This is a genomic window from Wohlfahrtiimonas chitiniclastica, assembly GCF_002252325.1.
Lineage (GTDB): Bacteria > Pseudomonadota > Gammaproteobacteria > Cardiobacteriales > Wohlfahrtiimonadaceae > Wohlfahrtiimonas > Wohlfahrtiimonas chitiniclastica.
This window is the reverse complement of record NZ_NEFL01000002.1, coordinates 57672-115342: the sequence shown is the minus strand read 5'-3', so window position 1 is coordinate 115342 and position 57671 is coordinate 57672. Positions and strand designations below refer to the sequence as shown.

63 protein-coding genes, 1 other RNA gene and 1 pseudogene (2 of these 65 cut by a window edge) are annotated in these 57671 nt (G+C 43.4%); 26 read left to right on the top strand and 39 right to left on the bottom strand.

Annotated elements, in window-relative coordinates:
• The 9 genes in view from B9T10_RS05750 to B9T10_RS05710 are tightly spaced (at most 28 nt apart) and all read right to left on the bottom strand, a layout consistent with a single transcriptional unit that may run on beyond the window.
• On the bottom strand, positions 1–550 hold the start of the coding sequence (locus B9T10_RS05750; RefSeq protein WP_094538067.1) for a UDP binding domain-containing protein. Its footprint begins 620 nt before the window's first position; the window shows 550 of its 1170 coding nt (coding positions 1–550); the start codon lies at positions 548–550; its stop codon lies beyond the left edge, outside the window.
• Positions 550–1422, bottom strand: a complete 873-nt coding sequence (galU, locus tag B9T10_RS05745; RefSeq protein WP_094538066.1) for a UTP--glucose-1-phosphate uridylyltransferase GalU — start codon at positions 1420–1422, stop codon at positions 550–552. The genes B9T10_RS05750 and galU overlap by 1 nt, the downstream gene beginning before the upstream one ends.
• Positions 1423–1450: 28 nt before the next feature.
• Positions 1451–2179 (bottom strand): glycosyltransferase family 2 protein, encoded by a 729-nt coding sequence (locus tag B9T10_RS05740; protein ID WP_094538065.1) that lies wholly within the window; start codon positions 2177–2179, stop codon positions 1451–1453.
• A 3-nt stretch (positions 2180–2182) separates the two neighbouring features.
• A complete protein-coding gene (locus tag B9T10_RS05735; protein ID WP_179220632.1) occupies positions 2183–3280 on the bottom strand; it encodes a glycosyltransferase in 1098 nt (365 codons plus the stop codon).
• Entirely contained in the window at positions 3273–4052 is a 780-nt protein-coding gene (locus tag B9T10_RS05730; RefSeq protein ID WP_094538063.1) for a glycosyltransferase, read from the bottom strand. Before B9T10_RS05730 ends, B9T10_RS05735 begins: the two co-directional genes overlap by 8 nt.
• Positions 4052–5035 carry a glycosyltransferase family 2 protein gene (locus B9T10_RS05725; RefSeq protein ID WP_094538062.1) on the bottom strand — a complete coding sequence of 328 codons (984 nt, stop codon included), beginning with the start codon at positions 5033–5035 and terminating at the stop codon, positions 4052–4054. Before B9T10_RS05725 ends, B9T10_RS05730 begins: the two co-directional genes overlap by 1 nt.
• 2 nt (positions 5036–5037) lie before the next feature.
• Positions 5038–6147, bottom strand: a complete 1110-nt coding sequence (locus tag B9T10_RS05720; RefSeq protein WP_094538061.1) for an EpsG family protein — start codon at positions 6145–6147, stop codon at positions 5038–5040.
• A 25-nt stretch (positions 6148–6172) separates the two neighbouring features.
• On the bottom strand, positions 6173–7417 hold the full coding sequence (locus tag B9T10_RS05715; RefSeq protein ID WP_094538060.1) for a flippase: 1245 nt from the start codon (positions 7415–7417) through the stop codon (positions 6173–6175).
• The gene (locus tag B9T10_RS05710; protein WP_246782166.1) at positions 7417–8691 is read right to left on the bottom strand and encodes an exopolysaccharide biosynthesis polyprenyl glycosylphosphotransferase; all 1275 of its coding nucleotides are present in this window, start codon (positions 8689–8691) and stop codon (positions 7417–7419) included. Before B9T10_RS05710 ends, B9T10_RS05715 begins: the two co-directional genes overlap by 1 nt.
• Positions 8692–8793: 102 nt before the next feature.
• On the opposite strand from B9T10_RS05710, the gene ung reads away from it, so the two are divergent.
• Positions 8794–9477 (top strand): uracil-DNA glycosylase, encoded by a 684-nt coding sequence (gene ung, locus B9T10_RS05705; RefSeq protein ID WP_094538059.1) that lies wholly within the window; start codon positions 8794–8796, stop codon positions 9475–9477.
• On the opposite strand, the gene B9T10_RS05700 is transcribed toward ung, so the two are convergent.
• The 11 genes from B9T10_RS05700 to B9T10_RS05650 all read right to left on the bottom strand — a co-directional run bounded on the left by B9T10_RS05700 (position 9469) and on the right by B9T10_RS05650 (position 17180).
• The gene (locus tag B9T10_RS05700) at positions 9469–9900 is read right to left on the bottom strand and encodes a GNAT family N-acetyltransferase (protein WP_094538058.1); all 432 of its coding nucleotides are present in this window, start codon (positions 9898–9900) and stop codon (positions 9469–9471) included. The genes ung and B9T10_RS05700 overlap by 9 nt on opposite strands.
• Positions 9881–10771 carry an NUDIX hydrolase gene (locus tag B9T10_RS05695; protein ID WP_094538057.1) on the bottom strand — a complete coding sequence of 297 codons (891 nt, stop codon included), beginning with the start codon at positions 10769–10771 and terminating at the stop codon, positions 9881–9883. Before B9T10_RS05695 ends, B9T10_RS05700 begins: the two co-directional genes overlap by 20 nt.
• 8 nt (positions 10772–10779) lie before the next feature.
• Positions 10780–11370 (bottom strand): ABC-type transport auxiliary lipoprotein family protein, encoded by a 591-nt coding sequence (locus tag B9T10_RS05690; RefSeq protein WP_246782091.1) that lies wholly within the window; start codon positions 11368–11370, stop codon positions 10780–10782.
• Positions 11371–11376: 6 nt separating this feature from the next.
• The gene (locus B9T10_RS05685) at positions 11377–12318 is read right to left on the bottom strand and encodes an MlaD family protein (protein WP_008316243.1); all 942 of its coding nucleotides are present in this window, start codon (positions 12316–12318) and stop codon (positions 11377–11379) included.
• Positions 12308–13093, bottom strand: coding sequence for an ABC transporter ATP-binding protein (locus B9T10_RS05680; protein ID WP_008316242.1), 786 nt, complete (start codon positions 13091–13093; stop codon positions 12308–12310). Before B9T10_RS05680 ends, B9T10_RS05685 begins: the two co-directional genes overlap by 11 nt.
• A complete protein-coding gene (locus B9T10_RS05675) occupies positions 13093–14211 on the bottom strand; it encodes an MlaE family ABC transporter permease (protein WP_246534849.1) in 1119 nt (372 codons plus the stop codon). Before B9T10_RS05675 ends, B9T10_RS05680 begins: the two co-directional genes overlap by 1 nt.
• The gene (locus tag B9T10_RS05670) at positions 14208–14822 is read right to left on the bottom strand and encodes a PH domain-containing protein (protein WP_063455500.1); all 615 of its coding nucleotides are present in this window, start codon (positions 14820–14822) and stop codon (positions 14208–14210) included. Before B9T10_RS05670 ends, B9T10_RS05675 begins: the two co-directional genes overlap by 4 nt.
• Before the next feature lie 16 nt (positions 14823–14838).
• Positions 14839–15459, bottom strand: coding sequence for a thermonuclease family protein (locus B9T10_RS05665; protein WP_246782165.1), 621 nt, complete (start codon positions 15457–15459; stop codon positions 14839–14841).
• Positions 15443–15940, bottom strand: coding sequence for a phosphatidylglycerophosphatase A family protein (locus B9T10_RS05660; protein WP_008316238.1), 498 nt, complete (start codon positions 15938–15940; stop codon positions 15443–15445). The genes B9T10_RS05665 and B9T10_RS05660 overlap by 17 nt, the downstream gene beginning before the upstream one ends.
• A 14-nt stretch (positions 15941–15954) precedes the next feature.
• A complete protein-coding gene (gene orn, locus B9T10_RS05655) occupies positions 15955–16497 on the bottom strand; it encodes an oligoribonuclease (RefSeq protein ID WP_094538056.1) in 543 nt (180 codons plus the stop codon).
• A gap of 80 nt (positions 16498–16577) precedes the next feature.
• Positions 16578–17180, bottom strand: a complete 603-nt coding sequence (locus tag B9T10_RS05650) for an LOG family protein (protein ID WP_018122442.1) — start codon at positions 17178–17180, stop codon at positions 16578–16580.
• A gap of 102 nt (positions 17181–17282) precedes the next feature.
• Here B9T10_RS05650 and ubiD point away from each other — a divergent pair, with 102 nt between their 5' ends.
• The 10 genes from ubiD to B9T10_RS05600 all read left to right on the top strand — a co-directional run bounded on the left by ubiD (position 17283) and on the right by B9T10_RS05600 (position 27329).
• A complete protein-coding gene (gene ubiD / locus B9T10_RS05645; RefSeq protein ID WP_063504224.1) occupies positions 17283–18755 on the top strand; it encodes a 4-hydroxy-3-polyprenylbenzoate decarboxylase in 1473 nt (490 codons plus the stop codon).
• Positions 18745–19326 carry a D-sedoheptulose-7-phosphate isomerase gene (locus B9T10_RS05640; protein WP_008316230.1) on the top strand — a complete coding sequence of 194 codons (582 nt, stop codon included), beginning with the start codon at positions 18745–18747 and terminating at the stop codon, positions 19324–19326. The genes ubiD and B9T10_RS05640 overlap by 11 nt, the downstream gene beginning before the upstream one ends.
• A 16-nt stretch (positions 19327–19342) precedes the next feature.
• Positions 19343–19819, top strand: coding sequence for a Slp family lipoprotein (locus tag B9T10_RS05635; RefSeq protein WP_008316228.1), 477 nt, complete (start codon positions 19343–19345; stop codon positions 19817–19819).
• Between the two features lie 9 nt (positions 19820–19828).
• Positions 19829–20920: a glycosyltransferase gene (locus B9T10_RS05630; protein WP_094538055.1), complete on the top strand. Its 1092-nt coding sequence runs from the start codon at positions 19829–19831 to the stop codon at positions 20918–20920.
• Between the two features lie 90 nt (positions 20921–21010).
• Positions 21011–22288: a glutamyl-tRNA reductase gene (gene hemA / locus B9T10_RS05625; RefSeq protein WP_082818402.1), complete on the top strand. Its 1278-nt coding sequence runs from the start codon at positions 21011–21013 to the stop codon at positions 22286–22288.
• 26 nt (positions 22289–22314) lie between these two features.
• Entirely contained in the window at positions 22315–22869 is a 555-nt protein-coding gene (locus B9T10_RS05620) for a hypoxanthine-guanine phosphoribosyltransferase (RefSeq protein ID WP_094538054.1), read from the top strand.
• A 22-nt stretch (positions 22870–22891) separates the two neighbouring features.
• Positions 22892–24148 (top strand): Tol-Pal system beta propeller repeat protein TolB, encoded by a 1257-nt coding sequence (tolB, locus tag B9T10_RS05615; protein WP_008316223.1) that lies wholly within the window; start codon positions 22892–22894, stop codon positions 24146–24148.
• A 41-nt stretch (positions 24149–24189) separates the two neighbouring features.
• Positions 24190–24711, top strand: coding sequence for a peptidoglycan-associated lipoprotein Pal (gene pal, locus B9T10_RS05610; protein WP_008316222.1), 522 nt, complete (start codon positions 24190–24192; stop codon positions 24709–24711).
• Between the two features lie 104 nt (positions 24712–24815).
• The gene (gene msbA, locus B9T10_RS05605; RefSeq protein ID WP_008316221.1) at positions 24816–26567 is read left to right on the top strand and encodes a lipid A export permease/ATP-binding protein MsbA; all 1752 of its coding nucleotides are present in this window, start codon (positions 24816–24818) and stop codon (positions 26565–26567) included.
• Between the two features lie 243 nt (positions 26568–26810).
• Positions 26811–27329 carry an OmpA family protein gene (locus tag B9T10_RS05600; protein WP_008316219.1) on the top strand — a complete coding sequence of 173 codons (519 nt, stop codon included), beginning with the start codon at positions 26811–26813 and terminating at the stop codon, positions 27327–27329.
• A gap of 55 nt (positions 27330–27384) precedes the next feature.
• On the opposite strand, the gene B9T10_RS05595 is transcribed toward B9T10_RS05600, so the two are convergent.
• From B9T10_RS05595 to rpiA, 10 genes are all read right to left on the bottom strand, one after another.
• Positions 27385–27933: a 5-formyltetrahydrofolate cyclo-ligase gene (locus B9T10_RS05595; RefSeq protein ID WP_094538053.1), complete on the bottom strand. Its 549-nt coding sequence runs from the start codon at positions 27931–27933 to the stop codon at positions 27385–27387.
• An 8-nt stretch (positions 27934–27941) separates the two neighbouring features.
• A non-coding RNA gene (gene ssrS, locus B9T10_RS05590) (6S RNA) lies at positions 27942–28128 on the bottom strand.
• Between the two features lie 26 nt (positions 28129–28154).
• Entirely contained in the window at positions 28155–28844 is a 690-nt protein-coding gene (locus tag B9T10_RS05585; protein WP_094538052.1) for a ComF family protein, read from the bottom strand.
• Complete coding sequence (locus tag B9T10_RS05580) at positions 28845–29831, bottom strand: tetratricopeptide repeat protein (protein WP_094538051.1); 987 nt, start codon at positions 29829–29831, stop codon at positions 28845–28847.
• Positions 29819–30661 carry an endonuclease/exonuclease/phosphatase family protein gene (locus B9T10_RS05575; RefSeq protein ID WP_094538050.1) on the bottom strand — a complete coding sequence of 281 codons (843 nt, stop codon included), beginning with the start codon at positions 30659–30661 and terminating at the stop codon, positions 29819–29821. The genes B9T10_RS05580 and B9T10_RS05575 overlap by 13 nt, the downstream gene beginning before the upstream one ends.
• A 3-nt stretch (positions 30662–30664) precedes the next feature.
• Positions 30665–32077 carry an exodeoxyribonuclease I gene (gene sbcB, locus B9T10_RS05570; protein WP_008316212.1) on the bottom strand — a complete coding sequence of 471 codons (1413 nt, stop codon included), beginning with the start codon at positions 32075–32077 and terminating at the stop codon, positions 30665–30667.
• Positions 32078–32079: 2 nt separating this feature from the next.
• The gene (lptB, locus tag B9T10_RS05565) at positions 32080–32802 is read right to left on the bottom strand and encodes an LPS export ABC transporter ATP-binding protein (protein WP_008316211.1); all 723 of its coding nucleotides are present in this window, start codon (positions 32800–32802) and stop codon (positions 32080–32082) included.
• Between the two features lies 1 nt (position 32803).
• Entirely contained in the window at positions 32804–33289 is a 486-nt protein-coding gene (lptA, locus tag B9T10_RS05560) for a lipopolysaccharide transport periplasmic protein LptA (RefSeq protein WP_143695669.1), read from the bottom strand.
• A complete protein-coding gene (lptC, locus tag B9T10_RS05555; RefSeq protein ID WP_008316209.1) occupies positions 33273–33860 on the bottom strand; it encodes an LPS export ABC transporter periplasmic protein LptC in 588 nt (195 codons plus the stop codon). Before lptC ends, lptA begins: the two co-directional genes overlap by 17 nt.
• The gene (rpiA, locus tag B9T10_RS05550; protein ID WP_008316208.1) at positions 33861–34520 is read right to left on the bottom strand and encodes a ribose-5-phosphate isomerase RpiA; all 660 of its coding nucleotides are present in this window, start codon (positions 34518–34520) and stop codon (positions 33861–33863) included.
• Positions 34521–34677: 157 nt separating this feature from the next.
• Between rpiA and B9T10_RS05545 the strand changes: the two genes are divergently transcribed.
• From B9T10_RS05545 to B9T10_RS05520, 6 genes and pseudogenes are all read left to right on the top strand, one after another.
• Positions 34678–35163, top strand: a complete 486-nt coding sequence (locus tag B9T10_RS05545) for an FKBP-type peptidyl-prolyl cis-trans isomerase (protein ID WP_008316206.1) — start codon at positions 34678–34680, stop codon at positions 35161–35163.
• 16 nt (positions 35164–35179) lie between these two features.
• A complete protein-coding gene (gene minC / locus B9T10_RS05540; protein WP_094538049.1) occupies positions 35180–35920 on the top strand; it encodes a septum site-determining protein MinC in 741 nt (246 codons plus the stop codon).
• Positions 35921–35943: 23 nt separating this feature from the next.
• Entirely contained in the window at positions 35944–36753 is an 810-nt protein-coding gene (gene minD / locus B9T10_RS05535; RefSeq protein ID WP_008316202.1) for a septum site-determining protein MinD, read from the top strand.
• 2 nt (positions 36754–36755) lie between these two features.
• Positions 36756–37013 (top strand): annotated as a pseudogene (minE, locus tag B9T10_RS05530) (cell division topological specificity factor MinE); the annotation flags it as partial.
• A 67-nt stretch (positions 37014–37080) separates the two neighbouring features.
• Positions 37081–37449 carry an RNA-binding S4 domain-containing protein gene (locus B9T10_RS05525; RefSeq protein ID WP_063504031.1) on the top strand — a complete coding sequence of 123 codons (369 nt, stop codon included), beginning with the start codon at positions 37081–37083 and terminating at the stop codon, positions 37447–37449.
• Positions 37442–38368: a tyrosine recombinase XerC gene (locus B9T10_RS05520; protein ID WP_094493576.1), complete on the top strand. Its 927-nt coding sequence runs from the start codon at positions 37442–37444 to the stop codon at positions 38366–38368. The genes B9T10_RS05525 and B9T10_RS05520 overlap by 8 nt, the downstream gene beginning before the upstream one ends.
• A 30-nt stretch (positions 38369–38398) precedes the next feature.
• Here the strand turns inward: B9T10_RS05520 and B9T10_RS05515 are convergent, their stop codons facing one another.
• Complete coding sequence (locus B9T10_RS05515; RefSeq protein ID WP_008316196.1) at positions 38399–38974, bottom strand: peroxiredoxin; 576 nt, start codon at positions 38972–38974, stop codon at positions 38399–38401.
• 197 nt (positions 38975–39171) lie between these two features.
• A complete protein-coding gene (locus B9T10_RS05510) occupies positions 39172–40785 on the bottom strand; it encodes a DUF2813 domain-containing protein (protein ID WP_094491500.1) in 1614 nt (537 codons plus the stop codon).
• Positions 40786–40933: 148 nt separating this feature from the next.
• Here B9T10_RS05510 and cysS point away from each other — a divergent pair, with 148 nt between their 5' ends.
• The 3 genes from cysS to B9T10_RS05495 all read left to right on the top strand — a co-directional run bounded on the left by cysS (position 40934) and on the right by B9T10_RS05495 (position 43105).
• Entirely contained in the window at positions 40934–42310 is a 1377-nt protein-coding gene (gene cysS, locus B9T10_RS05505; RefSeq protein ID WP_094538048.1) for a cysteine--tRNA ligase, read from the top strand.
• A 20-nt stretch (positions 42311–42330) separates the two neighbouring features.
• Positions 42331–42606, top strand: a complete 276-nt coding sequence (locus tag B9T10_RS05500) for a DUF493 domain-containing protein (RefSeq protein WP_008316193.1) — start codon at positions 42331–42333, stop codon at positions 42604–42606.
• 103 nt (positions 42607–42709) lie between these two features.
• A complete protein-coding gene (locus B9T10_RS05495) occupies positions 42710–43105 on the top strand; it encodes a hypothetical protein (protein WP_026165711.1) in 396 nt (131 codons plus the stop codon).
• Here the strand turns inward: B9T10_RS05495 and B9T10_RS05490 are convergent.
• The 5 genes from B9T10_RS05490 to B9T10_RS05470 form a co-directional block, all read right to left on the bottom strand.
• Positions 43102–43953, bottom strand: a complete 852-nt coding sequence (locus tag B9T10_RS05490; RefSeq protein WP_094538047.1) for a DUF805 domain-containing protein — start codon at positions 43951–43953, stop codon at positions 43102–43104. The two genes, B9T10_RS05495 and B9T10_RS05490, sit on opposite strands and share 4 nt — an antisense overlap.
• Positions 43954–44099: 146 nt before the next feature.
• Entirely contained in the window at positions 44100–47288 is a 3189-nt protein-coding gene (locus B9T10_RS05485) for an efflux RND transporter permease subunit (protein ID WP_008316187.1), read from the bottom strand.
• Between the two features lie 17 nt (positions 47289–47305).
• Positions 47306–48499, bottom strand: a complete 1194-nt coding sequence (locus tag B9T10_RS05480) for an efflux RND transporter periplasmic adaptor subunit (protein WP_094538046.1) — start codon at positions 48497–48499, stop codon at positions 47306–47308.
• 140 nt (positions 48500–48639) lie between these two features.
• Positions 48640–48966, bottom strand: a complete 327-nt coding sequence (locus B9T10_RS05475) for a MarR family winged helix-turn-helix transcriptional regulator (RefSeq protein ID WP_246782164.1) — start codon at positions 48964–48966, stop codon at positions 48640–48642.
• Positions 48967–49069: 103 nt separating this feature from the next.
• Positions 49070–49507: a universal stress protein gene (locus B9T10_RS05470; RefSeq protein WP_008316184.1), complete on the bottom strand. Its 438-nt coding sequence runs from the start codon at positions 49505–49507 to the stop codon at positions 49070–49072.
• A 97-nt stretch (positions 49508–49604) separates the two neighbouring features.
• On the opposite strand from B9T10_RS05470, the gene ispD reads away from it, so the two are divergent.
• From ispD to B9T10_RS05450, 4 genes are all read left to right on the top strand, one after another.
• Positions 49605–50303 carry a 2-C-methyl-D-erythritol 4-phosphate cytidylyltransferase gene (gene ispD / locus B9T10_RS05465; RefSeq protein ID WP_094492964.1) on the top strand — a complete coding sequence of 233 codons (699 nt, stop codon included), beginning with the start codon at positions 49605–49607 and terminating at the stop codon, positions 50301–50303.
• Positions 50294–50773 (top strand): 2-C-methyl-D-erythritol 2,4-cyclodiphosphate synthase, encoded by a 480-nt coding sequence (gene ispF / locus B9T10_RS05460; protein ID WP_008316182.1) that lies wholly within the window; start codon positions 50294–50296, stop codon positions 50771–50773. Before ispD ends, ispF begins: the two co-directional genes overlap by 10 nt.
• Positions 50774–50842: 69 nt before the next feature.
• Positions 50843–52942: a methionine--tRNA ligase gene (metG, locus tag B9T10_RS05455; RefSeq protein WP_094538045.1), complete on the top strand. Its 2100-nt coding sequence runs from the start codon at positions 50843–50845 to the stop codon at positions 52940–52942.
• 108 nt (positions 52943–53050) lie between these two features.
• Positions 53051–53281: a YccJ family protein gene (locus B9T10_RS05450; protein ID WP_008316180.1), complete on the top strand. Its 231-nt coding sequence runs from the start codon at positions 53051–53053 to the stop codon at positions 53279–53281.
• 59 nt (positions 53282–53340) lie between these two features.
• Here B9T10_RS05450 and B9T10_RS05445 read toward each other — a convergent pair whose 3' ends face one another.
• Positions 53341–54729 (bottom strand): alanine/glycine:cation symporter family protein, encoded by a 1389-nt coding sequence (locus B9T10_RS05445; protein ID WP_018122414.1) that lies wholly within the window; start codon positions 54727–54729, stop codon positions 53341–53343.
• Positions 54730–55019: 290 nt separating this feature from the next.
• On the opposite strand from B9T10_RS05445, the gene yedE reads away from it, so the two are divergent.
• Both yedE and yedF read left to right on the top strand, forming a co-directional pair.
• Entirely contained in the window at positions 55020–56252 is a 1233-nt protein-coding gene (yedE, locus tag B9T10_RS05440; protein WP_094538044.1) for a selenium metabolism membrane protein YedE/FdhT, read from the top strand.
• Positions 56253–56279: 27 nt separating this feature from the next.
• Positions 56280–56513, top strand: coding sequence for a sulfurtransferase-like selenium metabolism protein YedF (gene yedF / locus B9T10_RS05435; RefSeq protein WP_039950061.1), 234 nt, complete (start codon positions 56280–56282; stop codon positions 56511–56513).
• Between the two features lie 44 nt (positions 56514–56557).
• Here the strand turns inward: yedF and B9T10_RS05430 are convergent, their stop codons facing one another.
• Positions 56558–57671, bottom strand: partial view of an adenosylmethionine--8-amino-7-oxononanoate transaminase gene (locus tag B9T10_RS05430; protein ID WP_063504021.1) — the 3' portion only. Its footprint extends 242 nt past the window's final position; only the last 1114 of its 1356 coding nucleotides appear in the window; the start codon falls outside the window, past its right edge — the gene reads right to left on this strand; its stop codon occupies positions 56558–56560.

Below are 57671 nucleotides of genomic sequence, written 5' to 3'. Positions count from 1 at the left end.
CCAACTTCTCAGCAATGTTCGCCAAATCATTCATATAGCTGATGCGCGTTGCAAGCATGCCAGAAATGGAGAGCTTGGTAAGCTCTGCATCAATTATTGGCATCCATAAAATTTGCTGCGGGCGCGGGAAAAACGGACGCAACAGCTCTTGCATCAGCGGGCGTGCATGCTCATCATCACAGCCCACAATCATCTGTTTGGCATCCACAAAGCTGTCCACGGCATTGCCCTCTTGAATGGTATCGGGCAGATAACACCATGGCGCTTGATCATACATTTGTGCCAATTGCGCAGTGCCATGCAAACCAAAAGTGGCACCATTGATCATGAGCTTTGGTGCAGTATGATTTTGAAATTTCTGTAAAAACTCACACGCCTGCTCAAATTGATGAGATGGCACACATAAACACAACACATCCATTTGCGTAGGCAGCTGATCAATCTCAATGCCTTTTAAGGTCGGCTCATGATGCACACAATTGCCCACAGCGCTGAAGAGTTCAGCCAAGACATTCGCCTGCAACGTTTGCCCAATCATCGTAATGTGCATTATTTTAACTCGTCAATCATTGCTTTAAAATCTTTCCCAAGGGTCGGATGATCCACCCCATAATGCAATACCGCTTTGAGATAACCCAATTTACTGCCGCAATCAAAGGTTTGCCCTTGCATGCGGTACGCCTCAATTGGCGCTTCTTTTTGTAGCATTGCAATCGCATCCGTGAGCTGGATTTCATTGCCCGCGCCTTTTGGCGTTTGTTCTAACAGCGCCATAATGCGTGCTGGCAATACATAGCGACCCACTACGGATAAGTTCGAGGGTGCAGCCTCAATGGCGGGTTTTTCCACAATCCCACGCATCACGATGCTTTGTCCCTCTTCGGGTGTCTGCTCAACATCCACAATGCCATATTGATCCACCAAATGTTTTGGCACTGCTTCCACCATGATTTGCGCATGATTTGTGGCATCAAAGCGCTCGATCATCAAAGTTAAATCATGCATTGACTCACTGTTTTTAATGAGTACATCTGGCAATAACACCACAAAATCATCATCGCCAATCACACTTTTGGCACACAAAACGGCGTGCCCAAGGCCAAGGGGCTGAGGCTGGCGCACTGCAACAATGCTGACATGACTCGGTACGATGTTGGTAATTTCCGAGAGGAGATCAAATTTCTTTTTCTGAGTCAATGTGGTTTCAAGCTCAAAATTACGATCAAAATAGTTTTCAATCGAAGCTTTTGAGGAATGCGTCACCAAAATGATTTCTGTGATGCCCGCTTTGACAGCTTCTTTGACCACATATTCAATCACAGGGCGATCCACAACCGTTACCATCTCTTTAGGGATGGCTTTGCTTGCGGGTAAAAATCGGGTGCCTAAACCGGCAACAGGGAGGATGGCTTTTTTGATCATGTTATATCTCTAATGAATTTGTTAAATACTATACTCGCTTAAAAATAGCTCTTACCACTGAATGCAACAATAAATATGTAGAATATATCCCATTTAGCTTAAGTTCTTCATGATAAATCTTCCATGTCCAATATAAACTCTTAAATTTATTACCCGATAAGGAATTTTGTCCGACACGATAATATGCAAGATTCTCAGGAACACAAATTGCTTCTTTTCCTTTTTTGAGCACCTCTAGCCACATCAAATAATCCTCATGTCGCACAGGTTTTTGATAAATTTTACCCAAAGTCTGACAATTGTATGCACCTGTAAGATTACCAATGCAATTACCTTTTAATAATTCTGAATACTCAATTTTTTCAGGTGCTTTGACTAAATTTAAAGTTTCTTGGTCTGTAAATCGTGTATAAAAGGAGTAGAGCACATTATGCCCAGCTTCAAAAACTGCTGCATATTTTTCTAACTTATCTTGAGTCCATAAATCATCACTATCTAAAAAACATAAATATGGATATATTGCCTGTTTAATTCCTTTATTTCGAGTAATTGCCACCCCACTATTGTGATCGTTACACAATAGCTTGATGCGAGAATCTTTATTGATATATTCAAGAATTATCTGCTTCGTTTGATCTGTAGAACAATCATCAATGATCAATAATTCAAAGTGAACATATGTTTGTTTTAAGATGCTTTCAATAGCATCTTTTATATATTTTTCTGCGTTATATGCAGGCATGATAATACTAAACATCTATTAATCCCCTTTGATCAACTTGATCCATTGTTCCACGACATATGATGAATCAAATTTGGAGAAATCATACGCCTTAATTTCATTCTCTTTATAAAATTCAATAAACTTATGAAGTAAATCAACATATTTAACTTGCTGTTCTGTTAACTCTATACTGTACTTGTCTCTACTTTTCTCAGAATTCACTAAAAATCCATAACACGTATGAATATATTCATCATTTTGGTATATAATATCCTTCTGACTAGGTAATAATAATTCCGTAGGTCCAGATGGACATGCCGTATGAAACACAGGCTTACCATAATCAAAACTCTCTAATATTGATAATCCAAAACCTTCAATTGTAGAAAAACTAACCACTGCATCTATATTACTGTAAATATTTTCTACATTAGCTTCATAACCCATGAAATATATATTTGATGATGATTTATGCCGCTGTGCGTAAGCCTTTACATTATCACTCTCTTCGCCATCTCCATAAATATGCAATTCTATTGAAAGTTGGGTATTTGTAGTCAATAATCGATTAAATACCTTAATCAAGGTGTCTATATTTTTACTACTATGTAAACGAGCAATACTCCCTAATATAAATTTAGATTTATTTTTCTTCGTTAAGTGAATAGATTTTGATAGACTGTTAACATTTCTGATGTTATAGATTGTCGTTGTATCAGAAAAGTTCAAGAAATCTTTTGCCCGCTTTTCAGCTTGATATGAAACAAAAACAATTTTTTCATTTCGAATACAATACAACATGCATTTTAAAATCATTTTTTTTAACAAACTGCTATTTTGATAAAACCCCACTAAATCAGTATGAATAACATTAATTTTATAAATTTTGAATCCTAACAACCTCACAAATATTCCCATAGCTATCGCAGGAAAATGCATTAAAATAAAAGTATCATAATGCTTATGCAATTTAACTAAATAGAAATAATTTCGCAAAAAATTCTTAACTCCCTGCTTAAGATAAAATACACGCGAACGATTTTTATTTTTCCGAAAAGCTTTTACTAAGGCCTCTGTTGCGCTGGCAACACCACCATATCCCTTTGAATCAGAAACCAGTAATATTCTATTCATAAGAATGAACCTTAACCATCGCATTCCATACGGATGTTCTATTAGAAAACCTCTTATAATTCTTAATTAAGAATAAATAATATAAACATTGTCCTAAAATTGGACCAAAAACTCTTTTAAAACATAAAAGCCTAGATTTAAATGCATCTAGATCATTAAAAATGATTCCGCTTGATAAATTCTCATGCTCCCCAATATATTTTGGTATATAAATTCCACGACCATGAGCTTTTAAAATTTTAGATAAAAATACCGGCTCATCACATAAAAATAATTTTCTACCTGCCCCCATATCTTCTGGGAAGGTGATATGATTATGTTGAATAAATTTTCTCTTACATGAAATTTCTATTGTGCCTACACTTAAAATGGAACGATAATTGAGTCGCCTAATGTTAGATGGAAAAATTCGCTCACCTGAATTATTATATGCAAATGTAATCAACTCTTCTGAATATTGTTCATGTGCACCTACCACCATTTCATATAATGAATCCGCATATTGTACATCATCATCACAAAACAGAATGATATCTGCCTCAGAATATGTCATGGCAATATTTCGACTAATAGTCACACCTTTGGTATGGCTTTTAACATAAGTGATATCAGAACGTAATGATAGTTTGAGCAAACTATCAATATCATATTCATCATTTTTTTCTAACTGATGAACAACAATAATTCTCATATTATGATGTGCTTTTGGAATATTCATTGCCAAAGAGTAAATTCCTTGGCGATATACTGATACCAATAAATCTAATGTCATTACTTCATTCCAATAATTTTATAGATCATGCGATATAACGATGGAGATATTTGAAATAATAAAAAGCCTAAAGACTGCTTACTACATAAACCATATATTTTGTTTATCTTTAACCAGTTTAATTTATATTTGCCTATGTGTTTACGTAGTTGCTTAGACAAGACATGATATTCTTTCACACTAGTAACTCTAATCATTCGGCCTAATTCAGCAAACCAAGCATTATTGATATAAAATTTTTCAACATCATTACGGTATTGTGTGAGTGAATGTACTCGTAAAAAATTATCCATATCACGATATATTATCTCAAGACTATGCAATGTTCTTTCCATATTATATGTTCTCATAATAGAGCCTTCTCTCTGAACATATGAATATAAAGGCTCAAGTATGCATACTATATTTCTTCCATACAAAATTTGATACATAATTGCGGAATCTTCATAAATAATTCCTTCTTTAAAATTTAGCTGATCAAATATGGAACGATGATATAACTTATTCCAAACCATTGGCTCTATACTACCTTGAGCTAATAGAATATCATGTTTCTTCTGATAAGTACTTAAATCAGAATGCGTTACTTTAATAACCTTGCCCGTTTCAGTAACCCACTGAGTACCAAAAATAACAATATCTCCTTTACTTTTCTCTATATGTGCAATACATTTCTGAAAAGTTTGATGATCTATATAATCATCTGAATCTAAAAAAGCAATATAGTCACCAACCGCATAACTTAAACCATAATTACGCGCACTCGATAACCCTCCATTTTCTTTCTCGATAAAAATAAAACGAGGATCATCTCCAACCATTTTTCTTGCAATCATAATAGATTGATCAAGACTACCATCATCAATAATCAATGCCTCAAAATTAGTATAAGTTTGATTTATTAGACTTTGAATACACTTATCAATATATGCTTCCACATTGTATACGGGAATAATGACTGAAATAATAGGATGAACAGACATAATTAAACAGAGACCTTGAGAAAAATTGTACGATATGGTAATAACTTTGAATCACCATAATCAGAAGGTTGAGCATAAATCATTTTCTCAAAACTTAAAAGTAGTACTAAGATAAAAAGACATGCCGTTAATCTCATTAATGATTTGACCTGAGACTTCCTAAAAAGCTCATAAGCTGCAAAAATAGGCGCCGCAGAAAATATATACATAAATCTATCAAAAATCGCTATATATCCTGCCAAAATAGTCGCTATGCCATAACTAAATATCATTAATATGATCAGCCAATTTTGGGTATGCTTCTCTAATAAATACTTAGCATTAGCCAACACATAAATACTGAATAAAACCTTGGCCGTTACACCCAGCCCCATCCCCCAATTAACCTTGATGAAAACAGTCTTACTATCAATTAAATGTTGGTATTTCGGAAAAAAGTATACTGATATTTCACTTAAAACTATGATGACTTGATCAACAAAAAAATATAACAAAACTATGATTATAATACCTAATCTCGGTAAAATATAACTTTTCCATTGATCAGATAAAGGAATTAAAGTGATCAAAAATAATCCTAATAAAAGAAACTCGCTGCTATGAAATAAGCCTGCGCAAAACATTAAAGTACCCGACGTTATAATTTTTTTATTATAATATTGATGACAGGCGATCAGTGTCAGACTAATTGCTAATACTTGTCTGATAATATTAAAACTTGGTAATAATAAAATTGATAATGTAATCATATTAAAAAGATAAGCATCCTCTTTCGGATATGATAGAAAAATCAATACGCTGAATAAAAATGCATATACCGCAATCCCCCATTGAGGATTATCCGTAAATATACGGATGAATTTTGTTAAATAAGCAAATCCCAATTCTATATGGGAAAAGTTATTAATATTGTTAAATATATTGATATATCCATAATAATCTGTACCGATTTCAAATCGTATGGCTGATGGAATCGTTACAATTAAAAATGCTGCCAGTAACAATATCAGCTTAAGCTTCACTTGCTCTGGCTGCACTATCTTTTCACGCACGTACAATAAACCAGTACTGCCTAGCAACATTAAGTTATATATTAAATATGTTTGTATCATGCCTTGGTTACACTCACTTCAATTTCTATTTTCTAATCAAATTAGTTTTTATATATACACATACCGCTAATACACAAAATGTTAAAAACTCCGTCAATAAAATGGACCCACTTGCACCAATTGCACCAAAATAATGACTGAATACTATTGTATACATCACGTGTAAAATACCTAACACCAATGGCACTAAATAATAAATTCGTTGATGCCCAAGTGGTAATAAGAGATTATGCGCAAATACAATAGAAAATGGGATCAAAAATAACATTGGCGCCATGATTTCTAATGTAATTTGTGACGCTTTAAATTGCTCACCTAATAACCATGGTGCAATAATCGGTACAGTAAAATAGAATATAATTGTACTCACCAACATCACTGGAAACATATAAATTAATAGCTTTTTGACAAAGCGGTAACCTGATTCAGGATTCTTTGCAAATAAATGATTCACTCGTGGATAAATCACTTGCCCTAATACAGAAAATACACCAATCGCTGCCATTTGCACTTGGAAACTTGCTGAATAAATTCCCACTTCATCATAATTGCTGACCAATCCTAAAATAATGGGTGTACTTGTATTATATAAGCTAATCGCTGCCGCCCCGATAAATAGTGGCAAAGATTGCTTCAATGCATGCTTAATTTTGAGCTGCGAGTATTTAATGACAAAAATCATCTGCTCTTTTTTCACCAGCATCATATTAATCAATGCCGTCACTAACAATAGCCCTGATTGAATTAAGGCCGCAATCTCAACATCGTTTGGCGAGCGCACAAATAAAATTAACAAAGGGATATTTAATAATCTTACAGCTGAACCAATGAGCGATATTTTTTCTAATTTTTCAATACCTTGAAAGAACCAAAGCGGATCAAGTGCCACTGACAATAATTGTAAGAATAAAATAAAGACTAACCAACGAATGATATAAAAACTCTCTATATTCAATGTGACCAATGTCAAAAGCACACAAGCTATGACAAACAATCCTATTTTAGCCATCATCGTTTCCCAAAATGACCGGCTGATTAACAAGGGTTGATGACGATGCCTTGCAATATATTTTGTTGCACTTAAGTTAAATCCAAAATTAATGAATAAAATGCCATATTGCGTGAGACTCAGCGCGACATTAAACGCCCCATATTGTTCCGCACCCAGTGTTCGCGTTAAATAAGGCAGTGTAATTAAGGGTACTAAATACTTAATTGCTTGCATCGCAAGTAAGGCAAATGCATTGCGCTTTAAAGAAGGTTCACTCACTACCTTGCCCCAAATCCTGTCAGCATTGTTTTAATGGTTTTAAACACAATGAGCACATCGAGCCAAAAAGAGAAATGCTTAATATAATAGAGATCATATTCTAACTTAATGCTCGTTTCATCGCTGTTTGCCGCATAGCCTTGCGTCACCTGAGCCCACCCCGAAATCCCCGGGCGCACCACATGACGATATGAATAAAAAGGAATCTCTTGCTTAAATTGCTCCACAAAAACGCGCTGCTCCGGCCGTGGGCCAATGAGACTCATGTCGCCCTTGAGGATATTAATAAACTGTGGAATCTCATCAATGCGTGTTTTACGGATGAATTTTCCGATACGCGTCACACGTGCATCCCCTTGCGTGGCAAACTGCGCCCCTTGTTTTTCAGAGTCTTTGCACATGCTGCGAAGCTTATACACTGTAAAATCCTGATCCCCAAGCCCCACGCGCTCTTGAGTAAAAAACATTGGACCTTGGCTCTCAAGTTTCACCAAGAGACCAAAAATCAGCATCAATGGCAGCCAAATGGGTAACAACAGGAGCACAAATATAATCTCTGCACAGCGTTTGACCATGCCATACGTGGATCGCGTATAGAGCGCGCCAAAAATATTTTCAGATAAATGCGTGATTTTAACGCGCCCCGTCAATTGCTCCACCATCTGCCGACTGTGGTACACAGGAATGTTTGCCAGCGCACAATTGGCCAAAAAGGTTTGCCACTCGTGTGGCATATCGCTTCGTAAATCTGCCACAACTGCATCAAAGCGCGTATTGCCAAGCGTGGGTTCAGTTAAAATTCGGGTATCGATGGATTTGAACTGCTCAAGCTCTTGATAATTACCATATGGCACAACCGCAATTTTCAACTGATGATAACGCCGTCCAAGGGTAACCGCTAAAGCCACACCAATATTTGCCAATATAAATGACAACACAATGGCAGGACGAGAATAATCCAACCGCAAAAATAAAATGCCCACAACCACCAACGACCAATTGACGAGTACCAATGGCAATAAATACGTTAAAGATCGTGCGCCAGGAAAGGCTTGAATGCGCTTATACATCACAAATGTCAGCACAAATGCAAGGAAATTTGCAGCTGTTGTGTGATATTGCACTTGATCATCAAACAAGCGCGTTTGATAAAGTACAGGCCAAATCACCAATGTGGGCAACAATACAATCAACGCCACACCCACCACAAAATGGAACCCGCCATTAAAGAGTATGCGCTCATACCAACGTGAGTGTCTGCGTTCGTGTGCCAAATTTAGTCCCCTGATTCATCGTTTTTTCAGATTCAATGAGGTATTATAATCCACATTGATGGGAATATCCCTATTTACCTCTATATTTATTCAACCCAAATTATGACGAATTTCGATCTCCCCCACTCTTGGCAACCTTTCCTACAATCAGAAGGCAAAAAGCCCTATTGCCAAAACATTTATGCATATTTAAATGCTGAATTAAATGCCGGAAAAACCATCTATCCAACAGAGGCTGAGCGCTACAGTGCCTATCAACTGACGCCGCCTGATCAAGTGAAAGTCGTGATTTTAGGACAAGATCCGTATCATGGGCCGAGTCAAGCCAATGGCCTTGCTTTTTCTGTGCATCATGGGATTAAAGTGCCGCCTTCGCTTCGCAATATCTATCAAGAGCTCAGTACAGACATTGAAGGATTCACGCCGCCCGTTCATGGCTCACTCGTCAATTGGGCAAAGCAAGGGGTGTTTTTATTGAATACTTCTCTATCCGTTGAAGCTGCAAAAGCCGCTTCCCATGCACACATTGGCTGGCAGCAATTAACGGACGAAACCATTCGTATGATCAATCAAAACTGTGAGCATGTCGTGTTTATCTTATGGGGCAGCCATGCGCAAAAGAAACGCGCCCTCATTGATGAGTCAAAGCACTGTGTGATTGCCTCTGTGCATCCTTCACCTTTGTCGGCATATCGTGGATTTTTTGGCTCGCGCCCATTCTCAAAAGCCAATGCCTACCTCATCGAACATGGGAAAACACCGATTGATTGGGCAGACTTAAGCTAGTTTTTTCATCATATGAATGTGCGGCTCGCCATCTTCTAAATAAATCTCACCTTCCGCCACAAAGCCCAATTTTTCATAAAAGACAATGGCATGCACTTGTGACGAGAGTACAAGTGATGTGATGGGCAATTGTTTTGCCTGCGTCATGAGCGCCTGCATCAGCATTAACCCAATGCCCTGCCCACGATGAGATTTTAACACCGCAACGCGCCCTATTTTACCAATATCCCCCAAAGGAATGAGGCGCGCTGTGGCAATGGCTTGATCATCCTGATACACAATCACATGATGAGCAATGTCATCATAATCATCGATGTCAATCTCTGCGGCGTAGCCTTGCTCTTGTGTAAATACAGCATCCCGAATGGCAAAAGCATCCGCAATCGTTGGGTCTGTGCGACCCTTAATGATGATGTGGCGCATAATTTCCCGAGAGTGATAAATGTTCAGCTAAATAACGAGCTTCCGCCTCAGAGACATCTAGCCAACCGCGGCGCAATAAGAAATGAAGCATCACCCAAGCTGTGTTCGGCTTAAATTGATCAGGCTTTTTCAAAATTGCCCATAATTCCGGCAAGGGCAAACGCATAAAGCGCGCCACTTCACCATCTTGATTGTGGGGCATAAAATCAATGGGCAACTCAATGTCAAAGGCATGAAGCATGTCATTGCGAATGCCAAAGCCATCTTCAGCGGGCGTTAGATATTGCAAGCTGCCACAGGGTTGCGCCGTACGCGCCACCACTTCAGGAATGCCTGCTTCTTCGCTGGCTTCTTTACAAACATTCTCAAGCAACGTGAGATCCGCAGGCAAGCCACCTGCCACCAATTGATCCAACTTTAAAGGGGCAATCGGGCGCGTTGCTGAGCGCTCTGCAATCCAAATGTGCGGCTCACCTTCGATGAAAGTAAAACCATTTAAATGCACACCGTGCGCTTGCAACCCAAGCACTGGCAACACACCGCGCTCGATTTGAAAGAGTGGCCAAGTGCGCGCGGCATCTAAATACACAGTAAAGTGTTCATCTCGCCAATTAGGCACCACATGATGCGCTTTTAAAGCGTGGCTGACGATCTCAAGCAATGCAGAACGCTTTGCAATGTCGAGCGCTAAAAACTCATCCGCAAAGCGCATGGATTGCCCATCCACATCTTGAAAAATATGTGGATATGCCGCCAATAACGGTACAATGCGCGCATGCATACAGCCCACAGCATGATGTTGCCACTTTAACGGCACAAACTCTGAAAAATCTGGCGCGGGCAACGCCTCAATGATGTGTTGATACTGCATGATGGCCTTTATGATTGTGTCGTAATGTCGCGGATGATCTCTGGCAATAAACGCGCTAAAGCTCTGTTATAAGCCGCAACGCCGCCCTCTGCATTTAAGCTTTCGACAGGCTCTTTAATGCTGTATTTTTTCGAGAACACCAATTTTTGTTGGCTGTTATTGAGTAAACGCACCATCAAACTCAACTCTACATAACTGTGGCCATTGTCAAAATATTGCTGCATTTTTTGAATGGTGGTGTCCACTTTATACGCACCCGTCAATGACGTCGGTGACACCACCACATCACGATAGGCATTCGATGCCATCAAACCATTGGCAATTGCCACTTGAATTTGCTGAACAGGTGGCTCGACCCATGCGCTTTTCGTATAGACTTCCACTGTATTGGCATCACGCGAATAGGTCATGTCCACATTGTTGCCCATGCCAAAACTTTTCACATCGCCCACCACAATGCCATAAGGCTTTTGATGCGCTGTTTCAACAATGTTCGCACCCTCAGTGGCTAAGGTGTATTGCGTTTTATACGGCGCAGAAGAACACCCTACCATCACAAGCATTGCCGCCATTAAACCTGTTAATTTCATCTTCATCATCACTCCTTATTCACCTGGGCCTGGTTTTGGTTTGCCTTTACCCATGATCAATGAGTTCGGCTGATTGTTCAGTTGTGTGATCAACAATGACATTTGATACAACACATTGTTGAGCTCTGTAAATGTTGAATTTAAATTTGGCACTTGCGAGCGCACAGATTGCCCAAAGTTGCGCCATTCCACCGCTGTTGCACCCCATGCTTTTAAGGTGCTGTCTGCATTGTCAAGCGTTGAGGTTAAGCCATCGGAGGCTGTTTTTACATTTTCTGCAATGGCACTGAAAGAGTCAATGGCTGACAATGCTCTGTCAATCTTCGGCTCTAAACCACGGAAGAATTTAGTGGCATCATCCGCCATCTCTTTGAGATCCTCTGAGCTTTCTGCAAAGTTACTGGTGACCACATCAAGGTTACGCAAAATATTGTTCACATGCTCAGCATTTTGCGTCGTCAGCACCATGTCTAATTTTTCAGAAACGCCGCTCAATGCGCGTGTGGCATCATTAAATGCCGTGTCTAAACGCTGCGATAACGAAGGGCCATTTTTGATCTCTGGCACAGGATCACTTTCAGTGGGCACCACATTCGGCGCACTCTCTGTACCACCACGCAAGCTCACGCCCACCAATCCTGTGATGCCGCGGCTGGTTAATACGGCTTCTGTATCCGATTTAATCGGTGTTCCTGCCGCAATGTCAAGGGAGATGATCACATAACGGGGATCTAAATCATTGAGCTCGATTTTACGCACCACGCCCACATCCACGCCTTTATAATCCACCACAGAATTGACAGACAAGCCTGCGACAGACTCATTGGTCACCACTTTATAAGGCAGATATTTGACCTTATCGGTGCCCACGGTGAGCCACACCACAAGTGCTAACAGCGCAATGCTAAAGCCCACCACAAATACGCCAACGGCGGCAAAACTGAATTTATTTTCCATAAGCTTCCTCTGTTGCTCGGCCCCTTGGCCCTTGAAAATATTTTTGAATCAATGGATGTGGGTCTTTCACCAACTCTGGCATCGGTTGATAGGCCAAAATTTTCTTTTCACCCAAAAATGCCACTTTATCCGTCACAGCCCACAATGAGTCAAGGTCGTGTGTCACCATCATGATGGTCAATGAGAGCGAGTCTTTGAGCTGATTCATCAAATCATCAAACTCCCCTGCCCCCACAGGATCAAGCCCTGCGGTTGGTTCATCTAAAAAGAGTAACTGTGGATCAAGCGCTAACGCTCGCGCAAGGGATGCACGCTTAATCATCCCGCCTGACAATTCACGGGGATAGAGATTGGCCGCATGGGCAGGCAAGCCAGAGAGCACAATTTTAAGCTCCGCCAGCTCCTTCATCTCCGCTGTTGAGAGCTTTAAATGTTCTTTCATCGGTACCATCACATTTTCTAACACCGTTAAAGAGCTGAACAATGCCCCACTTTGAAAGAGCATGCCAAAGCGCTTACGCAATTGCATTTGCTGTTGATTGCTGATGCCCCAAATGGGTTCACCAAACATATACACTTGCCCTGAATAGGGTTTTAGCAGCATGATGATCGAGCGCAGCAACGTGGTTTTCCCTGAGCCTGAACCGCCCACCAATGCCACCAACTCACCCTTTTGCACCGTCATATTGAGATCTTCATGCACTGAATGGGTGCCAAAGCGGTTATAAAGGTGCTCAATCTCGATGGCAATGTTATTGTCTACTGTTTCTGTCATTAGATCGGCACATTCCTTGTAATAATAGAGAAAATCGCATCGCAAATGATCACTAAAAAGATCGATTGCACCACAGAAATGGTGGTTTGTTGCCCAACGCTATCTGCACCACCACTGACACGAAAGCCTTGATAGCAACCCGTCAATGAAATGATGATGGCAAAGATTGGCGTTTTCGCTAAGCCCACCAATAACGTATCCACCGTCATCACTTGCGGAATGCGCTCGACGAAGGTGCTAAAAGAGACATCTAAATACGTATTCGCGAGCACCATGCCGCCAAACACACTGCACACGTCTGCAAATACGGTTAAAAATGGGAGCGCGATGATGAGGGCTAACATCTTTGGCACCACCAATTGATCGAGTGGATTAATGCCGATGGTGCTCAGTGCATCCACCTCTTCATTGACCACCATGGTGCCAATTTGCGCCGCGATCGCAGAACCTGTCCGCCCGGCTACAATGATGGCCGTCATCAATGGTGCCAATTCTCTGAGCATCGAAATCGAAATCAGTTCAACCACAAAAATGTTCGCACCATATTGCTTTAACAACGCGCCGCCTTGATAAGCAATCACGATGCCAATCAAAAAGTTCAATAAACCGATGATAAAGAGTGCTTGTACGCCGCCAGTTTGCACATTTGACCACATGGTTTTCCAACGGATCGACCAAGGATGGGCGAGATTTTTAAACGTCACCATCGCCACTTGGCCAATGAAGTCAAAAAAACGATAGGTTTGATCTTTCGCCAAATAGGTGCGCTTCCCCACCGCCACAAAGAAAGGATCTTTTTTCGGATCATCTAATGCATCGGGCTCAAAGGCATTCATCTTATCGGAGATGAAATTCACCAAGTTCGCAAATTCACCATGAAACGCGGTTAAATTTGCTTGACCATTTTTGGCTTTTAACGCTTTGACAATCGTGCCCATCCAATAAGCACCGCTTGTGTCTAACGAGGTTAAAGCGCTGCCATTGATCTCAATTGCATTGGATAAATCAAGCTTCGTCCAATCAATCGCCGCAATCGATTTTTCAATGATGGGCGTATTGCCAATCGTCCATTCGCCTTCAAGCATCAACTGATTATTGTTTTGCGTCAGCATCATCATTTTTCATTCTCAACAACGCATGTGGTCAAAGCTTCAGGCATTTTGATGGCGGGCAAACGTGCCGTTAAACCACCAGAAGCCTGAATGATCAATGTACCTACATCCATGAATCGGCTCAGGAGGCCTTTTTTAATGTGAAAGGCATCCACATGTAAACGCGGAAATTCAACGCGCTGTGGGCGAAAAAGCCCAGTCACCACTAAAATGCGTTGATCTGTCACCATCACTTTAGTGGTTAAAAACGTTAACGTGGCACGCACTAAGCGATACAACGCATAAAGGAGCACCAACTGGCTGAGCCACTTGCGTGGATGCAAGCGGATGCCATTTAAAAACTCATACATCGAGTGTGGTAGATGCGCTTGCACCACCTCTGATCCCATCGCAAGATAGCTTTGCACCGTATAACCGAGCCCTGTGCCACTTTGTGGCGCTGGCCACATCAACAATGAATAGAGAGAAAACGATCCATGGAGCGCAGCATTCAATGCTAAATAAATGCCTGCCAACAGCCATAAACCTGGCACGACAAAAATCCACCAATGTGTGTATTGTGACAAAAGGAGGGATTCGTTGTGGGCTAATTCTTCTTCTCGATGATTTAAAAACATATCTATACCAAATGATTTACGGATGCAGCCGCCGCCATTGTTCGGGTTGTTGTTGCGCGCCAGCTGTTTGCCAAATGCCTAATCGGGACATTTTAGCGCGTTTTTGTGCATTTATGTAGTCTTGATCATGATTATAGCGGGCATAAACCACCGCAGCGCCTGCTTCCACCATCTCAAGCCCTACATCTTGTGCTTGAATAAACAGTTTAGCCAATAATCGGCCATATTGATCTTTTGCCATCACCTGAAGTTCAATCGATCGATGTGCACCGATGATGTTTGTCAGGGTGTGCGTGGCCATATCACCCCATGGCTTTTGTCCTGTTTCTGGGGCATCAATCCCCCAGATGCGCACAGAGCGGCGCGATGTTTCACGTGGATCATGGGCTTTCGGGCATTGCATAACGACTGTATCCCCATCAATGATGCGTTCTAATTGGCAAGTGATAACAATGGGATAAACATCATACGCTTCATCATCATATCTCTGCCCTTTCGGCACATAAAAACTGGAGATGATGAGCAGCGCAATGCAGCAAATCGGCACCAATAAATGCTGATAAAAGCGCGGATTGCTGCGCGCTTTACCGATTCGCCATCGAACATAACGCCCGATGCGTTTAGCTAAGCACTGCATAACCCCAAAGGATCAAGTGAATGCTGATCAATGCCATGATGCCCGCTAATACATCGTCCACCATGATGCCAATGCCACCTTTCATCTTTTGATCCACCCATTGAATGGGCCAAGGTTTGATCACATCAAAAATGCGAAAGAGTACAAAGCCCAAAATCGCCGTATAAATGTTCACAGGCACTAAAAACATCGTAATGAAAAAGCCCACAAACTCATCGATCACAATGCCGCCATGATCATGTACATTGAGCTCACGGCTTGCTTGATCACTGACAATGCAGCCTAACACAAAGACAAAGGCTGTGATCACGGCATACCATAAATCAGGTAAATATGTCATCGCAAACCAAAATGGCACCGCTGCCAATGTCCCAAAAGTGCCGGGCGCCACCGGTGCACAGCCTGAACCAAAACCGGACGCTAAAAATTGCGCGGGCGTTTTAATCGTCATCTTGACAGAGTGATCATGTTTGCTGTGCATCGTGCGCTCCTAGATTAATGTTGTTGTAAATAATGGGTGCGGTAAAACTTCAATTCGCCAATCGATTCACGGATGTCATCTAAGGCTTTGTGTGTATTTTGTTTTTCATACATCGCGCCATCCGGATACCAGCGCTTGATCATCTCTTTAAATGAGCTCACGTCCACATTGCGATAATGCAGATATTGATCAATGTGGGGCATGTAGCGCTTTAAGAATCGGCGATCAGTGCCAATGCTGTTGCCACACAAAGGCGATGAACCTTTTGCGATCCATAAACGTAAGAATTCATACGTCATCTCTTCGGCTTCAGCAAGGCTGATGTTGCTTTCACGCACGCGCTCAATCAAGCCAGATTCACCATGCGTTTTTTGATTCCAGTCATCCATCAAATCTAACACATCATCCGACTGATGAATGGCGATCACAGGACCTTCGGCCACAACATTTAAGTCGCTGTCCGTTACGATGGAGGCAATTTCTATGATGTGATCTAGGTTCTCTTCTAAACCGGTCATCTCTAAATCTACCCAAAACAAATAACGATCTGACTGCATGTTCTACCTTTTCAATAATTGATTCAATAAAGCTGCCATTTTATCACGGCTGCTTTGTGCTGTGTGCCCTTGCGTGATGGTTATTTTTTATCAAGCACCGCCAAAACATCCTCAACAGAATCCACCATGTGCAGCCAATCAAATGTATCTGTGCTGATGAGTTTTTTATCCAGCAATGTGGTTTTAAACCACTCAAACACAGGCGCCCAAAAGCCACTGTCATACAAAATCACCGGTGAGCGCTGCAATTTACCGGTTTGCACAAGCGTCATCACTTCAAAAAGCTCATCGAGTGTGCCAAAACCGCCCGGCATACAAATGTACGCACATGAATAATTGAAAAAACTCATTTTACGTGGATAAAACTGAGAAAATCGCAATGAACGGGTTTGATAAGGATTCGGATGCTGCTCACGAGGCAAGATAATGTTTAAACCCACAGATTCTGCACCACCTTCCACTGCGCCTTGATTTGCCGCAGCCATGATGCCCGGGCCACCGCCAGAGATAATGGCGTAACCTTGTTGTGCGATCGCTTTGGCAACATTCACCGTTGCCACATAATAAGGATCATCCTCAGGAATGCGTGCAGAGCCAAAAATGGTAACCGCGCGCCCTAAATCATTGAGTACACGTTTTGCTTCTTTCAATTCCGAATCGATTTGATGCACATCCCACAACATGTTTGCCCTCTTCTTTTGATTTTGTCTGTTCACGGGCGGGGAATTATAACAGACCATTTTCATTAATGTTATAATCGATTTTTTTGGATGAGATCAGTGGGCATGCAATTTCAAGATTTACGAGAATTCATCGATTATTTAGAAAAAAACAACAAACTACAGCGTGTTACCCATGAAATGGACACGAATTTAGAGATGACAGAATTCTCTGATCATGTGTTGCGCCAAGGTGGTCCTGCCCTGTTATTTGAAAATCCAAAAGATCATACCATTCCTGTGCTGACCAATTTATTTGGCACACCTGAGCGCGTTGCCCTCGCCATTGGCGAAACGGATCCTGCCCGCTTAAGAGACATCGGCAAATTGCTCGCCTTTTTAAAAGAGCCCACACCGCCCGAAAGCCTACGCAGCATGATCAAGCAGTTCCCGATCTTTAAAAAAGTACTCGCCATGAAATCAAAAACCTTATCATCGCCGCCTTGCCGCGATGTGGTGATTGAAAAAGAGGATGTGGATTTAAGCACGTTACCCATTCAAAAATGTTGGCCAAAAGATGCAGCGCCCTTGATCACTTGGGGATTGACCATCACCAAAGGCCCCCATAAAAAACGTCAAAACATCGGGATTTATCGTCAGCAGGTGATTGGCAAAAATCGCATCATCATGCGTTGGCTCGCGCACCGTGGTGGCGCATTGGATTTTCGTGAATTTCAACTGAAAAATCCAGGTAAACCGTTTCCGGTTGCCGTGGCTTTAGGTGCCGATCCTGCCACCATCATTGCTGCCGTCACGCCCATTCCAGACACCTTATCTGAATACGCATTTGCAGGTTTGTTGCGTGGTAAAAAAACCTATGTGGCACCCTCGCTCATCTCCGATGAACTGACCGTGCCCGCTTATGCTGAAATCGTGTTAGAGGGTTACATTTATCCTGATGATATGGCGCCAGAAGGTCCTTACGGTGATCATACCGGTTACTATAATGAGGTGGATCATTTCCCTGTGATGACGGTCGAGCGCATCACGCATCGCCAAAATCCCATTTATCACTCCACATACACAGGGCGCCCACCGGATGAGCCAGCTATGCTTGGCGTTGCGTTAAATGAAGTGTTTGTGCCCATCATCCAAAAACAATTTCCTGAAATTGTGGACTTTTATCTACCACCCGAAGGCTGCTCGTATCGCATGGCGGTGGTGAGCATTAAAAAACAGTATCCGGGGCATGCCAAACGCGTGATGCTCGGTGTATGGTCATTCTTGCGTCAATTCATGTACACTAAATTTGTCATCATTGTGGATGAGGACATCAATTGCCGCGATTGGAATGATGTGATGTGGGCGATCACCACACGCATGGACCCGATTCGCGATACGGTCATGGTGGACAATACACCCATCGATTATTTAGATTTTGCTTCCCCCATTTCTGGGCTTGGCTCTAAAATGGGTTTAGATGCCACCAATAAATGGCCGGGCGAAACGGATCGTGAATGGGGTGAACCCATTGAAATGACGCCAGAAGTGGTGGATAAAGTGAGTACAATTTTAAAAGAGTACGGATATGAAAGATAACATCATTGCACAAATTGAAGCATCGATTGCCACAAAAGCTGCCATTTTAGAAGATGCCAATCTCATTGCCACCCTAGAAAATGTGGCCGAAACATTGATCGACGTCTATCGCGAGCAAGGCAAAATCCTCATTGTGGGCAATGGCGGCTCAGCGGCGGATGCTCAGCACATGGCCGCAGAATTGGTCGGTCGCTTTGAGTTAGAGCGCGAAGGTTTACCGGCCATTGCGCTCACCACAGACACCTCCATTTTAACAGCGGTTGGCAACGATTATGGTTACCATTATACCTTTGCTCGCCAAGTTGAAGCCCTCGGGCAACCGAATGATGCATTGATCGCCATTTCCACCTCTGGCAACTCTGAAAGCATTGTCAATGCCGTAAAAGCTGCCCGCAAAAAAGGCATTTACACCATTGGTTTAACCGGCAGTCGAGCGTGTATGATGGATGAATTGTGTGATGTGATGATCAAAATTCCTTCAACGCACACGCCACGCATTCAAGAATCCCATTTACTGGTGGAACACATGCTCTGCCAATTGATCGAAACGGCGCTCTTTGCCCCATCATGATAAGAACGAGAGAACCATGAAAAAAATCTTCCAAATTTTACCTTTAACATTCGTATTAGCGGCGTGTTCATCCACTTTTGGCTCTGCGGCAAAAGATGCTTTAACGTATGAAGCGGCCGTTTCACAGCCGGCAAAAGCCATTTTAGGCAAAAAAATGATTGTGGGCGGCCCTGTGATTGCGTATCAATATTCGCCCTCACAAACACAAATTGAGATCGCAAGCGCACCACTCAATGAAGAGTCCGCCCCCGCTAAGATTGCCAACAATAAGGATCGAGCGATTGTCATCGTCAATGGTTACATTCCGCCAGAGGAACTCGATAATGTGCGCTTTTCTGCCATTGGCCGCATCACCGATGTTGCACAGATCGAACGCTATGGCAAAAGCACTGTCATCATGATCACCGCCGATGATTATCGCATTTGGCGCACTTCTCAGCCAATGTTTAGCCCAAGCAGCAAACCACGTTATGGGTATAAATACGATCTCTAATCCTTTCTCATGAAGATTCTGCAAATTCTACCCGCCCTCAATCAAGGGGGCGTTGAATATTATGTGCTCGAAAACTGTGCCCACATTGCCACGTATGCTGAAAGTTACGTGATTTCAAACGGTGGGCGCTTGGTTTCACGCCTAGAAAAAGCCGGTTCAACGCACTTTACCTTGCCCATTGAAAAAAAGAATCTGCGCTCAGTGCTGCAAATTGGCAAACTTGCCAAGCTCATTGATGAGATTGCGCCGGACATCATTCACATTCATTCACGTTTGCAAGCATGGCTGGTGCATTTTGCATTAAAGCGCGTCAAGATTCGCCCGCGCATTGTCACCACTGTGCATGGTTTTAATTCCATCAGCCGCTACAGTGAGCAGATGCTCAAGGCTGACCGCGTGATTGTGGTGTCTAAAGCGCTAGAAGATTACCTAATCAACGCTTATCCACACGCGGATGTGAATCGCTTTGCCATCATCACCCAAGGCATTGACCCGAATATCTTTCATCGAAATGTTAAAGTGCCAGATGCTATGACAATGCATCTTCAAAGCCTTGGCATCACTGAACAGGATCAAATTTTGTTACTCGCGGGGCGCATCACTCGCATTAAAGGCATTCCCCTTTTGATTGAGCTCATGGCAAAGCTTAAGGATAAAGGCATTTCGCATGTTAAAGCCTTAATTGTGGGCGGTTATGATGCACGCAATCGCCCATTTTATGAAGAGATGAAGGCACTCATTGCCGCAAAAGGGCTCACAGACGCCATCCTTTGGTATGGCACTTGTGATGAGATGGCTGCGATTTATACACGGGCCAACATCACTTTATCCCTCACCACAAAGCCTGAATCGTATGGGCGAACGGTGCTCGAAGCCCTTGCTTGCGGCACGCCCGTGATTGGTTTTAATTATGGCGGCGTTGGGGAAAATTTATCACGCTTTTATGAAAATGGACGCATTTCACCCAATCATTTGCCTGAACTTTATGACAAAGTCCTAGAGATTCTGAGCACACCGAAAGATCAAGCCCAGATTGCACCGATCACCGATACCATTGCATTGAGTCAGGCAAAATTACGCGACTTATATCAATCCCTCTAACGATCGTTTTCTTTTAGATGTAGAATGGCGTAAAATTTGCTAAGATATGCAACTTTTACGAATTCACTCTTTCTATTATTCAAACCACCAATGACAGTAATAGCTATCGGCATCAATCACAAGGCTGCTCCCGTTGAAATTCGCGAGCAAGCTTCCGTATTGCCTGAAAAAGTGCCACAATTTTTACACACACTCAAAAACAATGGGTGGGCGACCGGCGCTGTCATTCTTTCCACATGTAACCGCACAGAATTTTATATTGATGATTTAACTGTGCCCGTACAGGACTTTTTTGCCCTCTGGACAGAGCATGCAAAAATCTCCATGGAAACCATCGAACAGTATCACTATTACTATGAAAATAACGACGCTGTGGCGCATTTGTTGCGCGTCACCGCAGGGTTAGACTCTCTCATTTTAGGCGAGCCACAAATCATGGGGCAACTTCGCAATGCTTTTGAGTACTCAAAGCAAGCCGATGCCTTATGCAAAACCCTCAATCGGCTCTTTCAGCTCGCTTTTCAGACGGCTAAAAAAATCCGTACAGAAACCAACATCGGTGCATATACGATTTCTGTTGCGTACACCGCTGTGCAGATGGCAAAGCAAATCTTTGATCTCTCTGAACAGCGCGCGCTCTTAGTTGGCGCAGGTGAAACCATTGAATTAGTGGCGGAGCATTTGATTGAAGCGAACATTCAATCGTTAGCCATTGCCAACCGCACAGAAAGCCGCGCAAAAGAGATGAGCGCACGTTTAGCGATTCCCTCCACCGTGCATGCTTTAGAAGCCATTCCCGAATTATTAGAAAAGGCAGACATTGTCATCGCCTCAACAGGCGCGCCCTTTTCCCTCATTTCTAAAGAGATGGCAGCTCGTGCTTTAAAAGCCCGTCGCAATAAACCCATTTTGATGGTGGACATTGCTGTGCCCCGCGACATTGATGCAAACGTCAATGAGCTTGATGACATTTACTTATATTCCGTTGATGATCTCAATAAGATCGTTGAAAAGAACTATCAATCACGCGAAGCTGCGGCAAAAGAAGCTGAAACCTACATTCAACGCAGTGTGTCTGAATGGGACGATTGGCTGCAACTGGCAGACTTATCGGTTCATTTACAAGCCATCTTCCACTATGTGGATGAGCAAAAAGGCGTCACGTTGCGTAAAGCAAAGCAACTGACTCACCGTGAACAGACTCAGTCGATGGACGATGTGATTGACCAAGTGGTCACACAAATGAGCAATCGCGTCCTGCATCCTCTGATCAACCTGCTCAAAACCCTTGAGCAAGAAGGCGACAGCGAAACCGTCAATAAAATTTTGGCGCACTACACCGCTGCCCCGAAACACAAAATTCGTTAGTTTAATCATCTAAATAGGTAAAATTCATGTCAAATCCCGACAATAAGGCGCAACAAATCCTTGCGAACTCCGAAGAAATCATCTCAGCTCAAGCGGTTAATGATGCGCTTGATCAAATGGCTGCGGTGATCGAAAAAGATCTCCATGATGCAGATCCTGTGGTGTTAGTGGTGATGAATGGTGCGCTGATTCCGGGCGGTTTATTGTTATCTCGTTTAAATTTCCCATTTAGAATTGGTTATTTACATGCCACCCGTTATCGCGGTGAAACCACTGGCGGTGAATTACAATGGGTGGCACCGCCAAGTATTCCTGTGGCAGGTCGCCCTGTATTGCTCGTTGATGACATCTTTGATGAAGGCAATACATTAGAAGCGATCACACACGCTTTAACAGATATGGGCGCAACAAAAGTCTACACCGCAACTTTATTTAATAAAGTGCACACTCGTAAACCTAAAAATTTTAAAGTAGACTATATTGGATTAGATGTGCCGGATCGCTACGTTTTTGGTTGCGGTATGGATTGCCACGAATACTGGCGCAATCTCAGCAGCATCTGGGCTCTTAACGAATCATAAAATCATCTCAAGGGGTGTAACAATGAAAAAACATGTCGTCAAACTCTCATTTTGGTTGTTCTTCTCGCTGTTATCTTTGATCACCTTAAGTCATGCCCAATTAAAAATCCAGGTGACGAAATCAGCGAGTAACGCCATTCCGATTGTGCTTTACTCAAATGATCAACTCGGTAACTTTGTTGAGCAAGTGGCAGGCGGTGACTTAGCGCGCTCTGGGCGCTTCATTGCATTGCCTTCTAAAAACTCACCGGAACCCACAGCGGGCCCTGCGGCCATCAATAGCGAAGCTTGGATGCAGCGCGGCGTGCAATATGCAGTGTTTTTAACGGTGCGTGGCAATCAGATTTCTGTGGATTTAGTGAATACATTCTCTAAGCAATCGATGCTGCAACGTGTCTATACAGTGGGTGCAAACAATGAACGCCAATGGCGCAAAACCGCACACCAAGTGGCCGATGCCATTTATGAGAAGATCTTAGGTGTCAAAGGTTCCTTTGATACGAAAGTTGCGTATGTTGCGAAAAATGGTCGTCAATATCAATTGATTGTTTCAGATGCAGATGGCGCATATCCAAGCACCATTTTTAACTCTAACGAACCCATTTTATCGCCTTCATGGTCACCCGATGGTCGCTCAATTGCTTACTCTTCATTAGAAGGTAAGAAAAGTAAAATCGTGGTGCAAGATGTTTACTCAGGCAAGCGTCACGTTGTGTTAGATTTGCCGGGCATCAATGGTGCACCTTCATGGTCGCCAGATGGTTCTCGTCTTGTGTTCACTTTATCTAAAGACGGTAACCCTGAAATTTACACCTCTGACATTTATGGTAAAGGTTTGACACGTTTAACCAACAATGCAAGCATTGATACAGAACCAGTTTGGGGTAAAGACAACATGATTTACTTTACTTCCGACAGAACAGGCGCACCACAAATTTATCGCATGACGCCAAATGGTGGCACACCGACACGTGTTTCCACTTCAGGTAACTACAATGCGAGCCCTTCCATTTCCAATGATGGTCGCTATTTAGCAGTGATGAATCGTGGCAGTGGCGGCAATGGCTTTGGGATTGCCATCATCGACTTACAAACCGGCGCAACCAAACGTTTAACCAACGGCGGCAAAGATGAAGCACCAAGCTTCTCTAGCAATGGTCACATGATCATTTATGCCAATGGTGTCGGCGGTTTGAACGCTGTGTCTAACGATGGCAGTGTCACGCAAAAATTCTCAAGCAATGCTTCAGATGTTCGAGAGCCAGCTTGGTCTAATTAATCACGAAAATGTACCGATCAATTATTTAATTGGGAGAAACCATGAAAAAAAGTAGTCTCAAGCTTTTGGGCATCGTTTGCCTTTCTACCTTCATTGCTGCTTGTTCTTCCACATCAGGCAGTGGTGAGAATGGATATGGCGATGGTGGTTATGGCAGCGTCAATGGCGGCGCTGGCACAGGCTACAATGGCGAACAGGCAAGCACCTACTATGATTCTATGTATGGTAAGCGCGGCACTGAAGATCGCATCATCTACTTTGACTTTGACTCCGACCGTTTACGCCAAGAGTCTTACAATGTCGTGAGTGCGCATGCAGCAGAGCTTCGTAAAAATCCATCACGCGGCATCATTTTAGAAGGCCACACCGATGATCGCGGATCCCGCGAATACAACATCGGCTTAGGTGAGCGCCGTGCAAAAGCGGTGTCCACTTTGATGACGTCAGAAGGCGTTAGCCCTAATCAAATCCGCATCGTCAGCTATGGCAAAGAGCGCCCTGCTGTGGGTGGTTCAGGTGAAGGTTCTTGGGCACAAAACCGCCGCGTAGAGATCATCTACTAAGCCTTTTTGCACAATTTCAAGCAAAATCAAAGCGCACCGGAAGATTCTTTCAGTGCGCTTTTGCTATCTGTGGCATAATTATTTTATTTTGATGCCCCAGAATTATGCAAACCTCGAGTCTTCAACTATATAAACGCTTATTGACCTACACCAGTCAGCGCAAAGGCATTTTGATCTTCGCATTGGTGGCCATCGCTTTATCCGGCATGCTCGAAGCGGGACTTTTTGCCCTTTTAAAGCCCATTTTAGATCAAGGTTTTTTTGATAAAGACCCGGAATTCATCAAAATGATGCCGTTCATTTTGATCGGCGTTTTCCTCATTAAAAGCGCCTTTGGCTTCTTTGGGAATGTCGGCATGCAATTCATTGCCCAAAAAGTGATTAAAACGCTGCGCCAACAGATGTTTGATCGCCTGATCACCTTACCGATTGCCGAATACAATAAAACAAGCTCAGGCGCCCTACTCTCTAAACTCACGTTTGACGTCAATCAGCTTTTGACCATCAGCTCATTTGCTTTAGTGACGCTCATTAAAGACAGCGCCGCCATCATTGGCTTACTTTTTGTGATGTTTTATAACAGCTGGCAGATCAGTTTAGTGATGTTTGTGGTTGCGCCCTTCATTGCCATTACGCTTCGCATTGTCTCTAAACGCTTGCGTAAACTCTCTCACCGCGCGCAATCTGAAATGGGGGAACTCAATCACATCACCGAAGAGACCATTCGCGGCAATAAAGAGATCAAACTGTTTAACGCTTATGATTTTACGCGCGAACGCTTTGAGAAAACCAATGAGCAATTGCAACGCGTGAATGTGAAAATCATGGTGGCTTCTGAAATCGCAAGCCCACTTGTGCAGCTCCTGATTGTCTTTTGTATTGCATTCATCATCAGTTATGCGGCGCATCAAGTGAGCCCTGATGGTTTAACGCCCGGTGCATTTTTAACCACCCTTGGCGCAATGGTGGGTTTACTCAACCCGATTAAACGTTTAACGCGCTTAAATGAATCGTTACAACGCGGTTTAGCGGGTGCAGAAAGCGTCTTTAGCCTCATTGATGCACCGATTGAAAAGGACGTAGCGACTCATCACAATCCTGAGCATTTGCCGTTACACATCTCTGGCGACATTCGCTTTGATCATGTGGGCTTTCGTTATGGGGATGATTTGGCGCACATTTTTAAAGATCTTTCCATCAATATTCGCCCAAAAGAGACGGTTGCCCTTGTCGGTGCTTCTGGCAGCGGGAAAAGTACCTTTGCCAATCTCCTTGCCGGCTTTTATACACCAACGGAAGGTAAAGTCTTGGTGGATGGTTATAATGTGGCTGAGCTCTCTTTACGCGATTATCGTCAACACATCAGTTATGTGAGCCAGCATGTGGTGCTCTTTGCCGATACATTAGCGAACAACATTGCCTTAGGTGATCCTAATCCTGATTGGCAGCGCATCGAAGCAGCGGCTAAAAATGCCAATGCTTGGGGATTCATCAGCGCAATGCCAGAAGGTTTACACACACATGTGGGTGAAAATGGCGCCAAACTCTCTGGCGGGCAGCGTCAGCGCATTGCCATTGCGCGCGCCTTATATAAGAAAGCGCCGATTTTGATCCTCGATGAAGCCACAAGTAGCTTAGATACAAAGAGCGAATTTGACATTCAAGAGAGCATTAAAGTGCTCAGCGAAGATACAACCACCATCATCATTGCGCATCGTTTAAGCACCATCGAACAAGCCGATCGGATTGTTGTTTTTGAACAAGGTAAAATTGTCGAAATGGGCACACACCAAGAATTGTTGGAAAAAAACAACATTTATGCCTCTCTTTATCGTTTAGGAGAAGAATCGGCGTAAAACCAATAATTCACTGAAAATCATACAAATTTTATAAAATCATGCCATTCTACTGAAAAGTGATTCTAAAAATTTGTATGATTCAGGATAATATATTTTCATTTTTGACACAAAAGTGTATTTTTTTTGTCAAAAATGCGGTATCATTCTGACATCAGTTGTGTTATTCTTGCGCTGAATATATTTACACTTATAACTAGTGTTGATTTTTTATTTAGTTTAAGTCCTTATTGGAGGTTAAATATGAAAAAGCAATTAACTACATTAGTAATTGCTGGGCTTGTTGCTTCTACATCAGCAATGGCTCAACTAGAAGGTTTGGTTGACAGACAAGGTGATTTCGTAAGAGATCGTCAAGGCGAATGCGTATTAGTATTAGATGGTACTCCTGGCTGTGGTGCTAGAAGTGTTTCTTTAAGCGCGGATACTTTCTTTGATTTTGACAAAGCTGTATTAAAACCAGCGGGTAAAGCAGAATTGAACAAATTAGCAGCTCAAATCAAACAAGATGGCGCTAAAGTTAGATCAATCTCTTTAGCAGGTTACACAGACGGTATCGGTAGCCAACAATACAACTTAGGTTTGTCTGAGCGTCGTGCTAAAGCTGTTGAAGCTTACTTAGTAGAAAATGGTGTTTCTCCAAGCATCATCACTACAAAAGGTTACGGTAAAGAAAACCCAATCGCTACAAACGAAACAGCTGAAGGCCGTGCGAAAAACCGCCGCGTTGACGTTGTGATCAATGGCGTTGTTGGTAAATAATTGAGTTTTTCAGTTATTTAAAACACCTAGCTTGCTAGGTGTTTTTTTATGCCTATCATTTAGTGGAAAAATTTAGGATTCCACTTGGAGAGATGAAATAATCCATCGGCACATCATGCGCTTGGCGCTCAATGGTTTCACTCACCCTTTGGCAATCAAACCCCACCCCTATCTTAATGATGGCAGCAGGCAGATTCGCTAAATAACGATCATAATACCCTTTGCCCATGCCAATGCGCGTCCCCCATCGATCAATCGCCACCAATGGAATGATGAAGGCTTCAGGCAATGTTGCCATCTCTTTTGAAGTGGGCTCAGGAATACCAAATGCCCCCCTTTCCCACAATTCATCTGCTTGATCTTCCACAAATATCAATTGATTATCCGCATTAATTTTAGGTAAGGCAATCGCTTTATCAGTCGCCCTTAACACATTCACCGAAATTTCCCCACGCACAGCACAATAGATGCCAAGGGATGAAAATCGCTGACAAAATGATGATAAATGTTGATTAAATGCCACTTGCTGCTGATGCCGAGTGTTGGCATCTAAGTGGTTGCGCTCTTTGATGATTCGCGCACGAATCTTAGCTTGCTGATTCATAGATTGGAGTGGATCCCAAAGTACCGTTAAGTATGTCATACCCTTGAACCGAACGGTTCAAATGGATATAAGTTTAAATGCCTTAGGCTTCTGATTCAAGATCAGCCTGCTCACCGGCATCTAGTAATATATCTTCGATATATACTTAGGATCAAGGGGACTTAGACATATTGAACACGAATGCTCCAGAAATCCACCCACAAACAAAGTATACCATTTTTTCATGCTTTCGCAATCACCAATGCGGTTACAGTTTGCGCACCGGCATCTTTTAATGCACGCGCCGCATGCTGCAAGGTTTTCCCTGTGGTCATCACATCATCTAGGAGCAATAAATGCCCACTGACTGCATTTGCAGACAATGCATCGGTTAAATTCGTCAAGCGCGCCTGCCGATTGAGCCCACTTTGCGGAATGGTCAATGCGCGTTTATGGAGCACATTCGATAAAATCGGGGCTTGTAATGCAGGCTGCAATGTTTTGGCAATCTCATGGACTTGATTAAAGCCTCTACCTGCTAAACGCACGCGATCAACTGGCATCGGCACAATGGCATCAACGGTTGATAACCAGCCTTGATGCATCAAAATCACGCCATTCATCCATTCACTGAGCGCTCTGACCATATAGAGCTGACGATTGAATTTTAAGCCCACAATCGCAGTGCGCACCGCATCCTGATAATGATACCCCATGATGATGTGATCAATGGCGGGCTGCGACTCATCACCACAGTGCAAACAACCAACATTCTCAATTAAATCGCCGCCACAAGTCGTGCAATAATCCGTAACTGGCCACAACGAGCCATGGCAAGATGCGCACACATAGCGCTCTAATGTCATTGTTTCATGACAGATCAAACACCGTTTTGGATACAGCCCATGAAATATTTTGGCAAAGCGTGACATTTAAACATCCTTCACCTGCGAATAATTTGGAATGACCAAGCGCCCATCAGGGTCTTTAAGACGCAGCGGTAAATCCACCTCAAATGCATCAGGATTTAAGCGCTGCACCGCTCTGACAATGTCATTGATGTGCACGCCATAACTGTTTGCTAAACTTTGAAACACCGGCACAAGTTTTTCATCGATGTCTAATGCTTCCACAATCGGCACGGCACGCTCACCGATCATGCGCCGCGGACGCAAAATCACATCCGTACTGTAACGACTGCTGTTAAGCATCGGGCGATAACCAACCAATCCATATCGATTAAGCTGCAATGGCAGCGTCACAAATGTGGCTTTATAACTTGGTGCAGATGCCACATGATGATTCTCTTCGGTGATCTTTTGCACCTCTTCTTGAATGATGGTGATTTCACCTTCAGAGTTAATGCGCTCAATGCGATCAATCGGTTTTGGAATGGGTGTTTCCCGCGCAGCAATGCGCACATTATTCGGCAACAACCAACCAACAGAGGCTTCATACTCCATCAAGCCTTCTAACATCTTTTGGGCAGACTCAGAACCTTTCTCTAAATCCTCTTTCGTCAATTTTGTGGCCAAAGCATCACGATACGCCACCAAATCACTCGCGCCATGGCGCGCGGCAATCACAGACCAAGCATACGCTTCACTCATATCTTTTGCTTGCCCAATGCCTAAACGCAATAATGTGGAATAGTTAAAGGCGGCATCCACGTGCCCAGCTGCCGCTGCTTTTTGATAGAGCTCTGCCGCTTTAACATAATTGCGTGGGACGCCGCGCCCTGTTTGATAGAGCGTGGCAAGATTATTGCTCGCATCCACATGCCCAAGGGCGGACAATTCACTGAACAAATGCGCGGCTTCCACATCATCATGGCGATCATAAGCGGCGATGGCATCCTCAAAGCTATCTGCATAGCTGATGCTAAGCGCGAGCAGCAATGTCATCATCACTTTGAACATAATTGCCCCGTCATTAAAATCGGATCGTGGTCGCTGTAGCGGCGTTCATTCATCGGATCGGTATTGATGTGTGCAATCGCACCCTCGACATCCGTAAAGTGTTCATTGTACAAAATATAATCGAGTAAAATCGGTTTTTTCTGATACTTATATGTGTAGATTTGATATTTCAATTGCGCATGTACACTCTCAAATCCAATCTTTGCGATCGCTTGCACGGTTTTACTGTTAAATGTGTCATTCATGTCGCCGGCAATGATCAGCGGATGCGCTTTGAGATCATGGGCTTCAATGAATTCTGCCACCACTTTTGATTGCTGATTGCGCTGCTTTTTTGCCTGCTTTTTCGTTTGATTTTTTAGGCTCATGGATTTGAGGTGGCAATTGATGATGTAAATCACATCATTTTGATACACAAATTCACCCACAAGCGGTAAGCGCGATGCCACACAATCGAGTTCATCACTGCCAATGAAAAAGGGTGAATCCACGCCAATTTGCTGCAAACTTCTAAGCTCAACAGGTGCACGATACAAAAAGCCACAGCGAATGTTCATATTTTCAGCACCGCCCGTGGTTTCTGGCATTGGGGCGATGTCTGCATAATGATACGTCCATTGATGGGCGGCTAATTTTTGAATGATGGTATCGGCAACCAATGCTTTGACCGGTGCATCACCCATTGCCGCTGCCCCAATCTCTTGAATGGCGATGATCAAAGGTGCGCCTAAATCCATCACCATCGACGTCACAAAGGCATCAATGCGCGATTCATCAGACCATTCACCTAAATTTGCCGCATTGATGGATGCAAAAGAAAATTCACTCATACATCATTCAAAATATAACGAGCGGCAATCGGCCAGCAGCTTCGATTTCACAGGATCATCCGCATATTCAGCGACTTTAGCCGTGTACACAGCTTGCTGTTCACAAAGCGTACGTTCGCGGCGTGCATCACAGTACGCTTCCCATTCTTGATACTCTTCACTCGTTAAACTCATTGGAAAGTTTTTCGCACGATACAAAAAGAGCAATGGCGCAATGCGTGCATCTTTAAATTGATAATGGCTATTTTTCAACGCTTCTTCGGATAAATAGGGAATCTCTTCCATGATTTTTTTATCGCTGAATTCAAAAAAGCCATCATACAACATCGATTCTACGCGGGACAATAACGGCTGATCATCATAAGAGGGCGCAGTTGTTGGTGCAAAAATCTCGCGCGCTTTTCGCTCAAGCTCCGCATGATGACCATTGACAATGGCCACTTTATCAAGCGCCGCATTGAGGTCTAACCCATATAAATTTTGTGTGTATTTTAAAACATTCACCGGCGAAATGATCGGGCATTTATTGAGATGAATGAGCTTTAATGGCACACGGCTTCTGCCTTCGCCAAGATCTTCATTCGCTGTATACATCGCCGCTTTAATCTCTTCAGCGCTGTAATTGAGCAACTCATCTAAATCGCCGCGTAAATCCACCACCACAACGGCATTTTTATTCCAAGGATGCATGGTGAGCGGCACAACGACAGAGAGATAACCATTGTGCTCCCCAAACATGCCAGAAACATGCACCAACGGCCGCCCAAAATGTTGTTCAATGATGGGCAAAAGATCTTTAGCACGGCGGTGCTGATAGAAATAATCATAAAAGCGCGGCTGCTTCTCTTTGATAAGCTTGAGCACATCAATTGTGGCATAGACATCGCTCAGAGCATCGTGAGCATTGTCATGATTTAAACCATTGGCTTTTGTGAGCGACTCTAATTTTAAACTGGTTTGACCATCAATCTTTGGCCACTCAATCCCTTCAGGACGAAGGGCATACACACCACGCACTAAATCTAAAGCATCCCAGCGGCTGTTGCCATTTTTCCATGCATATGCATAGGGATCAAAAAAGTTACGATAAAAGAGATAACGGGTCATCTCATCATCAAAGCGGATGGAGTTAAATCCCATCACGCAGGTGTCAGGCTTCATGAACTCATCATAAATCCTGCGGGCAAATTCATGCTCAGGCAAACCGTGCTCATTGCAATAATCTGGCGTAATGCCCGTGATTAAAATGGCTTCAGGCGATGGAACATAATCATCCGCTTGCTGACAATAAATATTGATGGGCTCACCAATGATGTTGAAATCGCTGTCCGTGCGGATTGCCGCAAATTGCGCAATGCGATCATATTTTGGTGAAATCCCGAAGGTTTCATAATCGTAAAAGAGAAATTCAGCCATGATTACAGTGAGAAATTATCCCCTAAATAGGCGGTGCGCACGATCTGATTGTCTAAAAGCTCAGCAGTTGAACCCTCTGCAATCACCTGCCCACCACTTAAAATGTACGAACGCTGACAGATGCTAAGCGTTTCACGAATGTTATGATCTGTGATCAAAACCCCAATGCCACGGGCAGACAGCTCTAAAATAATGGTTTGAATGTCCGCAACCGACAAAGGATCGACCCCGGCAAAGGGCTCATCTAACAGTAAAAATTTTGGATTGAGCGCAAGGCTTCTTGCGATCTCCACGCGGCGACGTTCCCCGCCTGACAAAGACATGCCAAGCGAGTTGGCAATGTGCGTCACCTTAAAATCTTCCAGCAACTGATCGGCCAATTCGTGCTGTTCTTTTTTCGTCAAATCTTTACGGGTTTGGCAGATGGCTAAAATATTATCGCGCGAGGTCATTTTGCGGAAAATGGAAGCTTCTTGCGGCAAATAGCCAATGCCACGATGGGCGCGCTCATGCATCGGTAATTTTGTGATGTCGTGCTCGCCTAAAAATACGTGCCCTTCATCGGCAACAATCAACCCAACAGTCATGTAAAAGCTTGTGGTTTTCCCTGCACCATTTGGGCCAAGCAAACCCACAATTTCACCGCTGTCCACATGGAATGAAGCCCCATTGACCACGGTGCGTTTTTTAAAACGCTTAACGAGTTCTTTGGCTCTCAATTGCATGCTATTTTCCTTTTGGCTTGATTTCAAAGAAGACGCGATCAGACTTTTTGTCGCTCAATGCGCGCACTTTTTTATTGACGGTGTCATATTCAATGCGATTGGCTTCCACCACATCATCTTCTTGGGTGAGTTTTGCACGTTGGCTGAGCACCAATAGATTTTTCTTAGGATAATACTCTAAGCGCTCCCCTTCCCCAAACACCCAAGGTTTATTGGCCTCAGGAAGATATTTAATTTTGATGAGGTTGCCTTTAGCAATCACCTCTTCAAGTTCATCATTGACCATTTTAAACTGGGCATGATCGGCATGAATCTCTAATGTGCCTTGCACCATCACCACATTGCCATCATAAAAGCCTTCGTTGATCTGATGATCATAACCGCCCGTATCTGAAGTGATTTTAATGGGTTCGGCACTGTCTTCTGGCAAGGCATGCGCCATCGTGCACAATCCAAAAGCCACGAGCAAACTACTGAGTGTTTTCATCTTGAATGGTTTCATAATAACTGTGAACATCCTTTAATAAGTTGAACTGCCCGAGATTCGGATAGCCAATTAGGCCAATGCCTTCAATGGTGTTGTTCGGATAAGAGCGGATTTTGGTCCACACATCATTGGTGACTTTTTCGCCCTTATTATGGACATACAATTGCGAGGTGTTCAATACGGTGGTTTTCGCATTCTCAGCATTGTATTTTGTGAGCACCACGTTTTCATTCATCGTGATCAAGGATTGATCTTCATTGACGATCGCTTCATCGCTGCGCGCCGTCCAATCAATGCCACCTTGATCGGTAAAATGGGTTAAAAACGGATGCTGTAATGTCGAGCCCCGATCATCGTCATAATGCTCTAACTCAGGGCCTTTAATCGTATAAATGCGATCACCTTTTGCATCAAAACGCACCAAATCATACCCTTTGATCTCAAAGAGTGGAAACGGTGATTTTTCCGAGGTCAGCGCATTGTTTTCGTTGTACAACGTCATCGAAACATAGGCTAAACCGCCAATGGCCACCACAAAAAATGCGTTTTGAAGAAAAGATTTCGGTAGCACTTATTTTGCCTCAATCACTTGAACGCCATTGTCAGTCGCTAGTACCAACACATCTGCTGGGCGATGGGCAAAAATACCGTTGGTCACCACGCCCACGATTTGATTAATGTGGGTTTCAAGGGCAATAGGATCTGTGATCTTTAAACCAAACACATCAATGATCGGATTGCCATTGTCTGTGATCACGCCTTCACGCACGCGTGCATCGCCTAATTTGTTCAACTCGCGTTGCACATGGCCAAGCGCCATCGGAATCACTTCTACAGGCAATGGGAATTTACCCAATACATCCACATATTTAGATTGATCAGCAATACAAATGAAGCGATCTGCATGCGCTGCCACGATTTTTTCACGCGTCAAAGCGGCACCACCACCTTTGATCATCTGTAATTTGTCATTAATTTCATCGGCGCCATCAATGTACAATGTGAGTGATTCCACATCCGTCATTGGCAACACTTTAAATCCTAATTCAAGCAATTGTTCTGTTGAGCGTTCAGAGCTTGAAACCACCACATCAATGTGATGACGAACCTCTGGTAATAACGCAATTAAGCAGTCAACAGTGGAGCCTGTGCCCACACCTAAACGCTCGCCTTTTGAAATGTATGTCAACGCTTTTTCGGCGGCTAACTGCTTTAATGTTTTTTGACTCATTGATAATCCCCTACACAAAAACTATTGCCATTATAGGTGTTTTTATCCCTAAAAGGGAGCTTATTTATGACAAAAAGCAACGATTGCATCTAGTTGTTGGCAACTGTTTGCTGTATAGTGAGAGACTTATAAACCGAAAAACTGAAAGGATTTTATAATGAGCATTGCACCGAATAAAGTGGTATCTGTTTTCTATACATTAACAGACGACCAAGGTAATGTGATCGACAGCAACAAAGGTCAAGAGCAACCATTAACTTACATCCACGGCGCTGGCATGATGATCCCTGGCTTTGAAAAATCTTTAGCCGGTGTAGAAGCGGGTCAAAACATCGCATTTAGCGTGACACCTGAAGAAGGTTACGGTCTTCGCAGCGATGAAAACGTATTTGTGATCAGCCGCAGCCAACATTTTAAAGATTCTGATGACATTCAAGCAGGCGGCATGATCGCAGCAGAAGAAAATGGCCATCAACGTCATTTTGTGATCTTAAGCGTAGAAGGCGATGACATCACTTTAGATGCGAACCATTTCTTAGCGGGCAAAACATTGAACTTTGACGTTGATGTTGTGGATGTTCGTGATGCAACAGAACAAGAATTGGCACATGGTCACGTCCATGCAGGTGGTCACGATCACTAATTAGGATTTATTCTTCATGTCTAAACCTTGTTTTCAATTGAAGGGCGGTCTATTCACTTTGACCGTTCTTCATTTACAGTCAAACGACTTAAAAGATTTTGAACAGTCTCTGAATGCAAAAGTTTCAGAGTCTGCTGAGTTTTTTCAACAATTGCCCATCATTGTTGATTTAAGCCAATTACCGGAAAACACGCACCACTTAGATTTTGCGTGGCTTAAGAATTTATTGACGAACCAAGGCATCATTCCGGTGGCACTCCATAACATTCCAAAAAATTTGCTCGCACAAGCTAAACGCAGCGGCTGGCCGATTTTCCCGAATATTCAACCAAGATACGACAAAGCCGAACAAGATAAAAAAGCGGCACAAGAAAAGGTTGACGCGGCTAAAGTGGCAGAAAAAACTGTTGAAGTGGCGACTGATCCTGTTAAATTGATCTCAAGCCATATTCGCTCAGGTCAGCAGGTGTATCACCATGGTGATTTAGTGATCATCAATACGGTCAATACAGGCGCTGAAGTTCTAGCCGATGGCAACATTCACATTTATGGCCCTTTGCGTGGCCGCGCATTAGCGGGCGTTAAAGGCAACACTTTGGCTAGAATTTTTTGTCAATCGTTAGAAGCTGAGCTTGTTTCCATCGCCGGAAAATATAAAGTGATCGAAGAACTCACCGAAGATTGGCGTGGCAAGGCGGTACAAATTTATTTGGATAAAGATGAATTGATCATTGAACCATTGACCAAAGAATTTTAAACATAACACTTAGGAGTAAAAACGTGGCACGTGTAATAGTTGTAACTTCAGGTAAAGGTGGCGTTGGCAAAACCACAACAAGTGCTAGCATCGCAGCAGGTTTGGCAAAACGCGGTCATAAAACAGCGGTCATCGATTTCGATGTGGGCTTGCGTAACCTTGATTTAATCATGGGCTGTGAGCGTCGCGTTGTTTATGACTTTGTGAATGTGGTCAATGATGAAGCGACCCTTCAACAAACCCTCATTAAAGATAAACGTCTTGAAAATCTCTTTATTTTACCGGCGTCCCAAACCCGTGATAAAGATGCTTTATCCACAGAAGGCGTAGAAAAAGTCATCAATGGCTTAAAAGAGATGGATTTTAAATTCATCATCTGTGATTCGCCAGCAGGCATCGAAAAAGGCGCGCAACTTGCGATGTATTATGCCGATGATGCCATCGTGACCACCAACCCAGAGGTTTCCTCTGTGCGAGATTCTGACCGCATCTTAGGCATTTTAGCAAGCAAAACCAAAAAAGCTGAAAATGGTGAAGAGGTCAAACAACATCTTGTGTTAAACCGCTACAGCCCTGAGCGCGCAGAATCTGGCGACATGCTCTCTGTGACCGACGTTTTAGAAATTCTTGGCATTCCACTCCTTGGCGTTGTGCCAGAGTCAGAAGCCGTATTACAGTGCTCGAATGCGGGTACCCCTGTCATTTTAGAAACTGAATCCGATGCCGGACAAGCGTACGAAGACATCGTGGCACGCTTCCTTGGCGAAGATAAGCCCCATCGCTTCATTGAAGCGACGAAAAAAGGTTTCTTCCAAAGATTGTTTGGAGGTTAAGCATGTTCAGCGCGTTATTTAAAAGAAGAAAGAAAACAGCCTCAGCATCCATCGCTAAAGAGCGTTTACAAATCATCGTCGCCCATGAGCGCAACCAAAACTCACCGTCTCAGCAACCGGATTTCTTAAAAGCGTTGCAGCAAGACATTTTAGAAGTGGTGCGTAAATACATGTCCATTGATGGTGATCAAATCAAAGTGGCGATGGATAAAGAAGATGGCTTTGATGTCCTTGAACTCAACATCACTTTGTCTGAAAAAGAAGAAGAGGCATTAGAAGCCCAAGCAGCTGATGCTGAAGAAACTTCTTCACAAGCAGAGCCGAGCCATGAGACTCGATAAATGGTTATGGGCGGCGCGTTTTTATAAGACGCGTCGTTTAGCAGTCGAGGCCATTGAAAAACACCAAGTGAGCGTCAATGGTGACAATGCCAAACCTGCCCGCATGATTAAAATCGGGGATACGCTTGTCATCGAAAAAGCGGGCGAAACATTTGTCATCATCATTGATGATTTGAGTGAAGTGCGCGGCCCTGCCCCAAAAGCTCAGCTTTTGTATCACGAAACCGAAGAGAGTTTAGCCAAACGCTTAGCGGATCGTGAAATGCGTAAGCTTGTGCACACACCAAAGCCTGACAAAGCCCCGGATAAAAAAGATCGTCAATTGTTGCGCAACATGCGCCACAGCTATGAGTAATTTACAGCTTACCATTGATGATTTCTTAGCCAAATTTGCCCAGCGCTACCGCGAACGTAGCGTTGAGGCGAAAGCCTTAGCACTCCATCAATTAGCGCGCCATCTAGAAGATCAAGGGCTGACAGAATGGGCACAATGCGACCAGCAATTATTGCAAAAGTACATCATCTACCGCAACAAAGGCGATAAAAAACATGATTGCTTTCAGCGCCCTTTAGCCTTGACGAGTTTAAAAACTCATTTAGCGGGCATCCGTGTCTTTTTTGACCATTTAGTGGAGGAAGCCATCCTCACGGCCAATCCTGCACGCTTAGTGAAAATGCCAAAAGTACAGCAATCGCTGCCCAAAGTGATTGCGGTAGATACCATCACGCAAATGCTCGATCAAACGGCAGAGACTGAACTTGAAACCCGTGATTTTGCCATCTGTGAGCTTTTTTACAGCACCGGTTTGCGTTTATCTGAATTGACGCAGTTAGATCTCAATCATGTCTCTTTAAGCAATCTTGAGGTGAAAGTCATCGATGGCAAAGGCGGCAAAGGACGCATTGTACCCCTTGGCTCAAAAGCGAAAGAGGCCATTGAGCAATGGTTGATGCTCAGAGCCACATGGAAAAACTTAGATGAAGCTCTCTTCATCACCAAACGTGGTACACGCATGACCGCCCGCCAAGTGAGTAATCGCGTCAAACACATTGCCGATAAGATGGGGAAAAGCCTGAAAGTCCATCCACACATGTTTCGACACTCCATGGCGACCCATGTTTTAGAATCAAGCCAAGACATTCGCTCTGTGCAAGAGCTCCTTGGGCATGCGGACATCTCCACAACGCAAATCTATACCCATTTAGATTTTGGGCATTTATCTAAAATCTTTGATGCGGCTCATCCACGGGCGAAAAAAAAGCCACGCAAATAGCGTGGCTCATATTCAGTGTGGAACGAAAACTTATAAAGTTTCGCCGCCCACTTGACGGTTACATGGGCATAATTCGTCAGTTTGTAACGCATCTAAAATACGTAAAACTTCTGAAGGGTTACGACCTACGTTCAAACCGTTTACAGATACGTGTTGGATAACGTTGTCAGGATCTACGATGAAAGTTGCGCGAAGTGCAACGCCAGCTTCTTGATCACGAATACCTAACATGTCAACCAATTCACCTTTCACATCAGCGAAAGAGTAGTGACCTAATTTGTCTAAATCTTTGTGATCACGTCTCCAAGCGAGTTTACAGAATTCGTTGTCTACGCTACCGCCCATTAATACAGCATCACGGTCTTCGAAATCTTTTGCTAATTTGTCAAAAGCAACGATTTCAGTTGGACATACAAATGTAAAATCTTTTGGATAGAAATAGATCACTTTCCATTTGCCTGGGAAAGATTTTTCATTGATTGTTTCAAAAGCAGATACGCCATTTTCTTCGTGGTGGTTAAAGCCAGGTTTTACGCCAACAACTTCAAACGCATCTAAACGATCACCAACAGTTTTTGAGTTACCAAAAGTGAAATCAACATCCATGTTAATACTCCTTTTAAGTTAATTGAAAGAACATACTTGACGCATTCATACTATATATTTACGGCCATATATTCAAGGATATTACCCATTAAAATACTAAACTCGAACCATTAATATTTTTAATTGCATGAGTTACTTAATGTAACTTCGTGGCGCACTATCTTTGCTATCGCCTTCATAATTATAGTATACACGGTTTATGATTGCGGCGTACCTTTTGATAAATTTATCACCTTCTCAAAAGTCTTACGCAATAACAACGGCACAGATCGCATGCCACGCAGCCTTGCGTGATCACACACAGCAATGGCTAAATCAGGCTTTGATGTTTTTTGTACCGCCCTTTGAATGATCTCATGCACGGGTTTATCCACAAAGTCATCAGAACCATAAGCAATGTGTTTATAAACACTGCTAAACCCTTTTTGAAAGAGGAAATTTTCAATGTCTCGCGCAGGCAATCGCGTCACATGGCGATAATATTCATCTTTATTTTTACAGTGCGTGCGCACCAATTTCGCATAATGTTTACCTGCAGCATCGCCATCAGCCATCACATACCATTCAATGCCCATCGCTTGTGCATACTCCACAAGTGGCATCACACCACATTGGGCAAATTCCACCAGCGTAATGCCTTCTGCACTGAGATTATAGCCACACACTTCAGCCAATTCTTTTAAGAGCCAAATTTCTGTCTCGCCTTCCACTAAAAACCAACAACGGGCAAACAGTGCAATCGGGCGACGATGAAAAATATGAAACGTCACTTTGCGCTGTGTGCTTTTTGATAAAGCATTTGGCAGCACTTGATTGACCACAATTTCATTGTCGGCACGAGAAATCCTCAACACATTATGCAAAGAGACAATTGGAATTAAATCACTGCTGTTGCTCGTCAGAATTTTTTGAATGGGCAAATTGCCAAGCAGACGCATGCCCACAGACATAATGGTCGGATGGATGCTGCCACCAAAATCTTTTAAAAACAGAATCGGCAATGCATGTTCAGACAATGAATAACCCATGCGATGGAAAATCACACTCGTAAAAAAGCGCATCATCACATTGCGCGCCGCTGAGTTATCAAGTTGATCCAATAAATCATTGATTTTATCCAGCACCTGCCAATCTTCTAACGTCGGTTTCCGGATGTGCTCTTCTGTACTTTTGTGACTCACCAAATAATAAGTTAAAAGAAGCGTTGCTGCATATAAGCCCTGCTCTAACTCGCGATCGGTCAATTGATGAGTGTCTTTCGTCAATTGCTGCACCAAAAGATTGTAATACGACTCGATGCGCTCATTATCTTTACGCGTCACCGCTTCATAGGCCGCGCTGCCTCGCAAAATCAACAATGGATTGAGGTCAATCAAGCATTGCAAACGCGCTTCAAAATCATCCACCACAATCGGTTCACGCATGCCATCGACAAATCGATGCTGCGTGATGACAGTGTCTTGCAATTTACGAGCGCTCACTTCATAACAGATGCGTGGTGCGTTGCCTTCGTCTAGATAACTGATGGCTTGAAGCTCAGGATAGATCGGCAAAATCGGCTTTTCTGTTGGGTGCTCTTGATAAATAAAACGCACGCGTAGGCAATCATTTGGGCAATCGCGCTCCTCAAAAAAGTCATACGGTTGGCATTGATAGAGAAAGTTCTCTTTTGTGATCATAGCAAGCGCTGAAATGAGGCTCGATGACCCCCAGCTATTTTCGCCAATTAAAACGCTCACATCATCATTGAGGTTGATCGTTAATTCACGAATCCCTTTGAATCCTTGGATTTCGATGGAATGCAGTAACATTCACGCTCCTTTATTATCATCATAATGATTCATCTTTAAAGAATATAGGAAAGTAACCGTTTCCCAAAGTCTTATTGTATTGAAAGCTTCAGAAATGTCCCCATCATGGTAGGATATAAGATCATTTTTTTAACACACGGACACACTTATGCTCTCTATTTTTAACAGCTTAACGCGCCAACAAGAAGATTTCATCCCCATTGAGCCCAATAAAATTCGCATGTACGTGTGCGGCATGACGGTGTATGACTATTGTCACATTGGCCATGCGCGCTCTTTGATCGCCTTTGACATGATCCGCCGTTACTTGATGCACAAAGGGTTTGATGTGCATTTTGTGCGTAACATTACGGACATTGATGACAAAATCATCAAGCGTGCGAATGAGCGCGGCATCACCATCCATGAATTGACTGATGAATTCATCAACGCAATGCATGAGGACTGCGCAAAACTCAATGTATTAACGCCAGATTCAGAGCCGCGCGCCACAGATGCCATCGCAGGCATGATTGAACTCATTGAGGGATTGATCAGCAAAGGTCTTGCATATGCTGTGCCCGATGGCGATGTGTATTATCGCGTGCGCAGTTTTAAAGATTACGGCAAATTGTCCAACCAAAACATTGATGAGTTGCGCTCAGGTGAACGCGTTGAAGTGCAATCTGACAAAGAAGATCCCTTAGACTTTGTGCTCTGGAAACGCGCTAAAGCTGGCGAACCTTACTGGGAGTCGCCTTGGGGACAAGGTCGTCCGGGTTGGCACATTGAGTGTTCTGTGATGAGTAAAGAGACCCTTGGCAACCATTTTGACATTCATGGCGGCGGTATGGACTTAAAATTCCCCCATCATGAATGTGAAATCGCCCAATCTGAAGGTTACCATGAAGAACCCATGGCCAATTACTGGATGCATAATGGCTTTATCAACATCAACAACGAAAAAATGAGTAAATCCCTTGGGAATTTCTTCACGATTCGTGATGTGCTCAAATATTTTCCGGCAGAAGTGTTGCGCTTTTTCATGCTCAACAGCCATTATCGCACCCATGTGAACTATTCAGATGATTTACTCAATCAAGCCTGGAATGGTTTACGCCGCTTGTACACCGCCCTGAATGATGCGCCTGAGGCATTGCCAGCCTTTGACCCAAATCATCCCATTGCTATACGTTTTAGCGAAGTGATGGATGATGATTTCAATACGCCACAAGCCATTGATTTATTGTTTGAAGCGGCCAATCTTTATAATAAACATCATGATCCTAAAGATTATGTGGTGCTCAAAACTTTAGGCAATGTACTAGGCTTATTAGAAGCAAACCCGGATCACTTCTTAAAAAGTGCCCCTAACCAAAGCGATGATGACACTGATTTAATCGAAGCCTTGATTGCTGAACGCAATGAAGCACGTGCCAATAAAAACTGGGCAGAATCAGATCGCATCCGCGATGAACTCAAAGCGCGCAATGTTGTCCTTGAAGATAAACAAGGCAAAACCACATGGCGCCGCGAAACACAATAATTGAACCATAGGAGATACTGATGATCAATCCTGAAACCAAACAACCGTTAGTGGATTTTCCAACGCACTTTTTATTCAAAATTACGGGTAAAAATGAGCCAAACTTTGAGTCAGACATCATTGCCTTACTTAAAAAAGTCGATCCGACGATTGATGACTCTAAAATCACACGCAAATTGAGCTCATCGGATAAATATTTATCTTTATCCGTCAATGTGTGGGTGACAAAGCAAGAGGAGATTGATGAAGTCTACTCACTGTTAAAAGCTGAACCACGCGTTGTGTGGGCACTGTAAACATCGATCCCTTAGCATGCTAAGGGATTTTTTTTGGCATTTTGTCACAATTAGATTATAGTGATTGAGCCATCATTAACCATTGATAATAACGAGGATACCTATGAAAATACTAAAATTTTCTTCTCTATTGATCGCCGGTGCCATTTTATCTGCCTGCGCCACAACGCCTGCAGAAAAAGCTGCCCAACAAAAACAGTTATTAGACACACAAGTGAGTTTAGCGCAGCAATGTAATCCAAAAACCGCAGAGTTAATGGCACAATTGCCCGCAGCACAAAACTTGCCAGAGGCTGAGAAAAAAGCCTTTGAAAAAGCTTATGTCAAACAAGTGAACAATCCTGTGTTCCAAGCCTGTTATAAAATGGCATGGACAAGCTACAAAGAGCAAAATCAATTAGAGATTGCGCGCATGCAAGCGTGGGATGCTGAAAATGCTTGGGATTGGGACAATGGCTTTTTCTACAATGATCCATGGGCATTTAACATCTACGATTAACGATAATAACGCGTTTGCGTTGTCGATTGTCGCTCAGCAGCTTGACGCAACGGCTCATTGAACACGCCGCCTAACAGCAAGAGCGCCAATAAAATCAGCACACCGTACCACGGTCCTTGTGGTACGGGTCTGCCATACTCGTTTTCTTCACTTGAGCCCGGCATCAGCATCACAAAGAGTAAAAATGCGACATTGAGCGCTGGAATAAAATAAAAAATCACCCACCAACCGCTTAAATTAATGTCGTGCAGACGCAACACCATGATGCGAATTGAGGCAATCATTGTCAGCACAAGCAAAACTAAGATGAATAATGTTGGTAAAAAGAGCATGCTCACCACCATTGCGAGCATCAATACACCATAGAAAATCACCCATGCATTGATGAAGTTTAAGCGGCCATAACGCCCATCAAAGGATAAAGAAAAGAACTCTGGCACTGCATCTTGTCCATCTTCATAACGATCAATGCGCTGTGGCGCTAAGCTTTGTTTACGCTCAATGTCCGCCTGCATGCGCTCGATGCGCTGATAATCATAGGGATCTTTTTCTGTCGTAACTGGTGAAGGCTCAAGCTTTGGTGGTGGTTCTGGCACATCAAAAGAGAGGTTCATCATGGATTCAGAGCTCATCTCCATCATGAGCCCCAAATTCTCTAAACGATTTTTGAGTGTCAATGCATCATTCATCGAGAGATGCTTTTTCAATGGAATGGTTTTGCCTGAAAAAAATGCAGGGATTTGCTCCGCTGGCACTTTAAGTTTTTGCTGAACATCTCGCTTGACGATGTCAATGTCAAATCCCGGAATCACTTGACCAGTAAAAGAGACCGTGTATTGATCCTGCATTGTTTCTCCTTGATGATTTATCGTTATTATTCATGTACAAAACGACTACATGTTATACAAGAAACGTGATGGAAAATCAAAATAATCAATGAAGTGCAAAGATAAAAAAACCGCCCGAAGGCGGCTTGTTCATTCATCAATCGCAATTATGATGCTTTCTTTGCTTGCTCTTTTTCGTAAATTTCATGCTCTTTTTTACTAAAGCCTTTACCAATCATTGAGAAGAAGACTGGCGCATAGAAGAGCACCAATAAAGTCCCGCCGATCATCCCGCCAATCACTGTTCGACCCACAACATTCTGTGCACCAGAACCGGCACCATTACTGAGCGCCATTGGCAATACACCAAAACCAAAGGCAAGAGATGTCATGATGATCGGGCGCAAACGAAGATGCGCCGCTTCCACCGTTGCTTCCACAATGTTTTTGCCTTGTAAGAGCAAGTCTTTAGCAAACTCAATGATCAAGATGGCATTTTTCGAGGTCAAGCCCAGCACTGTCAATAAGCCCACTTGGAAATAGACGTCATTTTGAATGTCCACCAAGTTTGCCGCAGCCACCGCGCCAATCACACCCACCGGCAATGTGAAGATCACTGCAAATGGAATCGACCAAGATTCATACAATGCAGCCAAGCTTAGGAAGATCACGAAAATGGAGATGATGTAGAGATAAATCTGCATGTTCCCTGTTTTGCGCTCTTCATAGGATGTGTCTGTCCATTGCACTTGTACGCCATCTAAATATTGTTGCGTGAAGGCTTCGATCTCATTCATCACCTCACCCGTACTGAAACCATGTTTTGCTTCAATGGAAAATGGGAAGGCTGAATAACCATCAAAACGGTTCAATTGAGGCGAACCTTGTGTCCAACGAGTGCTGGCAAAGGCACTGAATGGCACCATTTGACCCACTTTATTGCGCACATACCATTTATCAAAGTCTTCTGGCTGCATGCGATACTCTGCATCCCCTTGCAATAATACTTTCTTAATGCGACCACGATCCACAAAGTCATTCACATACAAACTCCCCCATGCAATCGCCAATGAGCTGTTGATGTCACCCACCGTGATTTGTAACGCACGCGCTTTTTCTTGATCGATGTCCACATGCAATTGTGGCCCATCAAACTGACCACTTGGGCGCAATGTTTGTACATTCATGGTTTTCGATTGTGTGGCCACAATGCCCATAAACTTCATCACTTCACCCATGAACTGTTCATGCGGCAATCCCGTCACATTTTGCAATGTGAACGAAACGCCCGAAGCTGTGCCTAACTCAATGATGGCAGGCGGTGCAAAGACGAAACCTTGAGTGCTTGGAATGGTTTGCAAATACTCTGCTAAGCGCTTTTGAATCGCCGCTAACTTCTGCGCCGGATCCTTACGCTCACTCCAATCTTTAAGCTTTAAGAAGAATAAGCCATGCTGACCACCGCGACCACCAAAACTAAACCCGGAAATCGCCATGATGGCATCAATAGAGTTTTTCTCTTCGGTCAATACATGATTTGAGATTTGCTCTAAGATCTCGCTTGTGATGTCAAGCGCTGTACCATCTGGCCCAATGGTCATCCCGATCAAAATGCCTTGATCTTCATCGGGTAAAAAGCTCGTCGGTAAACGAGAGAAACCATAATAGATCAACGCAAGCATCGCAAAAAATGCCACCAAATAACGTTTAGGATGCGTCACCGCATGGGTTGCCCCACCACGATAACGTTGATTCATGCGATCAAACCAGTTGTTAAACTTCGTCACTGGCCAATCCACAACACGACCCACCGCGGCAAAGAGTTTGCCAATGCCTTTAGGTTCAGTTTTGTCATGTGGTGATTTTAAAATCGTGGCACACAATGCAGATGTGAAGATGATCGCGCACACTACAGACAAAGACATCGCTGTAATGATGGTGATGGAGAACTGACGATAAATCACGCCCGATGCGCCGCTTAAGAAGGCCATCGGCACAAATACCGCCGACAATACAACCGCGATCCCCACCAATGCACTGGTGATTTGATCCATCGATTTACGGGTTGCTTCAATTGGGGATAACCCCTCTTCTTCCATAATGCGCTCAACGTTTTCCACCACAACAATCGCATCATCCACCAGCAAGCCGATGGCGAGCACCATCGCAAAGAGCGTCAGTGTATTGAGGGTAAAACCAAACACATCTAACACTGCAAATGTGCCGAGCAACACCACAGGAATCGCCAACGTTGGGATGATGGTGGCGCGAATGTTACGCAAAAAGAGATACATCACCACAAACACCAAAGCCACCGCTTCAATCAATGTTTTGACAACATTATGAATGGAGATCTCAACAAATGGCGTGGTGTCATATGGGAATGCGTAATCAATGCCTTCTGGCAATAACACAGATAAACGCTTTAAAGTGTCTTTAACATCATGCGCCGTATCTAAAGCGTTTGCACCAGAGGCTAAACTTAAACCAAGCGCCGCTGACGATTGATTATTATATTTAGCATCAAATGCGGTGGACTCTGCGGCCAGTTCAATGCGCGCCACATCCGCTAAACGCACTTGGCTACCATCTTCATTCACTCGCAATTGAATGTCTTCAAACTGCCCAACCGATTCAAGCTGTGTTTGTGCGGTGATGGTAAAGTTAATCTCTTGACCAGGCACCGTGGGCGTTGCCCCTAATTGCCCAAATGCCACCTGCGTATTTTGCTCTTTAATCGCCGATAACACATCCATCGGTGTCATGCCATATTTATTGAGCAAATAAGGATCGAGCCAAACACGCATCGCATAGCCTGAACCAAAGAACTGAATGTCACCAAGCCCATTAATACGACTGATGGTGTCTTTAATATTAGTATTGATGAAATCGCCAATGTCCGCATTACTGTATTTGCCATCTTTAGAGTAGAAACTCACCACCATAAAGAAGGAACCGGAGGATTTTTGTACCGTCACCCCTTGGCGCTGTACATCCTCTGGCAATGTGGATAAAGCCGTTTGAATCTTATTTTGCACCTGAACCTGTGCCATGTCAGGATCGACCCCTTGATTGAAGGTCAATGTGATCTGAAAGCTCCCTTGGCTCGTGCTCGATGAGTTCATGTAACGGAAACCATCTAAACCCGATAAGTTCTGCTCGATCACCTGCGTGACGCTGTTTTCAATCGTGGTGGCATTCGCCCCAGGATACATCCCGACAATGGAGACTTGAGGCGGTGCGATCTCAGGATATTGTGCCACTGGCAAGGAGCGCAGCGACAAAATCCCTAAGAACATGGTTAAGATCGCAAGCACCCATGCAAAGATGGGGCGATCTATAAAAAAGCGAGCCATATGTATTCCCTTCCCTGTTAGTGAGTTTGTGTCGGTGCATCATTGGCAATGTTGAGCGGCACTTTATCCGTACGGCGCATCATGCTTTGCACTTGTTGAATGCCCTCAACCACCACTTGCTCACCTGCATTTAAACCTTTAGAAATGAGCCAGTTATTGCCATTGGCATGCTCAATTTCCACAGGACGCACCTCAGCAATGTTGCCTTCACCCACCACAATCACAAACGATTGTCCTTTAGGATCACGGTAAATGGCTTTTTGTGGAATCTGAATGGCATCTTTTTGAACGCCTTGATCAACAATTGAACGCACAAACATGCCAGGCAATAATAATTGATCAGGATTGGGGAATTCCGCTTGAATTAAAATCGAGCCTGTTGTTGGGTCTACAGTGCGATCCGAGAACTTCACAATACCGGCTTGAGGATAGATTGAGCCATCATCCATCACTAAATGAACCGTAAAATTATTGTCATCAATGGCGCCCGGCACAGGATTGATCAATGTGCCATCGCGGAATTTTTTCTGCATGCGAGTAAAATCTTTTGCAGAATAGGTAATGTCCACACGCATCGGATCATTTTGCTGAATCACTGCCATTTCCATCGCTTGACCTGCCGTCACCAACGCACCTTGTGTATAGTTAGAGCGACCAATTTGCCCACTGATCGGCGCCAACATTTTGGTGTAATTTAAGCTGATTTCAGCATTATTCACTTCTGCTTTTGCAGCAGAAACTTGTGCATTTGCTTGGATTAATGCAGCATTGGCATCATCAACATCTTGTTTGCTCACCGTTTTAGACGAGGACAATGCATTGATGCGTTTTGCTTTCTCAGCGGCGGCATATTGATTCGCTTTTGCTTGCTCTAATTTTGCTTCGGCAATTTGTAAAGCTGCATCATAAATGGCCGGATCAATTTGATAAAGGGTTGTGCCCTCTTCAACATAAGAGCCTTCCACAAAGTGACGATTTAAAATGATGCCGCCCACTTGTGGACGCACTTCGGCAATTTTTGAGGCTTTTGTGCGCCCCGGCAATTCTGCTTTGACCAACACATCTTGGGCTTGAGTGGTATAAGTCACCACTTTCACAGGCGGTACGCTCGCAGCTTGCTGAGCACTTTTATCGTCAGAACATGCCGATAGCGCCAATGCGCCCGCCATGACCAACAGCCATTTCTGATTGGACAACAATTTTCTCATCATATCTACAGTCTCGATTAATAGTACTAAAGCTTGGTTAAGTGAATCATGATCTTCATGGCATTTTCGATCTCAGCATCGCTGAAATCTTTCATTGAATTGAGCATCCATTCCCCGTAGATCTCATCAAGCACACGCTGACACTATGCCTCGCCTTGATCGGATAAACAATAATAAGGGGAACGTTTGTCGCTCTCATTCTCTTTAATGCAGATTAAACCTTCATCTAACAATGACTTCATGTGCTTTTGGACAGCTTGGCGAGTAATGAGTAAATCTGCGGCCAACGCAGCCGTTGTCATGCCTTGTTTTTCATATTTTTCATGCGTGGCAATGTGAATGACCAATTGCCAAGACGGAAAATTCAGCCCTGTTGGCTCAATCAACCGTTGGTTGATCTTCATTAAATTGGTTCGGGCTTTAAAATAATAAGTAAAAAACTCATGAATTGTATCGAAACGCTCTGCCATCATGACCTAAATAACACACAAAAGAAGATGACCTATATTAATGTTCGACAACAAGGTTGTCAAACATTAATCGAGACTATAAATTGTTTCTATAAGGGGGAAATTAGACTTTCACCACCAAAACATCACACGGTGAATCATTAATGATTGAACCGGAGGTTGAGCCTAACAAAAGCGCTAAACCTTGGCGTGTGTGTGCACCGACCACCACCAATTCCACTTGTAAGGATTCTGCTGTTTTGATGATGCCCTCTTTGGTTGAAAAAGCAGAGACCACATGTGTATCGGCATCCGGAATGCCTAAGCGATCGGCTAAAGCACGGGCATTTTTCTTCGCTTCTGCCACCACTTCTGAATCTGTTTGCTCAGAGATGATCGGCATCAATTCATAGCCAAGGGCAATGTTAATGTCTTCTAACACATGCAGTAATGTGATTTTTGCATGGTTACGTTCTGCCACCACCATCGCTTGTTTAACGATTTTCTCTGAATCGGCAGAGTGATCAATGGCCACTAATACATGTTTATATTCATTACTCATAATTATTCCTCTAGGGTTAGGGTTTGATGCTTTAGATTTATCATAACATTCTATGACCGAATGGGATAAAATAGCCATTTTATTATTAATCTAAATCATGGCAAGTCTCTTTTTTATTGTGCCTGCAGGTGGTGTTGGCGCACGCATGCAAGCGGATCGTCCGAAGCAATATTTGATGCTGACAGAGTCTCAATCTGTCCTTGCAGCCACGTTATCGCTCCTTCAAAGCCAAGGTGAGCATACGATTGCTGTAGGGGTTTCTGCCGATGATGGTTATTTTAAGCGCCTTACTTTACCCAAAGATTTACTGCGCTATGATGCTGGCCCTAATCGCTCTGATACGGTGCGTTTAGGCTTACAAGCCATTGAGCATTTAGCACAAGATGATGATTGGGTGATTGTCCATGATGCAGCGCGCCCGGGTTTAACGCCTAAAGAGCTTCAGCAATTCATTCATCAAGTGATGACAGAACCTCATTCCATCGGTGGCATCATGGCATTGCCTGCGGTCGATACCGTTAAACACGTCAATGCTCGCCAAATCACACACACCATTGATCGGAACACCATTCATTTAGCACAAACGCCACAAATGTTTCGCTATGGTGTTTTAAAAGCAGCTTATGAACATGCATTGAGCCATGATTTAGCAGTGACAGATGAAGCCTCTGCGGTGGAAGCGCTTGGCCATCATCCATTTGTGTATCAAGGTTATCCCCATAATTTTAAAATCACGCATCCCACCGATTTACGATTGATGCAATTTTTATTTTCAGAGAGGACGTTATGCGAGTAGGCATTGGTTTTGATGTTCACGCCTTTACAGAAGGTGATCATGTCATTTTAGCGGGTGAAAAAATCCCCCATCACAAAGCATTTTTAGCCCATTCTGACGGCGATGTGGTTTTGCATGCATTAACCGATGCCATTTTAGGCGCGGCAAAATGTGGTGACATTGGCATGCTCTTTCCTGATACAGATCCTGCCTATAAAGGCGCCGACAGCATGATTTTATTGCAAAAAGCGTACGAAAAAGTCCAAGCAAAAGGCTGGTGCATTGGCAACATTGACATCACTATTATGGCAGAGCGCCCAAAACTGATGCCCCATAAAGAGAAAATGGCCGCAAACATTGCCAAAGCTTTAAATTTACCGGAAGATGATGTCAATGTGAAAGCCACCACGATGGAAAAACTCGGCTTTGTGGGCCGTGAAGAAGGCATCGCTGCACAAGCCATCGTGCTACTGAACCCTTGTCAAGATTAAAGTTAATATAAGTCGTGTAGAGTGCTACACTATTTCATTCGTTTTATTTTTCATTGAGAGCAAAACAACATGTCGATAGAGAAACGCAAGTTATTCATTACCAATGCACTTCCGTATGCCAATGGCGATATACATTTAGGTCATTTGTTAGGTTACATCCAAGGTGATATTTGGGCGCGTTTCCATCGAATGTGTGGCTCTGAAGTGCATTTCATCTGTGCAGATGATGCCCACGGCACGCCCATCATGATCCGCGCGCAAAATTTAGGCATCACACCTGAAGAGCTCATTGCCAAAGCACAAAAAGCACACTTAGAAGATTTCGTGGATTTCCACATCGAGTTTGACAATTATTACACCACAAACAGCGAAGAAAATCGCCAACTCGTTGAAGACATCTATTTGAAATTAAAAGATGCAGGCTTGATCGAAACCCGTGAAATTCAGCAGTTTTTCGATGAAGAGAAACAGATGTTCCTCCCGGATCGCTTCATTAAAGGCGAATGCCCAAAATGTCATGCCAAAGATCAATACGGGGACAACTGCGAAGCCTGTGGCGGCGTATATCATCCGACTGAATTGATCAACCCATTCTCTGTTGTGTCTGGTAAAACGCCAGTGATGAAGGGCTCTGAGCACTTCTTCTTTAAATTATCGGATGAGCGCTGCGTCACATTCTTACGTGATTTCTTAGCAAACAGCGATCGTTTACAGCCTGAAGCTGCCAACAAAATGAAAGAGTGGCTCGGGACCGATGAAGACAATAAACTCTCTGATTGGGACATCTCTCGCGATGCACCTTATTTTGGCTTCCCAATTCCAAATGCACCGAATAAATACTTCTATGTATGGTTAGATGCGCCAGTCGGTTACTTTGCCTCATTGTCTAATTACATCTCGCGCCATCCTGAATTTTCTTTAAATGATTTCATCGAGCGCGATGCGGCTGAAAAAGCGGGCACAGAAATGGTACATTTCATTGGTAAAGACATCATGTATTTCCATACATTGTTCTGGCCTGCGATGCTCAATTTCTCCGGTTATCGTTTGCCCACACAATATGCCGTCAATGGTTTTATCACCGTCAATGGCGCAAAAATGAGTAAATCACGCGGCACATTCATCACGGCGCGCTCTTACTTAGATGAGCAATTGAATCCTGAATGGTTGCGCTATTACTTTGCCGCAAAATCATCAGGCGCGATTGATGACCTTGATTTAAACCTAGAAGATTTAGTCAGCCGCGTCAATTCTGACTTGGTGGGTAAATTTGTGAACATTGCTTCCCGCACGAGCCGCTTTGTCTCTAACTTATTTAATAATCAGCTCAGCACTTTTGCCGAAGACACCACAGAGTTATTGGCGACGATCCGCACAATGCAAGCGAACATCATCAATCATTACGAAGATCGTAACTTTGCTGCTGCCATGCGCGAAGTGGCGCGCGGTTGTGATTTGGTCAATGAACACTTTGACACCACAAAACCTTGGGAATTGGCGAAAAATGAAGCCGATCATGCGCGTTTACAATCCTTGTGCACCAGCTATTTAGAAGCCTTTAGATTATTAAGCATCTATTTGTACCCCATCTTGCCACAAACGGTGAAAAGCATTGCCGCTTACCTTAATAGCGATCTTTCTACGTTTGATGCCACGCGCAAAAACCTCGAAAATGCCACCATCAACAATTATGAACACTTGATGAAGCGCGTTGAGATCAAGCAGCTCAATCAATTGGTGGATCGCAATAAAGCGTCCCTCAAAGCCGCTGAGCCACAAAAGAAAGCGGAAAAAACTGAGAAAAAAGAGAAGAAAAAAACTGAAGTGATAGTGCCTGAAGGCTGCATCAACATCGATGATTTTTCTAAAGTGGATTTACGTTTAGGTAAAGTTTTAAGCTGCGAATTTGTGGAAGGCTCGGATAAATTGCTCGCCTTTACAGTGGATTTAGGTGAAGAGAAGCCTCGCAATATTTTCTCTGGCATCCGCTCTGCTTACGGTGAACCCCATTTATTAGTGGGCAAATATGTGATTGTGGTGGCAAACTTAGCACCACGCAAAATGCGCTTTGGCGTCAGTGAAGGCATGATTTTATCCGCATCCATTGATGGCGATTTGGCATTATTGACCACATTGAGCGAATTAAAACCAGGTGCGAAGATTTCTTAATGCACATCAACAAAGCTTGGGTTTCCCCAAGCTTTTGTTTTATTTATCATCATGCTTTGCTATATTAAAGATGCACCATAAACATTTTCATCAATAAAGGAGATAACAATGAACGAACATAAAAAAGATATTCATGAATTAAAATCCTGGGCAAAAGCACATGAGTCCACTTCTTTAGAGATCGCTGAAGCCATTTTTGAGTTGGCAAAAGGTGATGATGCCTTAGCAGAAAAAATCTGGAGCGAAGCACAAGATGAAGTGTTACCGTTAGCATTCTCAAAAACCGATGCAGACCATTTGTTCTGGGGTTTACAGCGCATTGATCGCAAAGATGTTTAAAAGCAGCCAATAACAAAAATCCCCGCTCATGACGGGGATTTTTTATGGTCATTTGTCCACTATTTTTTCTGTGCGGCTTTTGTGATCTTCACCACAATGGTGGAGAGTAAAATCAACGCTAAAATGTTCGGCAACACCATCAATCCATTGAACATATCCGCCATATCCCACACCAAATCCACTTTAAAAAATGCGGCAATGAAAATACATGCCACCACCATCATTTGGAAAATACGGATCGCCACTTCAGAGCCAAAGAGATAGCGCACATTGGTCTCGGCATAATAATACCAACCCACAATGGTGGAAAAGGCAAAGCACAATAATGCAATGCTCACAAAATAGCCGCCAAATGCACCAAAGACCGATTGATAGGCTTGTTGCGTCACGGCAATGCCCTTCACTTGATAAATCGACAAGAAATTACCCTGCCCAATTACATTGCCAAGAGCCGCCCAATCTTTGAGCGCAGATGTGATGATCACAAAACCCGTCAATGTCACAATCGTACACACAATGAAGACGCCCATCATGGCTAAAAAGGCTTGTTGTTCTGGCGCTGTGTCTTTAGCCACCGCATGAGCATGTGGCGTTGACCCCATCCCTGCTTCATTGGAGAATAAACCACGGGCAATACCAAAACGCGCCGCTTGTTGAATCGCAATCCCCGCGCCTGCACCTAACACAGCTTCAGGATCAAACGCCGCCACAAAAATGACGCGGCAAGCATCCCATAAATACGCAGAATTGATGGTTAAAATCACCACAACGCCCAAGAGATAAAAGAGCGCCATCAATGGAATCAATTTTTCCACCACTGCTGCAATGTTTTTAATCCCACCCATGATCACTAAACCTGTGACGCTCGCTAAAATTAAGCCCATTAACCATGTTGGCGTATTAAATGAGTTACTAAAAGCTTCGACAATGGAGTTACTTTGTACCATGTTGCCAATTAAGCCTAACGCCATGATGATGAGCACAGCAAATAAGACCGCTAACCACTTCATGCCAAGCCCGCGCTCAATATAATAAGCAGGCCCGCCCACCACTTGTCCATTACGATCTTTAGTTTTGAAATGAATGGCTAAAATGGCTTCTGCATAAATGGTGGCCATGCCTAAAAATGAGGAGACCCAAATCCAAAAAAGTGCGCCGGGCCCACCTAAAATGATTGCGGTTGCAGGCCCTGCTAGATTCCCTGTACCCACTTGACCGGCAATCGCTGTTGCCACTGCCTGAAATGAGCTCATCCCGTTTTTCCCAGCTTTTTCACCCTTTAAGGAAACGCCTGAAAAAAACATCTTCATCCCCGAGAAAAACCCTCGCACCTGAATGAATTTTAATCTGAATGTGAAAAAGATACCCACGCCAACGAGTAGGTAAATCAGAATATTGTTCCACAAAATTCCATTAACGGCATTCACGACCGTTTCTAAAGCATGCATGTTACCTCCTTAATACAGCCGTATAGTGTATAATTTTTTTCACAGGTTGTATGGGAATAATTCAAAAAATCTACTACTCTATTCGCTTTATTTCCATTAGAATGTCGCTCTTTTCTCAGCATATTTGAGACCATACATTTCATGATCAACATCGCACGCTTTTTCTTACAGCAGTGACGCACTCACAGAATCTCTAGGTTAGAGATAGGCTCGGGTGTTAATCGTTGATCGCGTGTTGATTGTTAGCACCCGTCTTTTGTCGACCTCAAAAAACAAGGACAGGGTTCAACATGACCACATGGCACACTTTTAAACAAAAATATCTGATTCAATTTTGGAATCCAGTAGCAGCTGTTATAGCCGCTGGGATTTTAGCCACATATTATTTTGGCATCACCGGCACTTTATGGGCTGTCACAGGCGAATTCACGCGCTGGGGCGGACACATTTTACAAGCCTTTGGCGTGGATCCAAGCAATTGGACCTACTTTAAAATGATTGGTTTTCAAGGCTCACCTTTAGATCGCACCGATGGTTTATTATTGATCGGCATGTTTGGCGGTTGTATCGCCGCAGCGCTTTGGGCGAACAATATTAAATATCGCAGCTCCCCCCATAAAATCCGCATTTTCCAAGCATTGGTGGGCGGCATCATCGCAGGCTTTGGTGCGCGTTTAGCGATGGGTTGTAACTTGGCAGCATTTTTTACAGGCATTCCGCAATTCTCCTTACATGCTTGGTTCTTTGCCATTACAACAGCCATCGGCTCCTATGCAGGCGCTAAAGTGGCATTGCATCCCATTTTTCGCATTCCACTCAAAGTGCAAAAAGTCACCGCTCAAGCGCCCCTTAAACAAAACCCTGCTCAAGTCAAACGCCGCTTTATCATCGGCTCCATCGTGTTTGCTGCATTATTCATCACTGGGATTATTTTACTCTTCATTAAACCATTATTTGGCATCGCATTGATCTTTGGGACAGCTTTTGGCTTACTCATCGAGCGCGCACAAATCTGCTTTACTTCAGCATTTCGTGACTTATGGATCACAGGGCGCACGCACATGGCTAAAGCCATCATCATCGGTATGATTGTGAGCACCATCGGCACATTTGCATTCATTGAAGCAGGCATTGCACCAAAAATTTATTGGGCAGCGCCAAACGCCATTTTAGGCGGCTTACTCTTCGGCTTTGGCATCGTTTTAGCGGGCGGCTGTGAAACTGGCTGGATGTATCGCGCGGTTGAGGGTCAAGTACACTATTGGTGGGTGGGCGCAGGCAACATCATTGGCGCCACTGTTTTGGCATATTATTGGGATGACTTATCCCCTTATTTAGTGGCAGATTTCGATAAAATCGACCTACTCAAATCCATGGGCACTTATGGCGGCTTGATCTTTAACTATGCGCTGATGATGATTTCCCTTGGTCTTATTTTGTGGTGGGAACGCCGCTTTTTCAATCGACGCGCGAAAGCGGCTCAAGCTGCCATCACGCGCCCCATTAATGTTGTGAACTCATAAGGATCAATCATGGACAATTCTATTAAAATCGAAGACATCGTACCCACGTTACGCCTTGATATGGTGGGCGAACCTTGCCCGTATCCTGCGGTGGCAACCCTTGAAGTGATGCCGCAGCTCAATGATGGGGATATTTTAGAGGTGATCAGTGATTGCCCACAATCGATCAATAACATCCCAATTGATGCGAAAAATCATGGTTATGAAGTGCTCTCCATAGAACAACATGGTCCTACGATTCGTTATTTGATTCGTAAGTAAGTCAATAAAAAAAGCCACTCTCGTGGCTTTTTTATTTTCGAGGTTTAAACCTGCGTCAATGCATAATCAATGGCATCGGTTGCGATGTTGACCATCCATTTGATCTGCTCTTCTGTCACAATGTAAGGCGTATTGAAATAGACAATTCCACCCAATGGACGAATGAGCAAGCCATGCTTCATGGCATAATCAAACATTTTAAGCCCAATACGGCTCTCCCATGAAAATGGCGTACGCGTGGCTTTATCTTTGACCACTTCAATCGCCGTGATCATCCCAGTTTGGCGCACTTGTGCAACATTTGGGTGATCTTTTAACGGCGCCGTGTATTTCGCAAAGGCTTGAATCAATTTTTGGTTATTGTTGATCACATCATCCTCTCTAAAAATGGATAATGTCGCCAAAGCCGCACTGCACGCCAGCGCATTGCCCGTATAACTGTGGGAATGCAAAAAGACTGACTCAGGATGATATTCACGATAAAACGCATCATAAATTTTCTTGCTGGTCATGCATACAGACATTGGCAAATAACCGCCCGTCAATGCTTTAGATAAACATAAAAAGTCCGGCACCATATCCGCTTGCTCGTGGGCAAACATTGTGCCTGTGCGCCCAAAACCCACAGCGATTTCATCTAAAATAATGTGCACATTGTATTGATCACACAATGCACGCAATTTCGTTAAATACAAGGGTGAATGCATGCGCATGCCGCCGGCACATTGCACTAAAGGTTCGATGATCACCGCTGCAATTTCATGATGATGATCATGGATTAAGGCTTCCATCTCCGCAAAGCGCTTTAATGTGTACGCTTCCTCTGTCTCATCTTCGGCTTTTTCATACAAATCTGGCGCAGTCACCTTAAAGGTATCAAAAAGCATCGATTTGTAACTTTGCGTATACAAAGGCGCATCCCCGACAGACATTGCCCCCACAGTTTCACCATGATAACTGTTGGTAAAGGTGACAAATTTATTCTTCGTCGGCTCGCCCACATTACGCCAATAATGCATGCTCATTTTAAGTGCGGATTCAATGCATGATGAGCCATTGTCCGCATAAAAGCAGTAATCTAGACCATCACGCGTGATGCTGACTAACTCTTCAGACAAGCGAATCATGGGCTCATGGGTAAAACCTGCCATGATCACA

Excerpts from the sequence above, each read along its gene's own strand:
- galU (WP_094538066.1), bottom strand. The coding sequence starts at position 1,422 with ATGATCAAAAAAGCCATCCTCCCTGTTGCCGGTTTAGGCACCCGATTT.
- B9T10_RS05740 (WP_094538065.1), bottom strand. The coding sequence starts at position 2,179 with ATGTTTAGTATTATCATGCCTGCATATAACGCAGAAAAATATATAAAA.
- B9T10_RS05735 (WP_179220632.1), bottom strand. The coding sequence starts at position 3,280 with ATGAATAGAATATTACTGGTTTCTGATTCAAAGGGATATGGTGGTGTT.
- B9T10_RS05730 (WP_094538063.1), bottom strand. The coding sequence starts at position 4,052 with ATGACATTAGATTTATTGGTATCAGTATATCGCCAAGGAATTTACTCT.
- B9T10_RS05725 (WP_094538062.1), bottom strand. The coding sequence starts at position 5,035 with ATGTCTGTTCATCCTATTATTTCAGTCATTATTCCCGTATACAATGTG.
- B9T10_RS05720 (WP_094538061.1), bottom strand. The coding sequence starts at position 6,147 with ATGATACAAACATATTTAATATATAACTTAATGTTGCTAGGCAGTACT.
- ung (WP_094538059.1), top strand. The coding sequence starts at position 8,794 with ATGACGAATTTCGATCTCCCCCACTCTTGGCAACCTTTCCTACAATCA.
- B9T10_RS05700 (WP_094538058.1), bottom strand. The coding sequence starts at position 9,900 with ATGCGCCACATCATCATTAAGGGTCGCACAGACCCAACGATTGCGGAT.
- B9T10_RS05695 (WP_094538057.1), bottom strand. The coding sequence starts at position 10,771 with ATGCAGTATCAACACATCATTGAGGCGTTGCCCGCGCCAGATTTTTCA.
- B9T10_RS05690 (WP_246782091.1), bottom strand. The coding sequence starts at position 11,370 with ATGATGAAGATGAAATTAACAGGTTTAATGGCGGCAATGCTTGTGATG.
- B9T10_RS05685 (WP_008316243.1), bottom strand. The coding sequence starts at position 12,318 with ATGGAAAATAAATTCAGTTTTGCCGCCGTTGGCGTATTTGTGGTGGGC.
- B9T10_RS05680 (WP_008316242.1), bottom strand. The coding sequence starts at position 13,093 with ATGACAGAAACAGTAGACAATAACATTGCCATCGAGATTGAGCACCTT.
- B9T10_RS05675 (WP_246534849.1), bottom strand. The coding sequence starts at position 14,211 with ATGATGATGCTGACGCAAAACAATAATCAGTTGATGCTTGAAGGCGAA.
- B9T10_RS05670 (WP_063455500.1), bottom strand. The coding sequence starts at position 14,822 with ATGTTTTTAAATCATCGAGAAGAAGAATTAGCCCACAACGAATCCCTC.
- B9T10_RS05665 (WP_246782165.1), bottom strand. The coding sequence starts at position 15,459 with ATGCAGTGCTTAGCTAAACGCATCGGGCGTTATGTTCGATGGCGAATC.
- B9T10_RS05660 (WP_008316238.1), bottom strand. The coding sequence starts at position 15,940 with ATGCACAGCAAACATGATCACTCTGTCAAGATGACGATTAAAACGCCC.
- orn (WP_094538056.1), bottom strand. The coding sequence starts at position 16,497 with ATGCAGTCAGATCGTTATTTGTTTTGGGTAGATTTAGAGATGACCGGT.
- B9T10_RS05650 (WP_018122442.1), bottom strand. The coding sequence starts at position 17,180 with ATGTTGTGGGATGTGCATCAAATCGATTCGGAATTGAAAGAAGCAAAA.
- ubiD (WP_063504224.1), top strand. The coding sequence starts at position 17,283 with ATGCAATTTCAAGATTTACGAGAATTCATCGATTATTTAGAAAAAAAC.
- B9T10_RS05640 (WP_008316230.1), top strand. The coding sequence starts at position 18,745 with ATGAAAGATAACATCATTGCACAAATTGAAGCATCGATTGCCACAAAA.
- B9T10_RS05635 (WP_008316228.1), top strand. The coding sequence starts at position 19,343 with ATGAAAAAAATCTTCCAAATTTTACCTTTAACATTCGTATTAGCGGCG.
- B9T10_RS05630 (WP_094538055.1), top strand. The coding sequence starts at position 19,829 with ATGAAGATTCTGCAAATTCTACCCGCCCTCAATCAAGGGGGCGTTGAA.
- hemA (WP_082818402.1), top strand. The coding sequence starts at position 21,011 with ATGACAGTAATAGCTATCGGCATCAATCACAAGGCTGCTCCCGTTGAA.
- B9T10_RS05620 (WP_094538054.1), top strand. The coding sequence starts at position 22,315 with ATGTCAAATCCCGACAATAAGGCGCAACAAATCCTTGCGAACTCCGAA.
- tolB (WP_008316223.1), top strand. The coding sequence starts at position 22,892 with ATGAAAAAACATGTCGTCAAACTCTCATTTTGGTTGTTCTTCTCGCTG.
- pal (WP_008316222.1), top strand. The coding sequence starts at position 24,190 with ATGAAAAAAAGTAGTCTCAAGCTTTTGGGCATCGTTTGCCTTTCTACC.
- msbA (WP_008316221.1), top strand. The coding sequence starts at position 24,816 with ATGCAAACCTCGAGTCTTCAACTATATAAACGCTTATTGACCTACACC.
- B9T10_RS05600 (WP_008316219.1), top strand. The coding sequence starts at position 26,811 with ATGAAAAAGCAATTAACTACATTAGTAATTGCTGGGCTTGTTGCTTCT.
- B9T10_RS05595 (WP_094538053.1), bottom strand. The coding sequence starts at position 27,933 with ATGAATCAGCAAGCTAAGATTCGTGCGCGAATCATCAAAGAGCGCAAC.
- B9T10_RS05585 (WP_094538052.1), bottom strand. The coding sequence starts at position 28,844 with ATGTCACGCTTTGCCAAAATATTTCATGGGCTGTATCCAAAACGGTGT.
- B9T10_RS05580 (WP_094538051.1), bottom strand. The coding sequence starts at position 29,831 with ATGTTCAAAGTGATGATGACATTGCTGCTCGCGCTTAGCATCAGCTAT.
- B9T10_RS05575 (WP_094538050.1), bottom strand. The coding sequence starts at position 30,661 with ATGAGTGAATTTTCTTTTGCATCCATCAATGCGGCAAATTTAGGTGAA.
- sbcB (WP_008316212.1), bottom strand. The coding sequence starts at position 32,077 with ATGGCTGAATTTCTCTTTTACGATTATGAAACCTTCGGGATTTCACCA.
- lptB (WP_008316211.1), bottom strand. The coding sequence starts at position 32,802 with ATGCAATTGAGAGCCAAAGAACTCGTTAAGCGTTTTAAAAAACGCACC.
- lptA (WP_143695669.1), bottom strand. The coding sequence starts at position 33,289 with ATGAAAACACTCAGTAGTTTGCTCGTGGCTTTTGGATTGTGCACGATG.
- rpiA (WP_008316208.1), bottom strand. The coding sequence starts at position 34,520 with ATGAGTCAAAAAACATTAAAGCAGTTAGCCGCCGAAAAAGCGTTGACA.
- B9T10_RS05545 (WP_008316206.1), top strand. The coding sequence starts at position 34,678 with ATGAGCATTGCACCGAATAAAGTGGTATCTGTTTTCTATACATTAACA.
- minC (WP_094538049.1), top strand. The coding sequence starts at position 35,180 with ATGTCTAAACCTTGTTTTCAATTGAAGGGCGGTCTATTCACTTTGACC.
- B9T10_RS05525 (WP_063504031.1), top strand. The coding sequence starts at position 37,081 with ATGAGACTCGATAAATGGTTATGGGCGGCGCGTTTTTATAAGACGCGT.
- B9T10_RS05520 (WP_094493576.1), top strand. The coding sequence starts at position 37,442 with ATGAGTAATTTACAGCTTACCATTGATGATTTCTTAGCCAAATTTGCC.
- B9T10_RS05515 (WP_008316196.1), bottom strand. The coding sequence starts at position 38,974 with ATGGATGTTGATTTCACTTTTGGTAACTCAAAAACTGTTGGTGATCGT.
- B9T10_RS05510 (WP_094491500.1), bottom strand. The coding sequence starts at position 40,785 with ATGTTACTGCATTCCATCGAAATCCAAGGATTCAAAGGGATTCGTGAA.
- cysS (WP_094538048.1), top strand. The coding sequence starts at position 40,934 with ATGCTCTCTATTTTTAACAGCTTAACGCGCCAACAAGAAGATTTCATC.
- B9T10_RS05500 (WP_008316193.1), top strand. The coding sequence starts at position 42,331 with ATGATCAATCCTGAAACCAAACAACCGTTAGTGGATTTTCCAACGCAC.
- B9T10_RS05495 (WP_026165711.1), top strand. The coding sequence starts at position 42,710 with ATGAAAATACTAAAATTTTCTTCTCTATTGATCGCCGGTGCCATTTTA.
- B9T10_RS05490 (WP_094538047.1), bottom strand. The coding sequence starts at position 43,953 with ATGCAGGATCAATACACGGTCTCTTTTACTGGTCAAGTGATTCCGGGA.
- B9T10_RS05485 (WP_008316187.1), bottom strand. The coding sequence starts at position 47,288 with ATGGCTCGCTTTTTTATAGATCGCCCCATCTTTGCATGGGTGCTTGCG.
- B9T10_RS05480 (WP_094538046.1), bottom strand. The coding sequence starts at position 48,499 with ATGATGAGAAAATTGTTGTCCAATCAGAAATGGCTGTTGGTCATGGCG.
- B9T10_RS05475 (WP_246782164.1), bottom strand. The coding sequence starts at position 48,966 with ATGGCAGAGCGTTTCGATACAATTCATGAGTTTTTTACTTATTATTTT.
- B9T10_RS05470 (WP_008316184.1), bottom strand. The coding sequence starts at position 49,507 with ATGAGTAATGAATATAAACATGTATTAGTGGCCATTGATCACTCTGCC.
- ispD (WP_094492964.1), top strand. The coding sequence starts at position 49,605 with ATGGCAAGTCTCTTTTTTATTGTGCCTGCAGGTGGTGTTGGCGCACGC.
- ispF (WP_008316182.1), top strand. The coding sequence starts at position 50,294 with ATGCGAGTAGGCATTGGTTTTGATGTTCACGCCTTTACAGAAGGTGAT.
- metG (WP_094538045.1), top strand. The coding sequence starts at position 50,843 with ATGTCGATAGAGAAACGCAAGTTATTCATTACCAATGCACTTCCGTAT.
- B9T10_RS05450 (WP_008316180.1), top strand. The coding sequence starts at position 53,051 with ATGAACGAACATAAAAAAGATATTCATGAATTAAAATCCTGGGCAAAA.
- B9T10_RS05445 (WP_018122414.1), bottom strand. The coding sequence starts at position 54,729 with ATGCATGCTTTAGAAACGGTCGTGAATGCCGTTAATGGAATTTTGTGG.
- yedE (WP_094538044.1), top strand. The coding sequence starts at position 55,020 with ATGACCACATGGCACACTTTTAAACAAAAATATCTGATTCAATTTTGG.